At 64.3% G+C, this 51,673-nt stretch carries 50 protein-coding genes and 2 pseudogenes; 33 read left to right on the forward strand and 19 right to left on the reverse strand.

Annotation, left to right across the window (positions count from 1 at the left end):
- The coding region (locus H8B02_RS09765) for a hypothetical protein (protein WP_229166058.1) at positions 1–553 on the reverse strand (553 nt) is incomplete at its 3' end.
- A 401-nt stretch (positions 554–954) separates the two neighbouring features.
- On the opposite strand from H8B02_RS09765, the gene H8B02_RS09770 reads away from it, so the two are divergent.
- The 7 genes from H8B02_RS09770 (at position 955) to H8B02_RS09800 (ending at position 8,819) form a co-directional block, all read left to right on the forward strand.
- Positions 955–1,575: a class I SAM-dependent methyltransferase gene (locus H8B02_RS09770; RefSeq protein ID WP_229166059.1), complete on the forward strand. Its 621-nt coding sequence runs from the start codon at positions 955–957 to the stop codon at positions 1,573–1,575.
- A gap of 23 nt (positions 1,576–1,598) precedes the next feature.
- Positions 1,599–2,009 carry a DOPA 4,5-dioxygenase family protein gene (locus H8B02_RS09775; RefSeq protein WP_229166060.1) on the forward strand — a complete coding sequence of 137 codons (411 nt, stop codon included), beginning with the start codon at positions 1,599–1,601 and terminating at the stop codon, positions 2,007–2,009.
- Positions 2,010–2,144: 135 nt separating this feature from the next.
- Entirely contained in the window at positions 2,145–4,526 is a 2,382-nt protein-coding gene (locus H8B02_RS09780) for a putative bifunctional diguanylate cyclase/phosphodiesterase (RefSeq protein WP_229166061.1), read from the forward strand.
- Between the two features lie 290 nt (positions 4,527–4,816).
- Positions 4,817–5,773, forward strand: a complete 957-nt coding sequence (locus tag H8B02_RS09785) for a DUF2778 domain-containing protein (protein ID WP_229166062.1) — start codon at positions 4,817–4,819, stop codon at positions 5,771–5,773.
- Between the two features lie 248 nt (positions 5,774–6,021).
- Positions 6,022–7,071, forward strand: coding sequence for an aromatic ring-hydroxylating dioxygenase subunit alpha (locus H8B02_RS09790; protein ID WP_229166063.1), 1,050 nt, complete (start codon positions 6,022–6,024; stop codon positions 7,069–7,071).
- A gap of 8 nt (positions 7,072–7,079) precedes the next feature.
- Entirely contained in the window at positions 7,080–7,826 is a 747-nt protein-coding gene (locus H8B02_RS09795; protein ID WP_092124465.1) for a GntR family transcriptional regulator, read from the forward strand.
- 12 nt (positions 7,827–7,838) lie between these two features.
- Positions 7,839–8,819, forward strand: a complete 981-nt coding sequence (locus H8B02_RS09800; RefSeq protein WP_229166064.1) for a PDR/VanB family oxidoreductase — start codon at positions 7,839–7,841, stop codon at positions 8,817–8,819.
- Between the two features lie 25 nt (positions 8,820–8,844).
- Here H8B02_RS09800 and H8B02_RS09805 read toward each other — a convergent pair whose 3' ends face one another.
- On the reverse strand, positions 8,845–10,806 hold the full coding sequence (locus H8B02_RS09805; RefSeq protein ID WP_229166065.1) for a putative bifunctional diguanylate cyclase/phosphodiesterase: 1,962 nt from the start codon (positions 10,804–10,806) through the stop codon (positions 8,845–8,847).
- A 268-nt stretch (positions 10,807–11,074) separates the two neighbouring features.
- On the opposite strand from H8B02_RS09805, the gene H8B02_RS09810 reads away from it, so the two are divergent.
- Both H8B02_RS09810 and mhpA read left to right on the forward strand, forming a co-directional pair.
- Positions 11,075–12,070 (forward strand): VOC family protein, encoded by a 996-nt coding sequence (locus H8B02_RS09810; RefSeq protein ID WP_229166066.1) that lies wholly within the window; start codon positions 11,075–11,077, stop codon positions 12,068–12,070.
- Between the two features lie 7 nt (positions 12,071–12,077).
- A complete protein-coding gene (gene mhpA / locus H8B02_RS09815) occupies positions 12,078–13,700 on the forward strand; it encodes a bifunctional 3-(3-hydroxy-phenyl)propionate/3-hydroxycinnamic acid hydroxylase MhpA (RefSeq protein ID WP_229166067.1) in 1,623 nt (540 codons plus the stop codon).
- Here the strand turns inward: mhpA and H8B02_RS09820 are convergent.
- From H8B02_RS09820 to H8B02_RS09830, 3 genes are read right to left on the reverse strand one after another with little or no spacing between them, the layout of a single operon-like run.
- Entirely contained in the window at positions 13,690–14,163 is a 474-nt protein-coding gene (locus tag H8B02_RS09820) for a GlcG/HbpS family heme-binding protein (RefSeq protein WP_229166068.1), read from the reverse strand. The genes mhpA and H8B02_RS09820 overlap by 11 nt on opposite strands.
- Positions 14,164–14,203: 40 nt before the next feature.
- Positions 14,204–15,709 (reverse strand): aldehyde dehydrogenase family protein, encoded by a 1,506-nt coding sequence (locus H8B02_RS09825; RefSeq protein WP_229166069.1) that lies wholly within the window; start codon positions 15,707–15,709, stop codon positions 14,204–14,206.
- A 10-nt stretch (positions 15,710–15,719) separates the two neighbouring features.
- Positions 15,720–17,261 carry a hypothetical protein gene (locus H8B02_RS09830; protein ID WP_229166070.1) on the reverse strand — a complete coding sequence of 514 codons (1,542 nt, stop codon included), beginning with the start codon at positions 17,259–17,261 and terminating at the stop codon, positions 15,720–15,722.
- A gap of 297 nt (positions 17,262–17,558) precedes the next feature.
- Here H8B02_RS09830 and H8B02_RS09835 point away from each other — a divergent pair, with 297 nt between their 5' ends.
- From H8B02_RS09835 to H8B02_RS09860, 6 genes are all read left to right on the forward strand, one after another.
- A complete protein-coding gene (locus H8B02_RS09835) occupies positions 17,559–18,326 on the forward strand; it encodes an iron-containing redox enzyme family protein (protein WP_173641155.1) in 768 nt (255 codons plus the stop codon).
- A gap of 21 nt (positions 18,327–18,347) precedes the next feature.
- A complete protein-coding gene (locus H8B02_RS09840) occupies positions 18,348–18,692 on the forward strand; it encodes a 2Fe-2S iron-sulfur cluster-binding protein (RefSeq protein WP_092124472.1) in 345 nt (114 codons plus the stop codon).
- A 3-nt stretch (positions 18,693–18,695) separates the two neighbouring features.
- Entirely contained in the window at positions 18,696–18,992 is a 297-nt protein-coding gene (locus H8B02_RS09845) for a ferredoxin (protein ID WP_092124473.1), read from the forward strand.
- 12 nt (positions 18,993–19,004) lie between these two features.
- Complete coding sequence (locus H8B02_RS09850) at positions 19,005–19,334, forward strand: 2Fe-2S iron-sulfur cluster-binding protein (protein ID WP_229166071.1); 330 nt, start codon at positions 19,005–19,007, stop codon at positions 19,332–19,334.
- Positions 19,335–19,461: 127 nt separating this feature from the next.
- Entirely contained in the window at positions 19,462–20,271 is an 810-nt protein-coding gene (locus H8B02_RS09855; protein WP_229166072.1) for a GntR family transcriptional regulator, read from the forward strand.
- Between the two features lie 177 nt (positions 20,272–20,448).
- A complete protein-coding gene (locus tag H8B02_RS09860; RefSeq protein WP_229166073.1) occupies positions 20,449–22,080 on the forward strand; it encodes a GMC family oxidoreductase in 1,632 nt (543 codons plus the stop codon).
- A 190-nt stretch (positions 22,081–22,270) separates the two neighbouring features.
- Here the strand turns inward: H8B02_RS09860 and hemE are convergent, their stop codons facing one another.
- Positions 22,271–23,317 carry a uroporphyrinogen decarboxylase gene (gene hemE / locus H8B02_RS09865; protein WP_229166074.1) on the reverse strand — a complete coding sequence of 349 codons (1,047 nt, stop codon included), beginning with the start codon at positions 23,315–23,317 and terminating at the stop codon, positions 22,271–22,273.
- 121 nt (positions 23,318–23,438) lie between these two features.
- Between hemE and H8B02_RS09870 the strand changes: the two genes are divergently transcribed.
- Entirely contained in the window at positions 23,439–23,624 is a 186-nt protein-coding gene (locus H8B02_RS09870) for a hypothetical protein (protein WP_229166075.1), read from the forward strand.
- 156 nt (positions 23,625–23,780) lie between these two features.
- On the opposite strand, the gene H8B02_RS09875 is transcribed toward H8B02_RS09870, so the two are convergent.
- From H8B02_RS09875 to H8B02_RS09885, 3 genes are all read right to left on the reverse strand, one after another.
- Entirely contained in the window at positions 23,781–24,020 is a 240-nt protein-coding gene (locus H8B02_RS09875; protein ID WP_229166076.1) for a hypothetical protein, read from the reverse strand.
- A gap of 105 nt (positions 24,021–24,125) precedes the next feature.
- Positions 24,126–25,718 (reverse strand): TadG family pilus assembly protein, encoded by a 1,593-nt coding sequence (locus H8B02_RS09880; RefSeq protein ID WP_312000756.1) that lies wholly within the window; start codon positions 25,716–25,718, stop codon positions 24,126–24,128.
- Between the two features lie 78 nt (positions 25,719–25,796).
- On the reverse strand, positions 25,797–26,210 hold the full coding sequence (locus tag H8B02_RS09885; protein WP_229166077.1) for a TadE/TadG family type IV pilus assembly protein: 414 nt from the start codon (positions 26,208–26,210) through the stop codon (positions 25,797–25,799).
- Positions 26,211–26,606: 396 nt separating this feature from the next.
- Here H8B02_RS09885 and H8B02_RS09890 point away from each other — a divergent pair, with 396 nt between their 5' ends.
- Positions 26,607–27,494 carry a LysR family transcriptional regulator gene (locus H8B02_RS09890; protein WP_229166078.1) on the forward strand — a complete coding sequence of 296 codons (888 nt, stop codon included), beginning with the start codon at positions 26,607–26,609 and terminating at the stop codon, positions 27,492–27,494.
- Between the two features lie 14 nt (positions 27,495–27,508).
- Here H8B02_RS09890 and H8B02_RS09895 read toward each other — a convergent pair whose 3' ends face one another.
- Together H8B02_RS09895 and trhO are read right to left on the reverse strand one after the other, a co-directional pair.
- Complete coding sequence (locus H8B02_RS09895; protein WP_050401697.1) at positions 27,509–27,724, reverse strand: SlyX family protein; 216 nt, start codon at positions 27,722–27,724, stop codon at positions 27,509–27,511.
- Entirely contained in the window at positions 27,717–28,469 is a 753-nt protein-coding gene (trhO, locus tag H8B02_RS09900; RefSeq protein WP_229166079.1) for an oxygen-dependent tRNA uridine(34) hydroxylase TrhO, read from the reverse strand. Before trhO ends, H8B02_RS09895 begins: the two co-directional genes overlap by 8 nt.
- Positions 28,470–28,641: 172 nt before the next feature.
- Between trhO and ggt the strand changes: the two genes are divergently transcribed.
- From ggt to H8B02_RS09920, 4 genes and pseudogenes are all read left to right on the forward strand, one after another.
- Positions 28,642–30,228: a gamma-glutamyltransferase gene (gene ggt, locus H8B02_RS09905; protein ID WP_229166080.1), complete on the forward strand. Its 1,587-nt coding sequence runs from the start codon at positions 28,642–28,644 to the stop codon at positions 30,226–30,228.
- Between the two features lie 129 nt (positions 30,229–30,357).
- A pseudogene (locus H8B02_RS09910) lies at positions 30,358–31,565 on the forward strand (NAD(P)/FAD-dependent oxidoreductase).
- A 64-nt stretch (positions 31,566–31,629) separates the two neighbouring features.
- Entirely contained in the window at positions 31,630–32,088 is a 459-nt protein-coding gene (locus H8B02_RS09915; RefSeq protein ID WP_229166081.1) for an FKBP-type peptidyl-prolyl cis-trans isomerase, read from the forward strand.
- Positions 32,089–32,133: 45 nt separating this feature from the next.
- Positions 32,134–33,123 carry a D-2-hydroxyacid dehydrogenase family protein gene (locus tag H8B02_RS09920; protein WP_229166082.1) on the forward strand — a complete coding sequence of 330 codons (990 nt, stop codon included), beginning with the start codon at positions 32,134–32,136 and terminating at the stop codon, positions 33,121–33,123.
- Positions 33,124–33,189: 66 nt separating this feature from the next.
- On the opposite strand, the gene H8B02_RS09925 is transcribed toward H8B02_RS09920, so the two are convergent.
- Positions 33,190–33,405 (reverse strand): CsbD family protein, encoded by a 216-nt coding sequence (locus H8B02_RS09925; protein ID WP_229166083.1) that lies wholly within the window; start codon positions 33,403–33,405, stop codon positions 33,190–33,192.
- Between the two features lie 141 nt (positions 33,406–33,546).
- On the opposite strand from H8B02_RS09925, the gene H8B02_RS09930 reads away from it, so the two are divergent.
- Complete coding sequence (locus H8B02_RS09930) at positions 33,547–34,071, forward strand: cupin domain-containing protein (protein ID WP_076866333.1); 525 nt, start codon at positions 33,547–33,549, stop codon at positions 34,069–34,071.
- A gap of 54 nt (positions 34,072–34,125) precedes the next feature.
- The gene (locus H8B02_RS09935; RefSeq protein WP_229166084.1) at positions 34,126–34,863 is read left to right on the forward strand and encodes an enoyl-CoA hydratase/isomerase family protein; all 738 of its coding nucleotides are present in this window, start codon (positions 34,126–34,128) and stop codon (positions 34,861–34,863) included.
- Between the two features lie 85 nt (positions 34,864–34,948).
- Here H8B02_RS09935 and H8B02_RS09940 read toward each other — a convergent pair whose 3' ends face one another.
- Positions 34,949–36,475 carry an amidohydrolase family protein gene (locus H8B02_RS09940; protein WP_229166085.1) on the reverse strand — a complete coding sequence of 509 codons (1,527 nt, stop codon included), beginning with the start codon at positions 36,473–36,475 and terminating at the stop codon, positions 34,949–34,951.
- A 216-nt stretch (positions 36,476–36,691) separates the two neighbouring features.
- Here H8B02_RS09940 and H8B02_RS09945 point away from each other — a divergent pair, with 216 nt between their 5' ends.
- The gene (locus H8B02_RS09945; protein WP_229166086.1) at positions 36,692–37,708 is read left to right on the forward strand and encodes an alpha/beta hydrolase; all 1,017 of its coding nucleotides are present in this window, start codon (positions 36,692–36,694) and stop codon (positions 37,706–37,708) included.
- A 103-nt stretch (positions 37,709–37,811) separates the two neighbouring features.
- Positions 37,812–38,246: a VOC family protein gene (locus H8B02_RS09950; RefSeq protein WP_212315653.1), complete on the forward strand. Its 435-nt coding sequence runs from the start codon at positions 37,812–37,814 to the stop codon at positions 38,244–38,246.
- Between the two features lie 76 nt (positions 38,247–38,322).
- On the opposite strand, the gene H8B02_RS48470 is transcribed toward H8B02_RS09950, so the two are convergent.
- From H8B02_RS48470 to H8B02_RS09960, 3 genes are read right to left on the reverse strand one after another with little or no spacing between them, the layout of a single operon-like run.
- Positions 38,323–38,607: an ATP-binding protein gene (locus H8B02_RS48470; protein ID WP_312000761.1), complete on the reverse strand. Its 285-nt coding sequence runs from the start codon at positions 38,605–38,607 to the stop codon at positions 38,323–38,325.
- Positions 38,490–39,770, reverse strand: a complete 1,281-nt coding sequence (locus tag H8B02_RS09955) for a sensor histidine kinase (RefSeq protein WP_312000760.1) — start codon at positions 39,768–39,770, stop codon at positions 38,490–38,492. Before H8B02_RS09955 ends, H8B02_RS48470 begins: the two co-directional genes overlap by 118 nt.
- The gene (locus H8B02_RS09960) at positions 39,767–40,438 is read right to left on the reverse strand and encodes a response regulator (RefSeq protein WP_050401724.1); all 672 of its coding nucleotides are present in this window, start codon (positions 40,436–40,438) and stop codon (positions 39,767–39,769) included. The genes H8B02_RS09955 and H8B02_RS09960 overlap by 4 nt, the downstream gene beginning before the upstream one ends.
- Positions 40,439–40,908: 470 nt before the next feature.
- On the opposite strand from H8B02_RS09960, the gene H8B02_RS09965 reads away from it, so the two are divergent.
- The 3 genes from H8B02_RS09965 to H8B02_RS09975 all read left to right on the forward strand — a co-directional run bounded on the left by H8B02_RS09965 (position 40,909) and on the right by H8B02_RS09975 (position 43,593).
- Positions 40,909–42,678 (forward strand): glycosyltransferase family 39 protein, encoded by a 1,770-nt coding sequence (locus H8B02_RS09965; protein WP_229166087.1) that lies wholly within the window; start codon positions 40,909–40,911, stop codon positions 42,676–42,678.
- 196 nt (positions 42,679–42,874) lie between these two features.
- A complete protein-coding gene (locus H8B02_RS09970; protein WP_229166088.1) occupies positions 42,875–43,117 on the forward strand; it encodes a ComEA family DNA-binding protein in 243 nt (80 codons plus the stop codon).
- A gap of 65 nt (positions 43,118–43,182) precedes the next feature.
- Positions 43,183–43,593: a hypothetical protein gene (locus tag H8B02_RS09975; RefSeq protein ID WP_229166089.1), complete on the forward strand. Its 411-nt coding sequence runs from the start codon at positions 43,183–43,185 to the stop codon at positions 43,591–43,593.
- On the opposite strand, the gene H8B02_RS09980 is transcribed toward H8B02_RS09975, so the two are convergent.
- Positions 43,590–44,741, reverse strand: a complete 1,152-nt coding sequence (locus tag H8B02_RS09980; protein WP_229166090.1) for a hypothetical protein — start codon at positions 44,739–44,741, stop codon at positions 43,590–43,592. The genes H8B02_RS09975 and H8B02_RS09980 overlap by 4 nt on opposite strands.
- A 2-nt stretch (positions 44,742–44,743) precedes the next feature.
- Positions 44,744–45,451 (reverse strand): FecR family protein, encoded by a 708-nt coding sequence (locus H8B02_RS09985; protein WP_212315645.1) that lies wholly within the window; start codon positions 45,449–45,451, stop codon positions 44,744–44,746.
- Between the two features lie 237 nt (positions 45,452–45,688).
- On the opposite strand from H8B02_RS09985, the gene H8B02_RS09990 reads away from it, so the two are divergent.
- Positions 45,689–46,993 (forward strand): phospholipid carrier-dependent glycosyltransferase, encoded by a 1,305-nt coding sequence (locus H8B02_RS09990; protein ID WP_229166092.1) that lies wholly within the window; start codon positions 45,689–45,691, stop codon positions 46,991–46,993.
- A 60-nt stretch (positions 46,994–47,053) separates the two neighbouring features.
- On the opposite strand, the gene H8B02_RS09995 is transcribed toward H8B02_RS09990, so the two are convergent.
- Complete coding sequence (locus H8B02_RS09995) at positions 47,054–47,686, reverse strand: OmpA family protein (RefSeq protein ID WP_229166093.1); 633 nt, start codon at positions 47,684–47,686, stop codon at positions 47,054–47,056.
- A 164-nt stretch (positions 47,687–47,850) separates the two neighbouring features.
- Between H8B02_RS09995 and H8B02_RS10000 the strand changes: the two genes are divergently transcribed.
- The 4 genes and pseudogenes from H8B02_RS10000 to H8B02_RS10015 form a co-directional block, all read left to right on the forward strand.
- Positions 47,851–48,093 (forward strand): hypothetical protein, encoded by a 243-nt coding sequence (locus H8B02_RS10000; RefSeq protein ID WP_229166094.1) that lies wholly within the window; start codon positions 47,851–47,853, stop codon positions 48,091–48,093.
- Positions 48,094–48,196: 103 nt separating this feature from the next.
- Positions 48,197–49,360, forward strand: a complete 1,164-nt coding sequence (locus H8B02_RS10005) for a winged helix-turn-helix domain-containing protein (RefSeq protein WP_229166095.1) — start codon at positions 48,197–48,199, stop codon at positions 49,358–49,360.
- A 251-nt stretch (positions 49,361–49,611) separates the two neighbouring features.
- The gene (locus H8B02_RS10010) at positions 49,612–50,937 is read left to right on the forward strand and encodes an MFS transporter (RefSeq protein WP_229166096.1); all 1,326 of its coding nucleotides are present in this window, start codon (positions 49,612–49,614) and stop codon (positions 50,935–50,937) included.
- A 355-nt stretch (positions 50,938–51,292) separates the two neighbouring features.
- A pseudogene (locus H8B02_RS10015) lies at positions 51,293–51,673 on the forward strand (efflux RND transporter periplasmic adaptor subunit); the annotation flags it as partial.

The following is a 51,673-nucleotide window of genomic DNA, read 5'->3' on the forward strand; positions in this document are numbered from 1 at the left end:
CCTCCAGCATCTGCCGGCAGCGCTCCGCGGCGCCGTCGAGCGCCCACCACTGCCGGGCGACGACCATGACCTTGCGGAAGCTGCGCAGCGTGCCGGAGAATTTTTGCGGATCGGCACCCACGATGGCGCCGCAATGGTTCAGCCAGTTCAGCGCCGCATAGATCGCGATGCCGTAGTCCTCGATCGCGGTGCCCGTGAAATCGACGACGGTGTTGTCATGCGCGCGCTGGCGCAGGAAGGCGTCGATCATCTCGGCCTGGCGCGCCGGATCGACCAGCAGCGAGGTGTCCTTCCGCGGCACCATCGGGACATAGCGCATCGCTTCGAGCCGGGTGTGCTCCCAGATCGCCCTGCTATCGCCGAGCAGGTCGCCGGGCTTGCGCTTGCAAGCCGGATAGACCAGCACGCCATCGTCGGCGAGATCGAGATAGCGCGGCACCACCTTGTCGAGCGCGGCGAGAAACGCCGATGGATCGGTGAGGCCGCGCAAGTCGCTGGCGGCGTCGTCCGTCTGTGCAGGCTCGTTGCCGCGTGTCCAGCCGAAATTGGCCATCTCCGGACGCCCCGATCTCAACCTGGCCTTCAGGTTAAATGGAAAATGCGGCGATGCAAATGCGGCATTTGCTGCTGCGCAGCCGTGCGTGTCGGCTGCTGCCGGTTGACGCGGGAGACCGCCGCGCCTAGCTCATGGTTAAGGCATGATGAGATTAGGATGAACTGGAACAGCGTCGAAGGATCACCTCTCCCTTGGGAGAGGTCGATTTGCGCAGCAAATCGGGTGAGGGGTTACGGTCGATCGAGAGAGCGAGAGCCCTCACCCGGATCGCTTCGCAATCCGACCTCTCCCAATGGGAGAGGTGGACCCAGTTCGCGGCGGGCCGATTCAACCCAATCTCATCGCGCTTTAATCATGCGCAATGCGGGTTGTTGTCTCAGCTCCAGGGATCTATCGCCATGACCGCTTCTGACCGGCAATCGCATTGGCAGACCGTCTATCTGACGAAGGGCGAGCAGCAGGTGAGCTGGTCGCAGGCCGATCCGCAGCCATCGCTGGGCTTGATCGAATCCGTCGCGCCCGGCCGCGATGCGTCGATCATCGACATCGGCGGCGGGGCCTCGCGCCTCGTCGATGCGCTGCTGGCGAGGGGCTTTCATGATCTGACCGTGCTCGATCTCTCCGAAGCTGCGCTGGCGAGCGCGCGGGAACGGATCGGCGCGACCAGCGCGGCGGTGCGCTGGGTTGCCGATGATGCGACGGTCTGGCTACCATGGCAGGCTTTCGACATCTGGCACGATCGTGCGGCGTTTCATTTTCTCGTCGCGGAGAGCGATCGCTCGGCCTATCTCGAGAGACTGCATCGCGGCGTCAAGGCAGGCGGCCACGCCGTGATCGGCACCTTCGCACTCGACGGTCCGGAAAAATGCAGCGGACTGCCGGTGCAGCGCTATGATCCCGCAACGCTCAGCCGGACCATCGGTCCGGCATTCGAGTTGATCGCGCGTGAGGCGCATCGGCACGTCACGCCCTGGGGCGCGACGCAGTCATTCCAGTTCAGTGTGCTGCGGCGGAAGTGACCGGCCGCGGAAGGAGAGGCGAAATGACGGACGGGCCAAGGGCGGTCGGCGAGATCGCGAGCTATCACGCCCATGTCTATTATGACCCCACAACCAGCCGGGGCGAGGCCGAACGCCTGCGCAACTGGATGGGCGAGCGTTTCCTGGTCACGCTCGGGCGTTGGCACGACGTCAAGGTCGGCCCGCACGACCAGGCGATGTATCAGGTGGCGTTTGCGGCCGAGCTGTTTCCGACCCTGGTGCCGTGGCTGATGCTGAACCACGGCAGCCTGAGCATCCTGGTCCATCCCAACACGACCAATCCGCGCCGCGATCATCGCGACGATCCGCTCTGGATCGGCACGCCGCTTGCCGTCCATGCCGACAAGCTGCCCGAAGAGTCCGAAATGGAGCAGGCGCCGGCCCCGAACACGTCGCCGACATTGCGTCCCTGAGCGTCGCCGCAGTTGCGTAAAGTTTGACGCAATTCCGTTACAGCCAAGTCGTTTCAAACTCATCGCGTTTTGCAACGTGAGGTTAAGCCGGCATTCCTAGGCTTACCCGACATTTCAGGGTCGGGCGCATTAGGCATGTTCTTTTCGTTTCGAAGCTGGTCACTGTGGCGGGTGGTCGGGCCTCTGCTCGCCATCGTGTTGCTGCTGGGCAGTCTGTCGGCCGGCAGCCTGCAGGTGATGTCCGCGGTGCGCGCCTATGTGGCGGGCGAGAGCCTGTGGTCGAAGGGGCAGAAGGACGCCATTCACGACCTTCAGATCTATGTCAGCACCGGCGCGCCGCTCTATCTGCAGAAGTTTGATGCCGCGATCGCGGTGCCGCTGGCCGATCGCACGGCGCGGCTCGCGCTGGAGGCGCCAGGCAACAACGACGCCGTGGCCCGAGCCGGCTTCGCCAAAGCGGGCAATCATGACGACGACATCGGCGGCCTGATCTGGCTGTTCAAATATTTCCGCACGATGCATCACGTGGCCGGCGCGGTGACGGCTTGGCGGAACTCGGACGCGCTGCTCGATCAGCTGATCGAAATCAGGAACGAGGCCGCCAACGACGTCGCGCTGCATGATCCCTCGGCTGCGACCATCAAGCACTGGGCCGAGCGGATCGGTGCAGTCGACGCCGCACTGAGCACGCTCGCCGTCGATTTCTCCGACCATTTGGGGAAGGCGTCGCGCCAGGTCTCCGCGCTGCTGCTGCTGGTCAATCTCGTGATCGCGGCCTGCCTTGCCGGCATCGTGCTGTTCCACACCCGGCGGATGCTGTGGCGGCGCTGGCTCGCCGAGACCGCGCTCGCCGTCGAGAAGGAGCGCGCCCAGCTTACGCTGGCCTCGATCGGCGACGCGGTGATCGTGACGACGCAGGATGATTGCGTCGGCTATATGAACGGCGCCGCGCAGCGGCTGATCGCATTGGGGCTGGACGTGACCGGATGGCAGCTTTCGTCGCTGTTCAGCATCGCGGAGCAGCCGGTGCGGGGATCGTTCCAGAGCGCCGATGGCGACGACGAAAGCCGGCCGCAGCAGCGGCTCCTGGTGCGGCCGGATCATTCCAGCGTGCCGGTCTCGGTGGTCGAGACCCCGATCGTGCATGCCGGCGAGCCGGCCGGCCGCGTCATGATCATTCACGACATGACGGCCGAGCGGCGGCTGGTCGAGGAACTGGCGTGGGCTGCGTCTCATGACGCGCTCACCGGCCTTGCGAACCGGCGGCAATTCGAGTTCGAGCTGCACAAGGCGATGTCGGGTTCGCCGGTCGTGGGCGCTGATCTGATGCTGATCGACCTCGACCAGTTCAAGATCGTCAACGACACCTGCGGCCACATGGCGGGTGACCGGCTGCTGAAGCAGGTGGCGAAGCTGCTGGCCGCCGAGGTCGGCGACAGCGGGCTGGTTGCGCGTCTCGGCGGCGACGAATTCGGTATTCTGCTGTGTGACGATGGCTCCGCCACACACGACGTTGCTGCCGATGTCGCGGAGCGGATCAGGGCGGTGGTCGAGCAGTCGAGCTTCGTCCATGAGGGCTCGAGCTTCCGGATCAGCGCGAGCATCGGTCTGGTCGCGCTTGCCGACAGCGCCGGCGTGCAGGATGCGTTGCGGCTTGCCGACGTCGCCTGCTTCCTCGCCAAGGACAAGGGACGCAATCGCGTCCAGGAACACCGTCCGTCCGATACCGGCATGGCGGTGCGTGTAGCCGAGATGAGCTGGGTCAATCGCATCCGCAAGGGATTGGATGAGGGACGCTTCTGCCTCTACGAGCAGGAGATCCGTCCGATCAACGGTGCGCTGAAGGGCAATGAGCGGCGAGAACTACTGCTGCGGCTGCGCGACGAGAACGGTGCGCTGGTGCCGCCCGGCAGCTTCCTGCCCGCGGCCGAACGCTACGGGCTGATGCCGCTGATCGACCGCTGGGTGGTTCGCCGCGCCTTCGAGATCATCGCCGATCGCAAGCACCACCCGCGCAAGATTGCGAGCTACGCCATCAATCTCTCCGGCGCCACAATCGGGGACGGCGACTTCGTCGACTTCGTCGCCGAACTGTTCGCGCAGCATGATGTTTCGCCGGCATTGGTGTGTTTCGAGATCACCGAGACCAGCGCCATCTCGAATCTCGACGAGGCGCAGACGTTCATCGCGCGGCTGCGCGAGATCGGCTGCAGCTTCTCGCTCGACGATTTCGGCACCGGCATGTCCTCGATCGCGTATCTGAAGCACCTGCCGGTCGACATCATCAAGATCGACGGCTCGTTCGTGAAGGAGATCCTGAACAGCAAGGTCGATCGCGCGATGGTCGAGATGATCACCAAGACCGCGAAGATCATGCAGAAGCAGGTGGTCGCCGAATTCGTGGAGAGCCTCGCGATCCTGGACGAGCTGCGCCAGATCGGGGTCGACTACGCGCAGGGTTACGCCATCGGCAGGCCGGTCCCGGTGCTCACCCTCCGGGAAGAAAAGATCGCCTGAGTCGCCCAAATTGTCCCGAAACGGGACTTTTTCGGCCTCTCCAGCCCTCCCGGCGCTGATTCTCGGGCACTATCCACCCGAAAAACGTTTAAAAATCCTGTCGTTGCCCGCTCCGTCTCGATTATGCCTTACTCTAATTCCCTGATATAATGAGCGAACGGTGAATCCAACGTGGGCCGGGTAACAGGCCCCAGAGCACCGACTTGGGGATGATGGGTCAACGTACGACGAAAGCAGCCGCGCGTAAGTCGAACCGCGGCGTGTCTCTGGTGGGCAGCACGGCGTTCGCCGTGAGCGCGCTCGTCCTGTCGTCTGGCCTTGCCGCCTGGATGGTCGGCATCGACCCTACCGCATGGCTGCATGGACCGGCACTCGCCAACACCACCGCCTCGTTGAATTTCGACGATCGCTTCGGCGCTCGCTCCACGATCAACACGGCTTCACTCTATTATCCTCTGCGCCGCGGGTTCCGTTCGAGCCGCGGCGATTTCAATTCCGAGTTCGGTCAGATCGAGGACGCGCTGGGCGGCCAGCTGCGTGACACCCAGACCGAGCTACCGACCAGCCAGCCGGCGTCAGCGTCCGTCGCCGCGACCACCACGGCGACATCCACTGTGCCGATGCCGCGGTCGCGGCCGGCCGAGGCCAATCTGCTGGCGCGCAACGATCAGCCGCTGCCGCCGCAGGCGCCGGTGCAGCAGGGCGACAACCGGACGTTCCTGCAGAAGATCGCCGACATGATGCCGGGCAAGCTGCAGCTGGCCTCGATCGATCCGAATGATGGCTTGTTGTCCGGCCCGAGCCCCGATCTCGGTGCGCTCGGTTATGACAGCACCACGGCGGTCTACGACATCACCGGCCGCATCGTGTACATGCCCGACGGCACGAAGTTCGAAGCGCATTCGGGGCTCGGCAATCTGCTCGACGATCCGTCGCATGTGACCGCCCGCAACGCCGGTGCGACGCCGCCCGGCGTCTACGAGATGAAGCCGCGCGAGAAGTTGTTCCACGGCGTGCCCGCGCTGCGCATGACCCCGGTCGATGGCAGCGATACGTTCGGGCGTGTCGGCCTGCTCGTCCACAGCTACATGCTCGGGCCGAACGGCGACTCCAACGGCTGCATCTCGGTCAAGCACTACGACAAATTCCTGCAGGCCTATCGCAGCGGCACCATCAAGCGCATCGCCGTCGTGGTCAGCATCAAGGACGTCAAGTCGGCCTCCACCCGCGCGGCGTCGAACTCCTAATCCGCACACCGGCGCGGCTGGTTCAGCGAATCCGTCAATCACCAGTGAGTCTCCGCACCTCCGGCGCGAAAGCGCCGGGCGATGTGCCGATGGCGCGGCGGAATGCGGCGGCAGAGCTCCCGCCGCTGCTTGATATCGCAATGGTGTATACTGAAATATCCTGTTTAGGTATTTCATTACCATAATTTGCTAAATACATGGTTCGATGTATACATAGAGTATTCGAAGAGATCCCAAGAGGGCAACCGATGCCAAAACCCTTTCCAATGAACGCGTGGTACGCGGCCGGCTGGGATGCCGAGATCAAGCACGCGCTGTTGCCGCGGACGATCTGCGGCAGGCATGTCGTGATGTACCGGAAGGGCGACGGCGAGGCCGTGGCGCTCGAGGATGCCTGCTGGCATCGCCTCGTCCCGCTCTCCAAGGGCCGGCTCGACGGCGACACCGTGGTCTGCGGCTATCACGGCCTGAAATACAATGCGCAGGGCCGCTGCACCTTCATGCCTTCGCAGGAGACGATCAATCCGTCGGCCTGCGTGCGCGCCTATCCGGTCGTGGAGCGCCATCGTTTCATCTGGCTCTGGATGGGCGATCCCGCGCTGGCCGATCCCGCGCTGGTGCCCGACATGCACTGGAATCACGATCCGGCCTGGGCCGGCGACGGCAAGACCATTCACGTCAAATGCGACTACCGCCTCGTGGTCGACAATCTGATGGACCTGACCCACGAGACCTTCGTGCACGGCTCGAGCATCGGCAATGATGCGGTCGCCGAAGCGCCGTTCGACGTCACCCATGGCGAGAAGACCGTGACCGTAACGCGCTGGATGAGGGGCATCGAGGCGCCGCCGTTCTGGGCCAAGCAGTTGCAGAAGCCGGGCCCGGTCGATCGCTGGCAGATCATCCGCTTCGAGGCGCCGTGCACCGTCAACATCGACGTCGGCGTCGCGCCGGCCGGATCGGGCGCGCCGGAGGGTGATCGCTCGCAGGGCGTCAACGGCTATGTGCTCAACACCATCACGCCGGAGACCGAGAAGACCTGCCATTACTTCTGGGCCTTCGTCCGCAATCACCGCATCACCGAGCAGCGCCTGACCAGCGAAATCCGCGACGGCGTCGCCGGCATCTTCCACGAGGACGAGATCATCCTGGAAGCGCAACAGCGCGCGATGAACGAGAATCCGGACCGCGTGTTCTACAACCTCAACATCGACGCCGGCGCGATGTGGGCGCGGCGCGTCATCGACCGCATGGTGGCGAAGGAAAATCCGCCACAGCAATTGCAAGCGGCGGAGTAGGCCGGGCCATGGCGGAACGCGAAGCCGATCGCTCAGTGTCGCACACCGTGCGAGCGCAGCTCGCGCTGCGCGATCTGGTTCTCTCGGGCCGGCTGCGACCGGGCGAGCGCATCTCGGAACTGCAGGCGGTCGAGATCACCGGGGTGTCGCGCACGCCGGTGCGGATGGCGCTGGTCCGGCTGGAGGAGGAAGGCCTGCTGGAGGCGATTCCGTCCGGCGGCTTCATGGTCAAGGCATTCTCCGAACGTGACATCCTCGATTCGATCGAGCTGCGCGGCACGCTCGAGGGCCTTGCCGCGCGCTTTGCCGCCGAGCGCGGCGTGTCGTCGCGCGATCTCGAGCCGCTGAAGGAATGCCTGAGCGAGATCGACGGCCTGGTGCGGCAGGATCCGATCTCGGTCGAAGCCTTTTCGTCCTATGTCGCGCTCAATGCGCGCTTCCACGCGCTGCTCACCGAGCTGTCGCGCAGTCCGCCGCTGATCCGGCAGATCGACCGTGCCTCGGCGCTGCCATTCGCCTCGCCGAGCGGCTTCGTGATGGCGCAATCGGCCTTGCCCGAGGCGCGCCAGATCCTGCTGATCGCGCAGGACCATCATCGCGTCGTGGTCGACGCCATCGAGAACCGCGAGGGCGCGCGCGCCGAAGCGATCATGCGCGAGCATGCCCGGCTTGCGGCGCGCAATCTGCGGCTGGCGCTGCGCAACCGCACTCACCTTGATCTGCTGCCGGCGCTGGCGCTGGTCACGGCCGGCTGAACGGAGCGCGCGATGCGATTCATTGAAACCTGGACATCAGCTACGCTGCTTGCGACGCGCGACCTCACGCCCGGCATCCGCGAATTCCTGCTGCGGCCGGACGATTTCACCGGCGCGCCTTATCCCGTCGGCAGCCACATCGATGTCGGCGTCACCATCGAAGGCCAGCCGCAGACGCGGTCCTATTCGCTGGTCGGCGAGGTCGATCCGCAAGGTTTCCGGATCGCGGTGCGGCACGCACCGGATTCCCGCGGCGGCTCGCGCTATATGTGGTCGCTCGCGCCGGGGGCGCGGCTCACCATCACGCTGCCGACCTCGCTGGTGCAACTCGACTGGACGCGGCGACATTTCTGCCTGATCGCGGGTGGCGTCGGCATCACGCCGATCGTCGGCGCGGCGCAGGCGCTGGTCCGCCGCGATGCCGGCGTGACATTGCACTATGCCGCGCGCACGCGCGGCGATGCGGCCTATCTCGATACGCTCGCGCGTCTGCTCGGCGACCGCCTCATCGTCTATGCCGGCGACGAGGGCAGGCGGCTCGACCTCGACGGCGTCTTCGCAGGCTTGCCGCAGGATACGATGACGTTGTTCTGCGGCCCGATGCGGATGCTCGATGCGGCGCGGCGTGCCTGGGAGGCGTCCGGCCGTCCGATGATTGATCTGCGTTACGAGACCTTTGGATCGAGCGGGCTGCTGCCGACCGAGGCGTTCCGCGTGCGGCTCAGGGGTGAGGGGACCGAGTTCGTGATCCCGCGCGACCGCTCGATGCTGGACGTGCTCAACGAAGCCGGCCATGAGGTGATGAGCGACTGCCGGCGCGGCGAATGCGGCGTCTGCGCGCTCGACGTGGTCGATGTCGACGGCGAGATCGATCATCGCGACGTCTTCTTCAGCGATCACCAGAAGCAGGAGAGCCGCAAGATCTGCGCGTGCGTTTCGCGTGCCCGCGGCACCATCACGGTGGACACCCTGCATCGCGCTGACGCGCCCTGAGGGCTGCGCGGGCGTTCGATCCGGGCTACGCCGCGTGCACCGAGTGCTGCGGATTGTGATCGAGCAGCCCGGAGATATCGCTGCCCGACATCGGCCGGCCGATCAAATAGCCCTGCACCTCGTCGCAACTGGTCTGGCGCAGATATTCGAGCTGATCCGCGGTCTCGACGCCTTCGGCCACGACGCCGATCTGCAGGTCCTGCGCGAGGCCGATCACCGATTTGACGATCGCAGCGCAATCCGGCTGGGTCAGCATGTCCCGGATGAAGGATTGATCGATCTTGATGCGGCTGAACGGCAGCTTGCGCAGATAGGTCAGCGACGAGAAGCCGGTGCCGAAATCGTCGAGCGCGACCGTCAGGCCGAGCTCGAGCAGCCCGTTCAGGATCGCCGGCGCCGATCCATATTTCGAGATCAGCATCGATTCGGTGATCTCGATCTCCAGCCGGTTCGGCGCGACATTGGCCTCGGCAAGCGCCTCGACGATGGTCTGCAGGATGCCGACGTTCTGGAACTGGACCGCGGAGAAATTCACCGCGATCCTGATGTCATCAGGCCAGCGCGACAGCATCGCGCAGGCGCGGCGGATCACCCACTCGCCGAGCTGGTGGATCAGTCCGCTCTCCTCGGCGATCGGAATGAAGACGCTTGGCGGAATCAGGCCGCGCGTCGGATGCTGCCAGCGCAGCAGCGCCTCGAAGCCGGTGACGCGGCCTTGGCGGATGTCGAGGAACGGCTGGTAGACCAGAAACAGCTGGTCGGCCTCGATGGCCTGTTCGAGGTCGCGCTGCAGCGCGCGACGGTCGCGCGCCGACTGGTCGCCGCTGGCCTCGAAGAAGCAGATGGTGCCGGGGCCGGATTTCTTCGCCCGGTAGAGCGCGATGTCGACATGCTTGAGCAGATCGTGGGAGGTGTTGCCGTCCCGCGGCGCGAGCACGATGCCGATGCTGATCGCGCTGGTGATCTCGAACCCGTCGATCGGGAACGGATCGGCAAAGGCCGCGACGAACCGCTCGGCGATCGCGAGCGCATCCTCGGGCCGCGTCAAATTGGACATGATCAGCGCGAACTCGTCGCCGCCGATCCGCGCGACATGTTCGGCCGCGCGCGTGCAGCGCTGCAACCGGGCTGCCAACTGCACCAGGAGTTCGTCGCCCGCCGGATGGCCGAACCTGTCGTTGATCTCCTTGAGGCGATCGAGATCGAGCAGCAGCACCGCGAATTCCTCGCCCGAGCGCTCCAGCCGGCTCAGCGCGCCTTTGAGCGCCTCGTTGAAGGCGACGCGGTTCGGCAGATGCGTCAACGGATCCTGCCGCACCGTCCGTTCGGCCTCGTGCTGGGCGATGATCCGCCGCCTGAACTCGAATGCATTGACGAACACGCCGCGCAGTAGCACGGAGCCGTAGACCAGGACGAGGACGACCATCAGGAGATAGATGAAGTCGCCGTCCCTGCCGAGGCAGATCGCGGTGCCGACGAAGATCGGCCCGGTGAAGGCAATGGCGGCGATCGGGATCGTGGAGAAGGCGAAGGCGCCGCCGGCCAGCATGCCGGCGCAGAGACACGTGATCACCAATTGCGCGCCGCTCGATGCGTTCGCAAAGAAGGCGACCGGGACGACGCCCCAGGCAGCACCGAGCGCCAGCGCATTGCGCACCAGCCGGTACATGGTCCGGCGCGACACGAATTGCGGCTTGGCGATGCGGCGCGATGCGCGCACCTGCATGCCGAAGAACAGCGCCGCGCCGCTCACGGCGGCCGCCCACACCAGCGCGAAGGCCCAATCTGGCGATTGCCACAGTGCAACCGCGAGCACCAGCGCGTTGCAGGCGTTGGCCAGCATGATGCCGAAGGAATAACCGAGCACGAGCGAAACCTGCTCGGCGCGGATGTGGCCGGCAAGCGTTTCGTCTGTCGGTGGTGCGCCGAAGGCCGCGAGGTCACCCGCGAACAAGGCCGCGAAATATGATCTGAGATCGATACGCATCTCACTACATTGCCTGCGTGGTTTGACCATGCGCAGGGACGAAGAATTCTCTGCAAACCTTTGACAAACTATGAACTATTGGAACGAACCGTGCCACGGCGGGCTCACGTTTTGGTTCCCGCCGGCAGGCATTGCTAACAAATCGATACAAATGCGTGATGCGAGGTCACGGACCGGCAGAGATTTGCCCAATCCCACGCGGCTTGATCGCTTGCCGGTTTTTCGCAATGAGTTGGGTTCCCGCGACCGGCAAAACCAGAAGGTGCACATGAGCTTGCCGACCACGAACCACGATCCCGGGTTTCGGATCACGCGGGCCAGCCACGTCGTCCTGACCGTCCGTGACCTCGCGGCGAGCCGGCAGTTCTACGAAAATGTGATCGGGCTGATCCTGACCGCGGAGCAGGGCGATGCGCTCTATTTCCGCGGCGTCGAGGAGGCCTGTCATCACAGCCTTGTGTTGCGCAAGGGCGAACGCGCCGTCTGCGCGCGGCTCGGCCTACGGGTGTTCCAGGACGGTGACCTTGACCGGCTCAAGGGCTTCTTCGAAGCGCAAGGCTGCGAGGCCGCCTGGGCCGAGGTGCCGCACCAGGGCCGGACGCTGCATGCGACCGATCCGGCGGGCACGCCGCTGGAGTTCTGTGCGACCATGCCGGTCGAGCCGCGCATGATCACCCGATTCACCCGCCATGCCGGCGGCTCGGCGCTGCGGCTCGATCATTACCAGGTGCTGACGCCCGACGTGCGCAAGGCGTGCGAGTTCTACACCGCGGCCGGCTTTCGGCTCAGCGAGTATATCGCGCCAGCGGGCACGTTCGATCTGCGCGGCGTATTCCTGCAGCGCAAGGGCAATCCGCACGACATTGTGTTCTTCAACGGCGCGGGGCCGCGGCTGCATCATTTCGCGTTCCTCGCGCCCGAGGTCCATCACCTGCTGAACGCCTGCGATCTCGCCGGCGAGCTCGGCTATGGCGCGGCCGTCGAACGCGGACCCGGGCGGCACGGGCCGGGGCACGCGATGTATGTCTACATGCGCGATCCCGATGGGCACCGCGTCGAGCTGTTCAACACGCACTACCAGATCATGGATATCGAGAACGAGCCGATCGGCTGGGATCCGTCAGACCACAAGATCTCGTTCCCCTGGGGCCTGCCCGCGCGGCAAGCCTGGTTCGAGGAGGCGACGCCGTTCGAAGGTGTCGCGATCCGCGAGCCGCAGGTGAAGCCGAAGCCGTTGACGCTCGAGAGCTACCTCGCGAAGTAGCATGTCGATGTCAGCGAAACCCGGGCATGATCCCTTGTATGACGCGGCCATCGTCGGCCTCGGGCCGGTCGGCGCCATCTTCGCCAATCTGCTCGCGCAAGCCGGCCTGAGCGTCGCCGTCGTCGAGCGCACCGCCGACATCTACGACAAGCCGCGCGCGATCACGCTCGATCACGAGGCGCTGCGCGTGCTGCAGGCGATCGGGCTCGGAGATTTCATGGAGCAGGCGATCGCCCCGCATAACGGCTCTCATTATCTCGGCGTCGACGGCGAGATCATCAAGATCTTCGACCCGATGCCGCCGCCGTATCCGCTCGGCTGGATTCCGAACGTGACTTTCGTGCAGCCGGATGTCGAGCAGGCGCTGCGCGAGAAGCTCGCCGAATATCCGCATGTCGACGTTTTCCTCGCAACGGCCGGCGTGGCGCTCGAGCAGGACGAGCGCGCGGTGACGTTGACGGCGCGGCGCGAGCAAGGTGAGGAGTTCCTGATCCGCGCGCGCTATCTGGTCGGCTGCGACGGCGCCAACAGCTTCGTGCGTAAGCAGCTCGGCATTGGTCTCGACGACCTTGCCTTCGATGAATGGTGGATGGTGGTGGATACGCTGACCAGCGATCCCGCCAAGCGGGCGGCCCGGAGCTTTCAGTATTGCTGGCCGTCGCGGCCGGGCACCTTCGTGCCGGGGCCGCGCAATCTGCGGCGCTGGGAGATCAAGTTGCTGCCGGGCGAGGATCCCGAGGCGGCCGGCGCACCCGACAACGTCGCGAAACTGCTGAAGGGCTTCACCGACATTTCCGATCTCACGATCTGGCGTTCGGCGGTCTATCGCTTTCATGCGCTGCTTGGGCAGCGCTGGCGCGACCGCCGTGTGCTCCTGATGGGCGATGCCGTGCACCAGACGCCGCCGTTCCTCGGGCAGGGGCTGTGCGCCGGCATCCGCGATGCCGTGAACCTTGCCTGGAAGCTGAGGCTGGTTCTCCGTGGCGATGCCGGCGAGACGCTGCTCGACGCTTACGAGATCGAGCGCAAGGCGCATGTCCGCGCCGTCGTGGCCAGCGCCAAGGAGTTCGGCAAGATCATCGGCGAACTCGATCCTGTAGCGGCCGCCGAACGTGACGTGCGGCTGCGCGCCGACCTGAAGGCCGGCAAGGCCGAAACCATCAGGCAGAAATTCATTCCCGATCTCGTCTCCGGTCTGATCGCGCGCGATGCCGTTCTCGCCGGGCGGCTGTTCGTGCAGCCGCATGTGCGTGCGCCGGATGGACGGACGTGCCGGCTCGACGATTTGCTGAGGCTGGAGTTCGCGATCGTGACGGCAGCCGCGGAGCCGATGGCGTGGCTGTCGGACGCGTCCCGTGCCGCTTGGCAGCATCTCGCCGGCGAACGTGTCGTCATCGCCACGTCAGGTGAAAGCGGCGATGCCAACGGCATTCTGAACGTGGTCGAGCGCGATGGGCTGTTCGCCGACTGGATGCGGCAACATGGCGCCGCCGCGGTCATCGTGCGGCCCGACCGTTACGTCTTCGGAGCCGCCGGCAGCGCCGACGAGCTCAATATGCTCGTCGGGCAACTGCTCGAAGGTCTCGGTGCGAGACATCAGTCGTTCCCGGCGACATCAGTCACTTCTTGATGTCGGCGGCGACCAGCACGCGGTGGCCGTGCAGCAGCTCCTGCAAGGCCTGCAGGGCTGCGACGCCGCATTGGGTGTCCTGCTCGCCGTTGCCGCCGCTCAACCCGATGCCGCCGACAACCTCGTCGTCGACGACGATCGGAAAGCCGCCGACGAACACTGCAAATTTTCCGTCAAAACTCCACTGGATGCCGAAGGCTTCGTTGCCGGGCAGGGCAGGTCCGTTCGGTGGCTGGTTGAACAGATGGGTGGAGCGCTTGTGTCCGGCCGCCGTGAACGCCTTGTTCCAGGCGATCTGCGGGCCGGTGACCCGCGCGCCATCCATCCGCTCCAACGCCAGCGGATAGCCGCCGTCATCGGTCACGCAGACCGTCTCCGCAATGCCGATCTCGGCGGATTTGCGGATCGCGGCCGCGATCATGTGGCGGGCTTCGGCAAGTTCGAGTTTGAAAGACTGTCTCATCGCTTTGGTCCAGGATTGGAGTGAAGTCGTCGACCGCGGCTCAGGTGCCGCGGTAGACCGTCTTGATCTGGGTGTAGAATTCGAGGCCGGTGCGGCCGGACTCGCGGAAGGTCGAAGTGCTCGACCGCTTCAATCCGCCGAACGGCGCGTTGATCAAATTGCCGGTGGTGGTGCGGTTGATCTTCACCGTGCCGGACTGGACGTCATTGGCGAAATCGTGCATCGCGCGCGGATTGCGCGTCACGATCGCGGCCGACAGGCCGTACTCGCTGGCATTGGCCTTGGCGATCGCGTCAATATAGCTGTCGACCTCGATGATCGCGATGACCGGGCCGAAAATCTCCTCACGTGCGATCGTCATGTCCTGGGTCACATCGGTGAAGATCGCGGGTGAGACGAAGTATCCGCCGTCATAGGCGGCACCGGTGAGCCGATCGCCGCCATGGAGATGCGTTGCTTCCTTCTTCCCGATCGCGACGTAGCGCAGCACGGTTTCGAGCTGCCTGGCCGTGGCGAGCGGCCCCATCTCCATTCCGCTGGTGAGGCCGCTGCCGATCTTGATCGCCTTCACCTTGGCGAGCAGCCGTGCGGTGAACTCGGCTCGCACCTGCTTCATGACCAGGACGCGGCTGGTGCCGGTACAGGCCTGGCCGGCCAGCGACAGGCCGCCCTTGACGGTCAAATCGACCGCCAGATCGAGGTCGGCGTCGTCCATGACGATCAGCGGGTTCTTGCCGCCGAGCTCCATTTGCGTGCGGGTCGTGAAGCTGACCGCGCGGCAAATCTGTTCGCCGGCGGATGTCGACCCGGTGAAGGAAATCGCGCGAATGACCGGCGGCTCGGTGATCGCAGGCCCGATCTCGCCGGCCTTCCCGGTGATGAAGTTGAGCGCGCCGCTCGGCAGGCCCGCCGCAATCAGCGCCTCCGCCAGACGATAGCCGCTCAGCGGCGCATCGGACGACGGCTTGAACACCACCGTGTTGCCGGTGACGAGGGCCGGTGCGATCTTGCGCGCCGGGATGGAAATCGGAAAATTCCAGGGCGTGATCACCGACACGACGCCGAGCGGCTCGCGCAACGTATAGACCGTCATGTCTGCATCGTCGTTCGGAAACACCTCGCCGGTGAGCGACTGTCCCTCGACGGCATAGAACCGCAGGGTCTGCGCCGAGCGCAGCACCTCGTCACGCGCGAGGCCGAGCGATTTGCCCATTTCCCGCGTCATCTCCCGCGCGATGTGATCGGCGCGGGCCTCGAGATGATCCGCGGCCCGGTTCAGGATGGCGGCGCGTTTGGAGATCGGCGTCCGCCTCCAGCCTTCGAACGCCGCGGCCGCGGCATTGACGGCCGCTTGCGCATCGGCGGCGGTCGATTCCTGGAAGCGTCCGACCAGGTCGCTGGTGTCGGCGGGATTGATGTTCACGAACGATCTGCCGGAGGTACTCGGGATCCGCTCGCCGGCGATCAGGTTCGGAAATTCCTCGATCCCTGCGCTGCCCTCCGCGGAAGGGGGCGCGTTGCGTATCGTCGTTTCAGCTATCGTCACAGGATTCTCCTCAATGCCAGATCAGCACCGCGCAGACGGTCGACACCGCGAGCCCGGTCAATACGGGGATCATCGCCGTCCGCACGATCTGGAACACGGGGACGCGCGCGAAGCCGGCCACTGCGATCAGCGACGACCAGGCCACCAGGGTGCCGCCGCCGGTCCACACCGCGCCCATCTGGCCGATCGCGGCGAGCGTCGCGGGCTCCATTCCGACCGACGGTGCCAGCGCGCCCGACAGTGAGCCGGTCAGCGGCAAGCCGGCAAAGCCCGAGCCGTCGATGCCGGTGATCATGCCTGATATCAGGATGCCGAAGGCGACGAAAATCTCGTTGCCGGGGATCCAGGCCTGAGCGGTCTGGATCAGTTCGAACAGGAGGCTCGGCGCCTGGGCCGCGGGCACCCCGAGGATCGGCGCAGACAGGCCCGGCTCGGCGCCGAGAAAGAAGAACCCCGCGATCGGCAGCACGGAGCCCATCGCCTTGAATGCGAAGACGAAGCCTTCGGTGACGTGGTCGGCGCTGGTGTCGAGGAATTTGCGCAGGTCATCGGTGATGAAGGATGCGCAGATCATCAGGATCGCGGCGACGCCGCCGACCAGTGCGGCAGCGTCGCCGCCCTTGAGGTCGTGGCCGATGCCAAGCTTGGCCAGCACCATCACGGCGATGACGCAGAGAAAGGCGAGCGGGGTCGCAACCGCAAAGAATTTCGACCAGCCTTCGCGGCGCGTCGGCACCCCGGCGAGTTCCTTGTCGATCTGCGCCTGGGTCGCGAGCGGCCGCTGGCCGTCGGCGGTGCCGCGTGCGATCTCCGCCTTGTCGAAGCTGCCTTCCTGCTCCAGCCGCGCCAATTCGCCGTTGCTGGACTGCGCCTGCCAGCGCTCCAGCAGCCGCTCGTCGGGCTTGGTGATCGACTTGCGGATCGAAAGATAGGCGAGCGTCAACGCGATGCCGCCCGTGATGAGCGACAGCACCAGCGCGCGGTCCGCGACGGTGGCGGCGCTGACCGCGGCGCCGGCCGCCTTGGCGCTGATCCCGGGCGCAACGCCGATCACATAGTCCGACGACAGCGCCATGCCCTGTCCGGCGATCGCGATCGCAATGGCACCGCCGAGCGGCGACAGGCCGGCCGCAATCGCCGCGGGCAGCAGCACCGCGGACACCAGCGGCACCGCCGGCGTCGGCCAGAAGAACAGCGAGATCACATAGGTGATGGCGGCAAGCACGAAGTAGGCGGTGTGTCCGCTCTTCATAATGGCGCGGAACGGTTCGACCATGCGAATGTCCGAGCGCAGCACCTTGAGCGCGTTCAGCAGCGCCGTCATCAGCGCGATCACCAGGAAGATGTTGAAGAGCTCCTTGGCGGCGGTGAAGCTCGCGTTGAAGACGCTGGCAAGCGCCGCGACCGGGCTGTGCGTCCAGGCAAGCGCGACCAGGAGTGTCGCGATCACCGACGGCACCACGACGTTGGCGCGCCAGATCATGGTGAGAACGATGACGGCGACGCCGAGCAAATAGACCCAGTGCGCGGCAACGATCGGAGCGTGCTGCATGGTTGTTGCTTCCCCCTCTAATGCGGTGAATAATGTATACTGTATTCCGCAATGGCAAGCGCAAATTGCGAGCTTGCAATCCGTGCGTCGCAAAAGGATGGGGCATTTTTTGTGCATTAGAAGCAAAAAATAGCGGCAATTCAATGCGGTTGGTGTCTGGTGGGATGGACGGCGGGGAACCCGGCCTTCGGTGTTGACAGGCGCCAAGATAGTATACAGTATACCGAAATAGCCGACCGAAACGAACCGATGGTCCGTTGCCGGACGGCGATTTCTTCACGGCACAGGAGCGCCACGATGCAAAAGCTGATGGATCACGTGGAATTTCGAGCGGCCCTCGAAAATGCCATCAAGGGAAAGAGCGCCAACAAGGCTCCGTTCAGCGTCGCCTGGGCGAGCGGCAAGCTCAGCCGCGCGCATCTCGCGCGCTGGGCCGAGAACCACTACCACTATGTCGGTCCGTTCGCCGACTACCTCGGCTACATCTATGCGCGGATGCCGGAGCAGTACCAGGAAGCCAAGGACTTCCTGCTCGCCAATATGTATGAGGAAGAGATCGGGGGCGACCGTCACACCGATCTGCTGATCCGCTTCGCGGAGGCCTGCGGCACGACTGCGGCGCGCATCAAGAACCCCGACAACATGACGCCGACGACGCGCGGGCTGCAGAGCTGGTGTTATGCGGTCGCGATGCGCGAGGATCCGATCGTCGCGGTGGCCGGCCTCGTGGTCGGTCTGGAATCGCAGGTGCCCTCGATCTATCGCAAGCAGACGCCGACCCTGCGCGAGAAGTACAAATTCACCGATGAGGAAGTCGAGTTTTTCGACCTTCACATCGTGTCGGACGAGATTCACGGCGAGCGCGGCTACCAGATCGTGCTCGAGCACGCCAATACGGTCGAGCTGCAGCAGCGTTGCCTCAAGATCTGCGAGATCGGCGCACAGATGCGGCTGCTCTATACGACCGCGCTGTACCACGACTATGTCGCAAGCGACATTCCGCTGGCGGAGCTTGATCTTGCCAGCGGCGTCTCCGCTGAGGAACGCGTGCTGTTGCAGGCCTGAGCCGCGGGGAGCAGCGGCGCGATGCCCAACGTCATCTTTCACCGCAACGGCGAGACCTTTGTCGGCGAGGTCAAGGAGAATACCAATCTCGTCGTCCGCGCCGGCATCCGCCAGTTTCCCTATCCCAACTTCCTTTACGGCTGCGGGATGGGGAAGTGCGGGAAGTGCGCGTCGCTCATCATCAAGGGCGGCGAGCACTTGCCGGAGCCGAACTGGAAGGAAAAGAAGCGCCTCGGTGCCAGGATCGAGCAGGGCTATCGCCTCGCCTGCCAGCTCTGGCTCACGCATGACGTTGAATTGTCGCAGGAGGCAGCCCCGCTGGTCGACGTCGTCGCGCCGGCCGGCGCCGCGGTTGGGAGGACGTGACCGATGTATGTGATACTGACGAGTAAGCCGGGGCAGTTTCGCACCGAGATCGCTGACGGCCTGCGGCCGCTCGCGGCCTACGACTACCTGTTCTACGGCATCAGGAAAGCCACGTTCGTGATTGCCGAGCTGGTCGAGGAGACCAAGGTCAGGGTGATCGACGAGGCCTGGTCGCCGCCGATCGTGAACGAGGTGCCCTCGAAATTCCTCGAGAAGTTCGAGACCCCCGAGCGGGCGCTGCACGAGCTCGAGCACCTCATCACATTCGGTCACATGGACACCAAGCTGCGCAAGCGCTGAGCGGATGGCGGGATGATCGAAGTCACGTTTCTGACCAATGGCGGGAAAACCGTCACCGCGGCGGAGAACAGCAATCTACTGCGCGTCTCGCTGCGCGAGCAGGGCGGCATTCCGTTCAAGTGCGGCGGCGGCCTGTGTGGAACCTGCAAATGCCTGATCGAGAAAGGCATTGAGAACACCGATGCGATCAAGCCGAAGGAGCGGAAGCACCTCACCGACGCGCAGTTCGCCGCCGGCTATCGGATGGCGTGCCAGACCTTTCTCACCGGCAGCGTGAGCGTGTCGTGGGTGCCGAAAGCCGCGGTGCCGCCGGCTCGACCTGTAGCTGTTGACGGCGAATGAGCGCGGCTTGATGGCATGCAGCCGGCGGTCTAAATACGCAACTGCGGTCAATCGGCCAGGACTCTGGCAGCTCGTTGGACCTCCGGTGTCCATGCATTGAGCGAAGCGCGGCCGGACAGGTCGGTTCATGGCAGGCAAGCTCGGAAGCTCCAAACGTCTCGGCGACGACTACCTCTCCCTCCACGGCAGGGTCATCGAGGAGCTGCGGCAGGCGATCCTGAGCCGGCGGCTGAAGCCCGGCGAGCGGCTGGTCGAGGGCCGCCTCGCCGATGAGCTCGGTGTTTCCCGCAATCCCGTGCGCGAGGCGATCCGCGTGCTGGAGTCGGAGGGGCTCGTCGAGGTGACCGCGCGGCGCGGTGCCTCGGTCATCACGATGAGCGACGAGGAAGCGCGCGAGACCGTCGAAGTCCGCGCGCTGCTCGAGGGACAAAACGCGCGCCTGGCTGCGCGTCGCCGCGAAGAGAGCATCATCAAGCGGATCGCGGCGGTGTTGAAGCAGGGCAACGAGGCGGTCGCGGGACGGCGCTACGACCTGTTGTCGGATCTCAACCAGCAATTCCATCATGAACTGGCGGAGGCCGGCCGCAACCGCGTGCTCGCCGATCTGCTGAAGCGCCTGCGCGAGCGCACGGCGATGCTGTTCGCACCCACCGATCCGGTGCGCCAGGCGCGGACCTGGGATGAGCACGCCGCGATCCTGCGCGCCATCATCGCCGGCGACGAGCGCGCTGCCGCGACGCTTGCCGCCGAGCACGTGATGCGCGCCGGTGCGGATTTTCTCTCGAGCCTCCATGTGCCCGATGAGGAGACCTCGCTGGAGGCGGCGTCGGCGAAATACGGCCTGCCGTCCGGCTCCCGCGTGGATCAGACGGTGACCAAGCCGACGCGCCGGAACCAGCAGCGCGCCGGTACGCGGCGGCGAAAAGCAGAGAGCTGAACGCGCCCGTCGCGTTGATGGTTTGTGGCCGCCGATCCCGCGGTTAGAGGTCCGGTGGTACCGCTCCGGATCGTCAGCTAACTTTCTTGACCGTATCTGCCACGCTCGCTACGTCTCTTCCCAATGCTGGGCAGGGGCGCAACCCTGCCGGCCGCGCCGCATGGCCGGGGGAAACCAATGAACAACAACAAAGATGGCGCGTCGCCGAACGACGTCGCCGAATTTGATTACGTGATCGTCGGCGCCGGCTCGGCCGGCTGCGTGCTCGCCAACCGCCTGAGCGCCGACGGCAAGCATTCGGTGCTGCTGCTCGAGGCCGGGCCGAAGGACACCAACATCTGGATCCATGTCCCGCTCGGCTACGGCAAGCTGTTCAAGGAAAAATCCGTCAACTGGATGTACCAGACCGAGCCCGAGCCCGGCCTGAACGGGCGGCAGGTGTTCCAGCCGCGCGGCAAGGTGCTCGGCGGCTCCAGCTCGATCAACGGCCTGCTCTATGTCCGCGGCCAGCACGAAGACTATGACCGCTGGCGGCAGCGCGGCAATGCCGGCTGGGGTTATGACGACGTGTTGCCCTATTTCAGGAAGGCGGAGGATCAGCAGCGCGGCGGCGACAAATATCATGGCGCGGGCGGTCCGCTGCCGGTATCGGACTGGCGGCATGCCGATCCGCTGTCGGAAGCTTTCGTGCATGCCGCGGCCGAGGTCGGTATCCCGACCAACCCGGATTTCAACGGCGCGACCCAGGAGGGTGCGGGCTTCTTCCAGACCACGACGCGGCGCGGCCGGCGCGCCTCGACGGCGCGGTCCTATCTGCGGCCGGCGCTGACGCGCGGCAATCTGCATGTCGAGACATCGGCGCTGGCGCAGCGCATCCTGTTCGACGGCAAGCGCGCGAGCGGCGTCGCGTACAGGCAGAACGGGCAGTTGCGCACGGCCAAAGCGCGCAAGGAGGTGCTGGTGTCGAGCGGCGCGTACAATTCGCCGCAATTGCTGCAGCTCTCCGGCGTCGGCCCCGCCGATCTGCTGAGGCAGCATGGCATCGAGGTTCTGCTCGATGCGCCCGGCGTCGGCAACGACCTGCAGGATCATATGCAGGTGCGCATCGTCACGCGCTGCGCCCAGAGCGTCACGCTGAACGACGTCATCAACAATCCGGTGCGCCGCGTCATGGCCGGCCTGCGCTACGCGGCGTTGCGCAAGGGGCCACTGACGATTGCCGCCGGCACGTCGGGTGCGTTCTTCAAGACCAGTCCGCGGCTGGCATCGCCCGACATCCAGATCCACTTTCTGCCGTTCTCGACCGACAAGATGGGCGAGAAGCTGCATCCGTTCTCAGGCTTCACGGCGTCGGTCTGCCAGCTTCGTCCGGAGAGCCGTGGCTCGCTGAAGATCAGGAGCGCGGACCCGAGCGTGCCGCCGGAAATCCGCATCAACTATCTGGCGACCGAGACCGATCGCCGCGCCTTCATCGACGGCATCCGCATCCTGCGCAAGATCCTGGCCGCGCCGGCGCTGAAGTCATACTCGGTCGGGGAGGTCGATCCCGGCGCCAAGGTGGTCAGCGACGACGATCTGCTCGATTTCTGCCGCCGCACCGGCAGCACGGTCTATCATCCGACCTCGACCTGCCGGATGGGCAACGATGCGCTCGCGGTCGTCGACCAGCAGCTCAAGGTGCGCGGTGTCGAGGGTCTGCGCGTGGTCGATGCGTCCGTCATGCCGGACCTGATGTCGGGCAATACCAACGCGCCGACGATCATGATCGCGGAGAAGGCGTCGGACATGATTTTGGAGGATGCAAGGTAGCAGTCTTCAGTTCCGTCATCCTGAGGAGCGCGCTCTTGCGCGCGTCTCGAAGGATGCACGGCCCCGATATTTCGATGCGCGGCCCGTGGCGAGACCCGGGCCATCGACCCTTCGAGACGACCGCTCCGCGGTCTCCTCAGGGTGACGGTGACAAAGTGGGCCGGGGGCCGCTAACCCGCGCCACGAGGCCTCACCCCCTATGCGCGCGCACCCGTGCGACCATCTGCTCGACATGGGCGATCGGCGTCTCCGGCAGGATGCCGTGGCCGAGATTGAAGATCAGCCGGCCGCTGCCGAAGTTCTCCAGCACATCGTCGACCGCGCGGTCGAGCGCGGCGCCGCCGGCGATCAGGGCCAGCGGATCGAGATTGCCCTGCACGGCGACGCGGCTCTGCACGCGCTCGCGGATCATCGACGGCTCGGTGGCCCAGTCGATCGAGACGGCATCGACGCCGGTTTGCTCGACATAGGCCGGCAGCATGCCCGCCGCGCCGCGCGGAAAGCCGATGATCCGGGCACCGGGGACCTGCTTGCGCACCCCGGCAACGATGCGCCGGGTCGGCTCGATCGACCAGCGGGCGAACTCGCGTGGCGGCAGCACGCCGGCCCAGGTGTCGAAGATCTGCAGGCAATCGGCGCCGGCCTTGAGCTGGCCGACGAGGTAGTGGATCGAGTTCTCGACCAGGACGTCGATGATCTTGGCGAAGGCGTCCGGATGGCGGTAGGCGAGCATCCGTGCGGGCGCCTGGTCCGGCGTGCCCTGTCCGGCCACCATGTAGGTCGCGACCGTCCATGGCGCGCCGCAGAAGCCGATCAACGTAATGTTCGGCGCAAGCTCGCGGCGGACGCGGCGCAGGGTTTCAAAGACCGGCTCGAGCTTGTCGAAATTGGCCCGGGTGGCCAGCGTCGCGATCTCGCCGGGCGTTGCCAGGGGATCGAGTCGCGGCCCTTCGCCGGCCTCGAAGCGCACCGAACGGCCGAGCGCGTAGGGGATCACCAGGATGTCGGAGAAGATGATGGCGGCGTCGAAGTTGAACCTGCGGATCGGCTGCAGCGTGATCTCGGTGGCGAATTCGGGCGTGAAGCAGAGATCGAGGAAGCCGCCGGCCTTGGCGCGCAGCTCGCGATATTCCGGCAGATAGCGGCCGGCCTGCCGCATCATCCAGAGCGGCGGCACGGCTTGCCGGTGGCCCGACAGGAGGTCGATGAGCGGCTTCTTGGTGGGATCCTGGGGCACGCGAAAGTTCCTGATCAAGGTCAAAATTTGGCCCCTGATACACGCTGCGGCGCAATGGGCCAAGGCGGTTCTGGAACCCCGGTTTGCGGAGGGGCGTTGTCTCCCGGAATGGAGGGACGACATGGCCGAGAAATTCGATCCTGCTGGACATGACAAGCACGCCGAGAAGCCGCACGAGGCACGGGCTGCCGACCGCAAGGCACGCTCCCGATTGAAGGAGGGGCTGGAGGATACCTTCCCGGCCTCCGATCCGGTCAGTGCCACGCAGCCCGCGCCGTCGAAGCACGACGGCAATCGGGACAATTAGCTATTATATCCCAGCGCTCGCTAACCACGATGCGAAATGGGTTCAGTCGTGCGAGGAGCGGCTCACTGCGGAGCGGTGGTTCGAAGCACACCGCGCCCGCGGTGTGGGGCGCGATCGCCGCGGCAGGAATCGCCGTATCGTGATGCGCTGGACCGGCTAGACCGGACCGCTTTCGGGGCGCTGCACCCGGTCAAATTCGAAGGTCACGCCGAGCCGGCGCTCCAGCCGCCAGACCAGAATGCAGTGCCGCCGGATCGGTTCGCTCTCGATCTCGAGATCGAACGCGAACGGAATTGCGACATCGCCTTCCACGGCCAGCCCCGCGCCGCCGGTCGAGATGTTGAGCACAAGGCATCCGACGCTGGCGTTGCGGAAGAAGATCGTTCCGCGCTTCATCAGGACGGTTCGCTGGCTGTCGGTCTTGTATCTTTTTATTGTTGTACTCACGCAGCTTCCTACCCCGATGTGATGCCCGCTCGCGATCGTTCCCCAGAGAACGCCCTAGTTCACCAGCACCGCGCCGTCGCAGCGAACGCCCAGCACCCAGACGTCGACCTGGCCGAGCCCGATGCCGAGTGTCGAGAGCAGGGACGCCAGCACCTGATCGATCGGACTCGTCACGCCGTTCAGGATGCTCATGACGAGCGCGCCCAGTCCCGGGATCGGAAGCCCGAGCGGTCCGACATTGATGGTGAGCGAGAGGTCGCCGAGCAGGGTTGACGTGAGCGACGTGAGGAAGTTGGTCGTCGTCACCGTCTTCTTCGTCCCGGACTGGATGTCGCTGTAGCTGAAGTTGACGTTGGTTGGCGTGGTGTTGCCCATGCCGGCATGGGCGAGGCCGGTGACGGTGACGAGGCCAAGATTGACCAGCAGCGCCGGCGGCGGATTGGGCTTGGTCGTGAAGTTGGTCATGTCGGCGACCGTGACGTTGCCGATCCAGGCGTCGACGATTCCCGGCGTCACGCCGATCGTGACCTGCGAGGTGTTGATGTTCGGATGGCCGCAGGACACCGCGTTGAGCGTCGCGGTACCCGAGGCGACCTCGACATAGACCGGGAGGTTGATCGCGGAAACGCTGCCGGAGCCGAGAACGTTGATCGTCGCCAGGATCCTGGTCTGCGCCGTGTGAACGCTCACACCCTGGGTGCCCATCGCGATCCAGCTCGAGCCGACTGGGCGCTCGCCGATCGTCGCGATCACGGACACGTTGGCGATGCCGGGCAGGCCGAGATTGACTGAAGTTGCGATCTGATGGCTGCCGTTGGCGATCTGCGCCACCGTGTTGATGAGGTCGAAGACCGAGACGCTGGCGCCGACCTTCGGCTTCTGGCCCACCGTCAGGTTGGCAAACGGACCGAGATCGACCAGGGTGCCCGGCGAAACCTTGGTTGAGGAGCCGGTGACGGCCTGGGAGATCGTCGACAGCGCGGTCGTCGCGGCGTTGGCGCCGTTGGTGATCTGTTGTGTGGTGAGCGCGGCCGCCATGAGGTCGCCGACCTTGACGTTGCTGCTCAAGAGGTCGCTGTAGGTGACGCCGGTCAGGTTGATCCGGGTCGCCAGCGCCGACAGGAAGTCGAGTGCGTCGATCTTGGCGCTGATCAGCGAATTATAGTCCATCACCGAGAGCGACAGCGTGGTGCCGAGCATCGAGCCGAGCAGCGCATTGATCACGCCGCCGTTGACGGAGAGCAGCCGCGACCCGATCGCGAACGAGGCCATTTCGGTCGACGTCGCGGTGGCGGTGGTCGTGATGTCGAAGCTGCTCGCGCCGGTCAGATAGCGCGCGAAGTAGAGTGGGGTCTTGGTCGTCAACGTGACGCGCGCGGCGTTCGGAATGCCGACCGCCGGGGTCACGAAGCGGGCCTGCGGCGCGATGGCGCTGCTTGCGGTGTAGGTCCCGGTCTCGACCTTGACCAGCGCGCTGGCCGGATAATTGTTCTGCGTCACCGTCGCGGAGGCGGCGTTGACCGGATTGCTCAGATTGGCGGCAGCGACGATCGCGGCGAGGTCGGCGGTGCTCTGGGTCTTGCGCCGGTCGGCGAAGATCGTGCCGAGATCGATGGCAAGCCCGGCGCACCCGATCAGGAGCGTCATCAGGCCGGCGACATCATCGCGAAGTTGCCTCGTTCGTCGGCACCGAAGCGCCGCATCAGCATGAGGATGCCGCTCATGCTAGAATCCCCCGTACTGGATCGCAGCGGAGCGGACGATGGTGCTCGCCGGAGCGGGGACGAAAGGCAGCTTGTAGATGAAGTTGCCGGCCGCGTTGTAGTTGACCGTCACGACGTAGACGTTGGCGTTCAATGGGGACGGTGCGGCATTGACGGTGAGATTGCTGGCTACCAGCAGCGGGTAGGTCGATGCGTTGGCGGTGACGTAGCTCGTCGCGAGGCTGTTGCGTTCGGTGTCGGTCATTCCGGCGATCGACGACCGCGCCGCTTCGGCGGCGAGTTGCTGGACGCCATGCACCATCGCGAGATACGAACCGAATACAATGATCCCGAAAATGAAGGCGAGAAACAGCGGCAGCATCAGCGCAAATTCGACAGCAGAAGCGCCGCTTCGACAGCGAAATAACCTCGTCATGGCACACCTCGAAACGCAAACTACGGCGCCACGGTGCGGGCCTTTGATTAAGGAAAACTATGAAAACGCTTCCGCGAATCAGTGACGTCAATTCAGATCAATGACAGCGTTCAAACTTATTGGGTGCTCGACACGTTATGGGGCGATCAGAATCTTTGATGCCGTGCCCGCAGAAATCCGGGGGCTGATGGTGTGGAGGTGCTGCGTGCGTGTGCAGATGCAGCCGTCCGATACCGTAGCACTACGTGGCAATGCACGTAACAATACATATGGCCTGCATTCACGGCGCCGTCGCGGTAAATTGCAGCTAAACGAAAGTGCAACCAAATGTTAGTATAGCTGAATCACATACTGGAGATCGGAGTTGCGCCCCGTGCTGAGATTGGAGGGCTCGCAATGCATAGACCACGTCAACATTTGAATATCCCTACAGAGATTGTTCGCACCGTCGTTGCGATTGCAGAGACGGGAAGTCTATCGAAGGCCGGCGAGCGTCTCGGCCTCAGTCAGCCGGCGATCAGTTCGCAGATCAAGCGACTGCAGAGCCTGGTCGGCGGCGCGCTCTTCATCAGAACGGCGAACGGCACCACGACGACGGAGCTCGGCAAGGTCGCCGTGCAGCAGGCAAGGCGAATCCTTGAAGCGAACGACCAACTGCTTCGGCTCGGCGGCAATCACGAAGGACCGCAGCCGTTGCGGCTCGGAATAAGCACGATGCTCGCCGAGGAATTCCTCAAGCTCCACCCGACCGACGCGCTCGCCGACGTGCTGGTTCACGCCGACATGTCGCCGACCGTCATCAGAGGATTGATCGACGGCTACATCGACATCGCCTTCGTCTACAGCAACCCTTCGCTCGAGGCGGAAAACGAGGTGACGATCGCCGCCGAAGCCGAAGAGCGTTCGGTTTGGGTCCGGTCACGCGATTTTGTTCTGCGGCCGGGCGCCCCGATCCCGATCCTGGCGTGGCCGGGTGACGACTGGATGATCCGGACGCTCACCAAGCACAACATCTCGTACAAGATCGTGTTCAGGAGCCCGAACCACCAGCTGCGACTCGAAGCCGCACGGGCGGGATACGGCCTGACGGCGTGCCCCGAGCGGATCATGCCGTCCTCCCTCATTTCGGCGAAGGACTATTATCTGCCGGAGCTTCCGTTGCAGAAGCGCCTGCTGTGTGTTCGCCCGGGCCTCGAGGGAAGCCGCGCGACGGCGATGGTGCAGCGGTTGTCCAGCCTGTTCTTCAGCGGCGCGAAGCCGATGCGTCAGGTGAGCAACATGTAATCCGGCGGCGCCGATCAGTAGTGCGGTGGGCGCTCGTTGGCGGGGCCCGGCGCCTGGCGTTCCGCCTCCTGAAGCCGGTCGCGCAGCTCGGCGAGCTGGCGCGTCAGCGCGTCGATCTGCTTCCATTGTGCCGTGATGGTCTGGTTCAGCGTCTCGATGGCTTCATCCTGGTAGGTCAGGCGGACCTCCAGCGCATCGATCCGTTCGCTCAGCTTTGCCGCGTCATTCATGCACGGCGTCCTCGTGCCCACGTTCACGCAGGCCGTGGCCGAGCGCGACCCGTTCGTCGAACACAAAGCAGTCGCCGCGCCAGCGGCTGTCCTGCCGCGGCGTTTCCTCGAGATATTTCAGGATGCCGCCCTTGAGGTGATAGACCTCGCTGAAGCCTTGCGCGAGCAGATAGGCGCTCGCCTTCTCGCAGCGGATGCCGCCCGTGCAGAACATTGCAATCCTGCGGTGCTTCGCGGGATCGAGGTGCCGCGCGGCAAATTCCTTGAATTGTCCGAAGCTCGCGATCCTGGGATCGACCGCGCCTTCGAAACTGCCCATCGCGACCTCGAACGCGTTGCGGGTGTCGAGCACCATGATGTCAGGCGATGCGATGAGTTCGTTCCAGTCGCCGGCGTCGACATAGGTGCCGACCTGCCGCGTCGGATCGACCGTGGTATCGCCGAGCGTCACGATCTCCTTCTTCAGCCGCACCTTGAGCCGCTGGAACGGCATCTGCGTGGCTTCGGAGAATTTCAGCTCGAGATTGTCGAGGCGCCCGCCGAACAGCGGCCCGTGCCTAAGCTCCGCGACGAAACCATCGATGGCTTCGTCGCTGCCGGCGATGGTGCCGTTGATGCCCTCATGTGCGAGCAGCACGCTGCCCTTGAGATCAAGCCCGGTACAGAGCGCGCGCAGCGGCTCGCGCAATGCGCGGAAGTCGGGCAGCGCGGCGAACTGGTAGAAGGCGGCGACCTTGCGGGGCATGGCCGGGGTTTATCAGGCCAGCCAGATCGGCGAAACCCCGCAAAGCCATGCATTATCGGGATAATTCCTCTGGCATACCATGCATTGCCCTGCCGGGGACGAATGTGCCATGTACTCCGCATCCACCCGCCGCAGCAGCATCAGACCATCACGATCAAGCGAGCTCTCCGTTATGAGGAATTTCCACTTCGCCGGCCGTTCCACGGTCCACGCCCAGAACGCGATGGTTGCAACGTCGCATCCGGAAGCGGCGCTGGTGGCCATCGACGTGATGCGCGCGGGCGGCACCGCCGCCGACGCTGCGGTTGCGGCCTGTGCGCTGCTCGGCGTCATCGAGCCGCAATCGACCGGCATCGGCGGCGACTGCTTTGCGCTGATCCAGCCGAAGGGCGAGGGCAAGATCACGGCCTATAATGGCAGCGGCCGGGCGCCGATGGCGGCCACCGCCGAGTGGTATCTCGAACGCAAGATCCATTCGGTGCCGCTGACCTCGGCGCATGCCGTCAGCATTCCCGGTGCGATCGACGCCTGGGACGTGATCCTCAGGGATCACGGCAAGTTCGGCTTCGACCGGCTGCTACAGCCCGCGATCAAGGCCGCCGAAGAGGGCTATGTCGTCGCTCCGCGCATCGCCTTCGACTGGAAGAACGGTTTTGAGAAGCTGAAGAACGGCACCAACACCGAGCGCTATCTGCTGCCACACGGCAAGCCTGCGGTCGCCGGCGACGTGATTCGCCAGCCCGAACTCGGCAAGACGCTGCGCGCGATCGCGCAAAAAGGTCGCGACGCCTTCTATAGCGGCGAGATCGCCGCCGACATGGTCGACACGCTGCGCGGTATCGGCGGCCTGCACACGCTGGAGGACTTTGCGGCGCACTCGACCGAGACGACCTCGCCGATCGGCACGATGTACAAGGGCTATGACGTCTGGCAGTGCCCGCCGAACGGCCCCGGCATCACCATGCTGGTGATGCTCAACATCCTGTCGCGCTTCGACCTGACCAAGTTCAAGCCGCTCAGCATCGAGCGCTTCCACCTCGAGGCCGAGGCGGCGCGCATCGCCTACATGATGCGCGAGCAGTATATCGGCGATCCCCAGCACGCCCATGTCGATGTCGCCGGTATCCTCTCCAAGGAGTTCGCCGACGAGCACATCAGGAACATCCGGATGGACCAGCTGCTCGAATTGCCGAACGTGGCGCCGCCGATGAATCCCTCGACCGTCTACATCACGGTGGTCGACAAGGACCGCAACGTCTGCTCCTTCATCAACTCGATCGCGCATTCGTTCGGCTCGGCGATCGTCTCCAACAAGACCGGCGTCCTGCTGCAGAACCGCGCCGGCGGCTTCCGCATCCAGCCCGGCCATCCGAACTGCATCGCGCCGGGCAAGCGTCCGCTGCACACCATCATCCCGGCGCTGGCCACCAGGAACGGCCGCGCGGTGATGCCGTATGGCGTGATGGGCGGGCAGTACCAGCCGGTCGGCCAGACCCACGTTCTGACCAACATGCTCGACTATGGCTGCGACCTTCAGGAGGCGATCGACATGCCGCGCGGCCTGCATTACGAGGGCGTCTACCAGCTTGAGGACAGCGTGCCGGCGGAGATCGTTGAAGGCCTGAAGAAGATCGGCCACAAGACCACCAGCGTGGTCGCGCCGCTCGGCGGCGGCCAAGGCATCTGGATCGATTGGGACAAGGGCACGCTGACCGGCGGCTCCGATCCGCGCAAGGACGGCTGCGCGCTGGGCTACTGATGTCGCAGGCAGCAGGGCCGGATATGCGTTGAGGAACAAGCTGTTCTCGCAGGGATTGGTGCTGGGAGCCCTTTCCCCGCGAGGCCCGCCATCAGCTCCCTCGATTCAGATGATACTGACCAGGCCGATTTGCGCGGCGGCATCTCGCCATGGTTTGTCGCCGCAACGCCACCACCGTATCCCACACTGTCGGAAAATCTCGGCTGCGATGCGCTTATCGTTGGCGCCGGCATCACCGGCTCGCTGGTCGCCGAGCGCCTGACCCGTCAGGGGCTGGACGTCGTCATTGTTGATCGAGAGCGCCCGGCCGGGGCAGCACGGCAGCCAGCACCGCGATGTTGTTGTGGGAGATCGACCGTCCGCTTGTCGAACTGACCGCGATGTATGGTTTCGATCGGGCTGCGCGTACCTATCAGGCCAGCCTCGATGCCGTGACCGGTCTGATCTCGCTGGTTCGTGAGCACAAGCTGCCCGGAGAGATCAGAAAGAAGCGCTCGCTCTATCTGGCTGCCGGCAGCTCCGTAACCGAGTTACTCGATGAGCATCGGCTCCGCCGCCGCGCCGGCCTGCCCGGCGACTTCCTCGATCATGGACAATTGCTCGAGAGCTACCGTATAGCGCGCGCAGGCGCGATCGTCTCGCCCGGCGCGGCGGATGCGGATCCGCTCCAACTTGCCCGCGGGCTGCTCCACCTCGCACTCGCGCGCGGTGCGCGGCAGTTCGATGCGGAGGCCATAGCCTTCGATCCGGCGGGCGAAGCGGTGACCGTGGGATTCGAGAACGGTCGCGAAATTGCCGCAAAAGCCGTCGTGCTGGCGACCGGCTATGTGATGCCGGATATCGTTCGGTCTACGATCCAGACCGTGTCCTCGAGCTGGGCGATTGCGACCACGCCGCAGCCGCAGAAGATCTGGAAGGACGGCGCGCTGATCTGGGAGAACGCCAAGGATTATCTTTACGCCCGGACGACGCCGGCGGGCCGCATCATCATCGGTGGCGAGGATAGCGATGAGATCATCGCGCCTGATGCCCGCGACCGCTTGATCCCGGAGAAGGCGCGACGGCTCGTGCAGCGTCTCGCCGCGCTCTGGCCGTTCGCCGCAACGGAGATCGAATACCGCTGGGCCGGCACGTTCGATACCACCAGCGACGGGCTGCCGCTGATCGGTCCCGTCCCCGGCGCAAGGGGCGTCTATGCCGCGTATGGCTATGGCGGCAACGGCATCACCTTTTCCTATCTGGCGGCGCAACTGATCGGCGATCTCATCGCAGGCGGCAGTTCGCCGTTGCTCGACGATTTTGCGCTGGACCGCGATGACGGCATGGCCGGTCACTGAAAAAGCGGCTAGGGATTTCGCCCGCGCTGGGCTAGAGACGGCCGTCCTTCACGAGAGGTGCAAGATGCGATCTTCCCGACGCACGATCATCACGACTGCGTTCGCCGGACTTGCGGCGGCAGTCTCCACGTCCGTTGCCGGCAGGACGGCAATGGCCCAAACCGCAGGAAAGCCCATGACCACAGCTTCAGGCCTTCAGATCATCGACAGCAAGGTCGGCACCGGCGCCTCGCCGAAGACCGGCCAGACCTGCGTCATGCACTATACCGGCTGGCTCTACGAAAACGGCCAGAAGGGCAAGAAATTCGACTCCTCCGTCGACCGCAACGAGCCGTTCGAGTTTCCGATCGGCCAGGGCCACGTGATCAAGGGCTGGGACGAGGGTGTCGCCACCATGAAGGTCGGAGGCAAGCGCACGCTGGTCATCCCGCCGAACCTCGGCTATGGCGCGCGCGGCGCCGGTGGGGCGATCCCGCCGAATGCAACGCTGATGTTCGACGTCGAACTGCTTGGCGTAAAATAACCGGATGGCCGTCAAGTAACCGGCCCACCACAAGAGGGCGCAGCGATGAAGATCTCGATCCTCGACGATTATTTCGACACGCTGCGCACCCTCGATTGCTTCCGCAAGCTCGACGGCTACGACGTCACGATCTGGAACGATCATGTCCAGGACGTCGATGCGCTCGCCGAACGGCTGCGCGACACCGACGCGCTGGTGCTGATCCGCGAACGCACCCAGATCCGCACCCCGCTGCTCGAACGGCTGCCGAAGTTGAAGCTGATCAGCCAGCGCAGTGTCTATCCGCACATCGACATCGACACCTGCACGCGGCTCGGCATCATCGTGTCGTCGGACCAGCATGCCGATACGCCGTCCTATGCCACTGCCGAGTTCACCTGGGGCCTGATCCTCGCCGCGATGCGCGCGATCCCGCAACAGATGGCGGCGCTGAAGGCTGGCAAATGGCAGATCGGCGTCGGCCATACGTTGCGCGGCAAGACGCTCGGCATCTACGGCTATGGGCGCATCGGCGCGGTGGTCGCGGGCTATGGCAGGGCGTTCGGCATGAACGTGCTGGTCTGGGCACGCGAGCCGGCGCTGGCCAAGGCGCGCGCCGATGGCTACGAGACCGCCGCCAGCAAGGCCGATTTCTTTGCCCGCTGCGACGTGCTGTCGCTCCATATGCGGCTGGTCGACGCAACGCGCGGCATCGTCAAGGCGGAAGACCTCGCGCGAATGAAAGACACCGCGCTGATTGTCAACACCAGCCGCGCGCCGCTGATCGAGCCGGGCGCACTGGTCAACGCGCTGCGCGCCGGCCGGCCCGGAATGGCCGCGGTCGATGTCTACGAGAAGGAGCCGCTGCGCGACACCGCCGACCCACTGTTCAACATGGACAATGTGGTCTGCACGCCGCATCTCGGCTACGTCTCGCGCGACGAATACGAGATCCAGTTCACCGATATCTTCGATCAGATATTGGCCTACGCCGCCGGTACGCCGACGAATGTGGTCAATCCGGATGTGCTCGCACATTCGCGGCCGCGTGGCTGATTGATCGCGGCATGAAAAGGACCAGCCGAATGGGCCGGTCCTTCTCAAAAGCTGATCGCCGGCAAATCAGAGCTTCTTGTTCGCTGCGGCCGCGGCCCTGTTCACGGCATCCTTTGTGATCTCCTTGGCGTCGCCGAGCGCCTTCTGGCCCTTGCCCTTAGCTTCCTGGATCGCGCCTTCGCCCTGCATCTGATCGGATCCGGTGGCCTCGCCGATCTTCTGCTTGGCCTTGCCCATCGCCTCGTTGGCGGTACCCTTGATCTTGTCGGTGGTGCTACCCATTGGCCTGTTCCTCCAAATGCTTTGAAACTTCGCAGGGGCAACGCGCGGCGGCGCCGGAACGTTCCGATTTTCCGCTCGCCTGCGCGGCTGCTTTTCGGTAGCGTTCCACGCACGAAAACTTGACCAACGAAAGCAAGAACGATGAGCGGTTCCCACGATCACACCCATTCGCACGACCACGATCATCACCATCACGACGACGAGCGCTGGAAGCACGACGGCGTCCGGGTGATTCCGGGTAACCAGCTCGATCCGAATGTGCCGTCGACCGCCGGCATGGACCGCAAGGCCGCGATCAACTTCGCCCGGGTCGGCGCGCAGAAATTGTGGGCCGGCACCGTCAGCATCAAGCCGGACGCGAAGACCGGCGCGCATCATCACGGCCATCTCGAAAGCATCATCTATGTCGTGAAGGGCAAGGCGCGGATGCGCTGGGGCGAGAAGCTGCAATTCACCGCCGAAGCCGGTCCCGGCGATTTCATCTTCGTGCCGCCCTACGTGCCGCATCAGGAGATCAACGCCAGTCCCGACGAGGTGCTGGAATGCGTGCTGGTGCGTTCCGACGGCGAGGCGGTCGCGATCAATCTCGACATCGAACCGGTGGAGAAGCCGGAGAACGTGCTGTGGGTCGATCCGGTGCACCGGCATCCCGACGAGAAGAAATAACGTCGCGGCGCAGCCGCGACGAAAGACAATAACAATAAAAGCAGGGAGGCCAGCATGACGCTCGTTCGTTACGAGAGCGCCGACTACGTCGCGACCATCACGATGGCACGCAGCGAGAAGCACAACGCGCTCAACAACGCGTTGTGTACCGAGCTGCGTGACGCCTGGCTGCGGTTTCGGGACAGCGACGATCGTGTCGCAGTGCTGGCTTCGGCGGAGGAAAAGTATTTCTCAGTCGGCGCCGACGTTGGTGATCTCCCCGCCAACATGTGGCACGCCGTGCCTGGCCTCGGCGTCGAGCTGGACAAGCCGGTGATTGCCGCGACATCCGGCTGGGTCGTGGGTGGCGCCTTCGTGCTGGTCCAGATGGCCGATCTGTGTGTGGCGTCGGAGACGACGCGCTTCATCTACCCCGAGGGAAGGATCGGCACCACCGCGGGCGGCGTCTCATCGGTGATGGCGCGGATGCCGCACAAGATCGCGATGGAGTTTCTGCTGGTCGGCGACGAGATGTCGGCGGAACGCGCCTTCCAGATCGGTTTCGTCAACAAGGTCGCGCCGAAAGGTCAGCACCTCGCGCTGGCGCAGGAGATGGCTGCGAAGATCGCCGGCAATGCACCGCTGGTGGTCCGCGCGCTGAAGAAGCTCGCCCGCGAGGCGATGCCGAAGGGACCTCTTGAAACAGTCGCCGACGCGCGGCGGTTGCTCGATGAGGTCAGGGACAGCGAGGATCTCAAGGAGGGCGTGAAGGCCTTCGCCGAGAAGCGGAGGCCGAAGTTTACGGGAAAGTAGGGCGAGAGGGCGCTCTCGCTGTTTCGTCATTCCGGGGCTCGTGAAGCGACGCTGCGCGTCGCCCCGGAATGACGGGGAGTGAGAGTTACGCAAACACCCGGTGATCGATCGCCCCGTTCGGCACCACATAGCCGTAGCGCGTATGCGACGGCTCGGGGCCTGCCTTCTCATACTGCGCCTTCATCATCGCGAAGCGGTCGCCCTTGATGTCGAGCATCGCGCGCTTCGGCTGGATGTTGTAGAGCCGGGCATTGTTGTCGCCGAAGATCGCCGTCTTCACTGGTCCGTCGGCGGGCCCAAGCGGCGCGTAGCCGAACTTCTTCTGCATCACTTCGGGGATTTCCAGCCGCCGCAGGCCCTCGATCTGCCATTGCGGCGCGCCGGTCCACAGCGCGTCGGTGCCCCAGCAGACGTGGTCGACGCCGAGGCCCTTGATCAGGGTCCCCATCAGCGCGGCGCAGACATTGGGCTCGGCGACCAGCGTGGTCGCGAACAATTGCCCGACATCGCCGTAGACATTGTTGACGCCGTATTGCGCCGGGATGTCGGCGAGGTCGGAGGTCCAGGCGATCCGGCCGGTGCGCTCGAACTCGGCCAGCGCGACCTTGGGATCGCCCCCGACATGGCGATAGGCCGAGTGGTAGATCACGAAGTTGAGCTGCGGCCAGTCCTTGGCCGCCTGGCCGACATCGGCAACGTCAGCGAAGCCGCGCAGGTTCGGATACTGCTTCTCGATCCCGGGCGGAAACAGTCCCTTGTGCACGCAGACATTCTTGATGCCCGCCTTGACCATCTTCTCATAGCCCTTGTAGGCGACCTTCTCGTCGTCCAGCCGCCAGGGATAGCGGCTGATCTCCTTGTGGGTGTTGTCGCCGATCGTGTAGCCCTTGCAGGATTCCGGCTTCAAGGCCAGCGCAGCATCGAGCTTGTCGAGCCAGCCGGGTTGCCCGGGCGTGAAGATCGCGTGACAGAATACGCGGCGCGAGCCGGCCTCGTCGTTCATCTTCTTGCGCGCATCGGCCATCTGCTCGTTGGTCAGGAACCAGTCCTGCTCGATGTCCGACGGCGCCGAGGAGATCAGCGCGATCTTGGTGTCGGAATCGAGAAACATCTCCTTCTTGTAGTTGTTGAACTTCAGATCCTCGATGGTCTGCTCGTGACCTTTGAGCTCCTTGTTCCAGCCGGCCTTGCCGACCGCCTTGCGCATTTCCACGAAGCCCATGATGCGGGTGTCGTCGCGCAGGAAATGCGTGTGCATGTCCATGATGAACTGGTCTTTCAATCCGTTGGCGCGCTCTTGCGCCATCGCAGGCGTTGCGGCCTCGGCCGGCGTCACGTCGAACAACGGGCCGTAGACCTGGTTCATCGCGACAAAGGAAGCGGCCATGCCGGCCGCGGTCTGGAAGAACCGGCGGCGGTCGAGGCCCTGCTTGCCGCCGAGATCGTCGGCCATCGCCAGCAGGCGTGCCTCGACCTCGCGCTGCCGTTCGTTCTGCGGGTCGGGATAGAACTCGTCGCTGGAGACGATCTGGGTCGGAATCGGCGTCTGGTACTGGCACAGTTCGGAGGGCATCAAGGCGGCAAGTTCTTCGTCGGTGAGATTGCTGCTCATTCTTCGCTCCCGCATCTCGCCGGATTTTTCCGGTCGGACCGCGGCGGAGACTAGGACCAAGTCCGTCCGTCGTCCGCGCCGATTGCCGGAAACCGCGTTCACAAAATCGTGCATCGCATCTGCGGCCGCGAGATGAGTCCGCTGCGCAACCGGTCATGCGCGCTGCTATGCTCGATCACACCGGGTCGGACGAAGAAATCCGGAAGGGAGCGAACCATGACGCCAGCAGACCATTCGCGGCGCACCATCATCAAGGGCATCGGCGTTGCGACGGCAGCCGGTGTGCTCGGCGCAGCGCCGGCGCAGGCCACGACCGCAGTTCCTGCTGAGGGAGAAATATGGAGCAACGAATATTGGGCGAAGAAGGGTGACATCCCGCTGTGGATGTTCCGCAAGCGGATCGGCGCGCCCAAACCGGGCGAGCCGGCGCGGCCTGTGGTGTTCTTCGTCCACGGCTCGTCGGTGACGTCGAGGGTGTTCGACCTCACGGTGCCCGGCAAGGGCGAGTATTCGCTGCTCAATGTCTTTGCGCGCTACGGCTTCGATTGCTGGACCATGGATCACGAGAACTACGGCAAGTCGGGCCGCACCTCGGGCAATGCGGATATCGCGAGCGGCGTCGAGGATCTGAAGGCCGCGGTCGAGGTGATTGCGCGCGAGACCGGCGAGAGGCGATATCACTTCATCGGCGAATCCTCCGGCGCGCTGCGCGCGGGCGCCTTCGCGATGGCCGCACCCGAGCGCATCGATCGCCTGGTGTTCGCCGCCTTCACCTACAAGGGCGAGGGCTCGCCGACACTGGCAAAGCGCGCCGAGCAGCTTGCCTATTACCGCAGCCACAACATGCGCAAGCGCGACCGCGACATGATCCGCTCGATCGCGACCCGCGACAGGCCGGGCACCTCGGACCCCGCCGTGATGGAAGCGTTGGCCGATGTCGAGATGCAGTTCGGCGACCAGATCCCGACCGGCACCTATCTCGACATGACCGCCAATTTGCCGGTGGTGCATCCGGAGAAGGTGCTGGCGCCGGTGCTGCTGGTTCGCGGCGAGTATGACGGGATCGCGGCGGTCCTTGACCTCGAAGAGTTCTTCAACAAGCTGCCGAATGGCGACCGGCAATTCATCATCCTGCCCGGCACTGCCCATTCGGTGGCGCTGGCCACCAATCGTGAGCTGTTCTGGCATGTGACACGGGCATTTCTGACGATGCCGACGCCGATCGTGACCTGAAGCAGCCTGCGGCAGGACGCCGCAAGAAAATCTGCGCGGCGATGTCGGGATCCGGCTATGCGGTTCGTCCTCGGGGCATAACCCGCAAAAAGGAGCGCCTTTCATGGCCAAGCCGACAATGATCTTCGTCAACCTGCCGGTCAGCAATCTCGCCCGTGCCACCGCCTTCTACGAGGCGATCGGCGCGACGAAAAATCCGCAATTCTCCGACGACACCGCCTCTGGCATGGTGATCTCCGAGACCATCCACGTCATGTTGCTGACGCACGACAAGTTCCGGCAGTTCACGCCGAAGGCAATCGCCGATGCCAGGACCACGAGCGAGGTGCTGATCTGCCTCTCCGCCGAGAGCCGCGAGGCCGTCGACAGCTATGTGACGAGGGCGAAGGGCGCGGGCGGCACCGCCGATCCGTCGCCGCAGCAGGATTACGGCTTCATGTACGGCCGCAGCTTCGAGGATCCCGATGGACACATCTGGGAAGTGATGTGGATGGATGTCGAGGCCGCGATGAAGGCGCAGTCTGCAGCCACCGCGTGAGCCGCCGCGCCATGCAGGCGTTCGAAGCCGACAATAAGCGACAGTTGGCAATCCGCCTGACGGATTGAGACGGCGCTCAGGCTGCGGAAATGCCGTCCGGCCGGACTTCGGTCATGGCTTGGGCGGCTTTTCTCCCCTGAGGCAGGTCGGCTTGCCGGCAGCCTGGGACCGGAAAGTTCAGTTCGACCGTGGTGCCGCCTCCAGGCGTCTCGCAGAGGGAAACGGTGCCGCCGTGGGTGGTCATCACCTGGGAGACAATCGAAAGCCCCAGCCCTGTTCCTTCCGTGCGGGTGTTGCCGCGCTTGAAGGGCTCCAGCAGCAGCTCGGGCTGACCGAGTTGGAGTCCCGACCCGTAGTCAATAACGCGCAACCGCGCTGGTGCTCCGACCTCGATGAGGACGGAGCGCCCGCGCTGCCATGCGTCACGGCGTTTCGGATCAGGTTCGAGAGCGCGACGGCGATCGCCGCTTCCGAGCCACGCACCCAGACCGGGTGACGAGGCTCGGTGAACTCGACATCGCTTCCGTTCTTCAACGCCATCGGCACGTGTTCGGCCGCAACCCTGCGCGCCAGCGCCGCAAGATCCATCTCGATCAGTTCGGCCGGTTCCGCGGAGATACGCGCCAGCTGGAGCAGCATGGTGACGATCGACGACAGCTTCTGGTTCTCAGCTATCAGCCTGGCGCGCAACGGGGCATCCTCGACCTGCTCGAGTATGGTGCGCGCATTGGTCAAGGGCGTACGAAGTTCGTGTGCCGCATTCGACAGGAAATTTCGTTGTGATTTCGACGCGACGTCTATTCGCGATAGCGCGCGATTGAAAGCCGCGACCAGAGGCAAGAGCTCGGCTGGCGCATCCTGTTCGGGCAATCGCCGGCCATCCGAAACCCCATCGATCATCTCGGCGGCCGCCGCTACGGCCCGGACGGGGCGTGCGATCAGCGTCGGCACGAAAACCATCGCGGTAAACGCCGTCGCCGCCAGGACCAGGATGATCGGGAGCGCAACGATCGTCGCATCGGTGAGCATTCCGGTCGTCAGTTGCGCCGCCGTATAGGCCACGCCACCGGTCTCAATCCACACCTCACCCACAGGCGTATTTCTGACCGCCGACATCTTCTTCAGATTGGTGGTTTCGCCGTCAAACGCGTAGGCGAGGAAACTCGTCCCGTCGCGCGATGTCTGGGTCTTTTGCGGACGCCACTTCGGGATCGGGCCGTAGCTGACCTCTCCACTCTTGTCGGACACGACATACCAGAATGTCGGGAAATTGCGGGTGATCTCGTCCAGCCTTGAGGTCCGTTTGAGAGCCAGCTGCCCGGTCTCGTTGCGGATGACGGCTTCCTTCAATGCATCGGCGACGTCGGCGGCGGCCCAGGTGCCGTCATCGTCGCCGCCAAATCGGATCAGCAAGGCTGCTGCGCAGAGCAGCATGATGGTCGTCACGGCGCCGATCAGCGTCGCGGACAGCACCGCGATCGAGCGATGGACGCGCTTGAGCCTTTGCCACTTCAAAATCATCATTCGCCACTCAGCAGATATCCGAGGCCACGGACCGGTTTGATAACGACCTTGCAATTGGCCGCGCGGAGGCGCCGGCGCAGCCGCGAAACGTGGGCCTCGATCGCGTTTGATTGAATCTCGTCATCAAAGCTGTAAGCGGCGACTTCAAGGGTCTCGCGCAGCACAACGCGCCCAATGCGCCGGACCATCGCTTCCAGAATCGCCAGTTCACGCCGCGGGACAACGATGGGCGCGTGATCGACGCAGACCTCGCGATTGAGGACGTCGTAGCTCAGATTGCCGATGCGAACGATCGCCCCTCGATCCAGAAACAGACGGCGCAGCACGGCCTTGGCTCGCGCAATCAGCTCAATCGGCTCGAATGGCTTCGCTACATAGTCGTCCGCCCCGTCGTCGAGGGCGCGCGCAATATCAAGGGGGTCATCAAGCGCCGTCAGCACGATCGTCGCGGGGCTGGGCTTCTGCTGCTTCAGGTCGCGCAGCAAGGCCAGACCGTCGCCATCCGGCAGTCCACGGTCGATCACCACGAGTTCAAAGCTTCGCACGGCGACTGCGGCGCGACCCTCCTCAAGCGTCGTGACCATGTCGGATGCGCCGAAGGCCGTAGCCAAGGTATCCCGCAGCCATGGCCCAAGCTGAGGGTCATCCTCCACGACCAGAACTCGCACCGCATTCTCCCAAGCATAAACCACGGCTTCTACCATTACGGACGGATTACAATAAGATTACGGCCGGCAAGAAAACTGCGGTGTCCACACGGATACATTGACGTAATTGGCCTTTTCCTGGTGGCTCGGTCGGCCATCCGCGAATGGCCGCGATGATCGGATCGAGACCTGACGGGGGCTCGTCCGAAAGTCTCAATCAGGGGCGCCGCACCACATCAGCGCTCCAGAGCCGATCAGCGTCATGACAGCGAGCGAGCTTTCGCATGCGCATCCCCTCTCAGCGATTTCCCCACCAGAGACGTCTATCAACATGACCGGCGACCGACGGCGCCTCGGCGCGCGCAAGAATACGTTGACAGAGGCATGAACAGGGCCACGTCAGGCTATCGTAATGGTCGCTGTGAAAAGCATGGCGGACAACGCGGCTCGCATCGCGCTTTCCGATCTCCGTCCCCAGGCTTCCGAACGATATGCCGGTCGATTTTGCGTTCTCAGCGATGGCCAAGCGGTCAGATCGCAGCCCGGCGTCATGGCGCCGTCCGTTCAATCGATGGCTGGAGGGGGTCGAGGCAGGGTGGTCGGTGCCGCTGCTGCTCGCCTGCTTCGTCGGCATCTGGACGGTGTATCTGTCGGTGGCCTATCACGGCGCCGGCCTGCATCCGGACGTGTTGGAGACCTGGACGTATGGCAGGCATTTCGCATGGGGTTATCCCAAGCATCCGCCGTTGATGGGGTGGACGACCGGTGCGTGGACCTCGGTCTTTCCGCTGACCGATTGGTCGCTGCAGCTGATGGCGATGACAAATGCGGCGTTGGCCTTGTGGTTCGTTGACCTCATTGCAAGAAGGTTCGTGACCGGGCACAAGCGCCTGATCGTGCTGCTCCTGCTGATGCTGACCCCGGCATACCAGTTTCATGCGCAGCGCTTCAACGCCAACGCCGTGTTGCTCGCGGTCTGGCCGCTTGCAACCTACTGCTTCCTGCGCGCATTTGAAACGAGGGCGCCGCTCTGGGCGATTGCTGCGGGTGTCACGGCGTCGCTAGCAATGCTGGGCAAGTATTACTCCATCTTTCTGATCGCCAGCTTCGCGTTGTCGGCAATCATCCATCCCTCGCGGCGAGCCTATTTCACGTCCAGTTCGCCCTGGATATCCACGGCTGTCGGGCTGATTGCGCTATTTCCACATCTGCACTGGTTGGCTACGACAGGCGCGGAGCCCATCCACTATGCCGCGACGCATGTGGGGGCCGGTTTTCCTGCGTCGCTGCGGGATGCCGTCAATTTCCTGTTGGGCCTTGCTGCGGCGACGATCGTGTCCGCCGTGACGTGGGCGATGATCGCCGGGTATCGGATCAAGCGCCTTCCGCGGGATCTCGCTGCGGCGGATCCCAACCTGAGGCTCATCGGCCACGTCGCGATCGGCACGATCGCTCTTCCTTTCATCACGTCCATATTGCTCGGCACCGACTTGCCGTCGCTATGGGCGCTTCAGGGATTGTTCCTGCTCGCCGTGCCGGTCGTGTGCAGCACGCGTTATCGGATCGAGCGGTTCTATACGGTCAATGCAGCGCTGCTGGTTGCCGGAATTGCAATCGTCGCCGCCGTGATGGCGGCCCCAGCCCATGCGCTCTACCGCAACAGCTACGGTTATGAGGAAGGGCGAAACGTCTATCACCAGGCCGCAGACAAACTCACCCGGCTGTGGCGCGAGCAGATGGGCACGCCGCTGTCGATCGTCGGCGGCAACGATAGCCTAGGGGTTGCGGTGGCCTTTTACAGCTCCGATCACCCGCATTATGGCGATCCATTCGCCTACCAATATTCATTGGCACTACCTCGCGAGGTGACACCGGAGCGCGGCTGGGCAGCGCTCTGTTTCGATGACCAGGACGATTGCCTTGAATGGACCGGGCGAATGGCGGCTCGCGCCGGAAGCCATGTCAAACGCGAGTTTTCCGTTCAATCGAGCCTGTTCGGAATTCCAGGCATCAAGCGAAACCTCGTTGCATTCCTGGTGGCACCGCTTGGTGAGCCGGACGATGCACCGTCAAGCCTCGTCAATGATGCCGGTCAGGGCGGAGGACCTGTTTCTCCGCAAACAGATCCGCCGCTCCGCGCGGAGCCGGATGTCGCGCTGCCGGAGAATCAGCCGCCCGGAAATGCGCCGCAGACGAGCGATCCAGGAGCCAACATGCTGGTGGATCATGGAGCGGCAAGGCTCTTCGTCGTGCTGCGTTGATCAGGCTTATTCCCGGAATGCCGCCGTGATGATCGCACCCGTAATCTTGCGGTAATCGGCTCCCGCTTTATCGGCGGCGGGGTCAAGGGCGTCGTATCACGAAGGATAACGGTCCATGCTTATCAGGTTGGTTTGCATCAGCCTCGGCGTTTGCGGAGTCATCGGTGCCACCGCGGTCGCGCAGACATCTCCATCAATGACCGGTTCAACTCACCCGGCAACCGCAGCACGGCCATCGATCAGTCGCGCCGACAAGATCAACCTCAACACCGCTCCTGTCAGCGAGCTGGTGAAGCTTCCGCACCTCAGCGTGCGCGGCGTCACTGCGATCACCGAGGCGAGAGCAAAGTCCAAGTTCAAGGACTGGAATGATTTCGTGGCCCGACGGGTTGTGCCGCGATTCGTCAGGAGCGAGCTCAAGGAGCTTGTCACGTTCTAGAGGGCCTCTGTCGATCGCTGCCAAAAAGCGATGCGGTTGTTGAACGCGAACAAGGATATGCTTCAATGAAACGAGTAGCTGTTTTTGCCACCATGGCGGTGATCGCCATGGGATGTCTTGGGTCGACGGAAGCCACGGCAGGTGGCCGGCGCGGAGATGCGGTGGCTGTTGGCATCGTCGGCGGCTTGGCCGTCGGCGCGCTGTTGGGCTCCACCATGGCTGCCGGTGCGGCCCCGGCCTATGTCTACGAGAGGGACTATTATTCGCCGGCCGCTGTCGTCCACTACCATCGTCACGTGTACGAATATGGCGACGAACATCCGGGCGGATATGATTACGGTTATCGATCCGGGTACCGGGAAGGCTACTCGGACGGCTATTGGGACACGATTGAATGGAGATCAGCGCCGTCGCCGGCGGGCCGTTGTGACACGATTGCCGGACAGTGCGGGTTCGGACGCGAGGTCCCGTCCTAATAACTGATCCGCAGTCCCACGCCGCCGTGAAGCGTGTTGCCGACCGGCTGCGGTCCGGCGGTGCCGTTGAGGAAGAGGTCGGCGATCCAGCCCTTGGTGATGCGGAAGCCGACGCGGCCGCCATATTCGAACCAGCCCTGGTTGCCGATCGTCGGCACGATGGTGCCATCGCCGGTCACGGTGGCGACGATGCCGGAATGGGTGGCGAAGGATTGCACCCAGCCGCCATTGATGTTGGTTTCGATGTTCGATCCGAACAGATGCGTCCACTGGCCGCCGATCTTGACCAGGCTGGTGCGATCGGTGCCGTCGGCGATGGTGGCATCGAACGGATTGACGGCAATTGCAGGATCGCTATAGCCCTTGACCCGCTGCCAGAGCTGCCAGACCTCGACCGAAGCCGCGACCTCGTCGCGCGCCGACAGCCGGTTGATCCAGCCCGCGCGCCCATAGACGCCGTAATTCTCGCTCGAGGTCTGGCCGGTGACCGACACCGGGCCGAGGCTGGTCGCGTAGCTGCGGGTGTAGCGCACTTTCTCCGACGGCGAGAGGATGGTGCCGATATCGAAGAACGGCCGCGACGAGCCCCAGTCGACGAAGTCGTAGCGCAGCGCGAAGGCGCCGATCGGCGCGCTGGTGACGTTGTAGCCGCCCTCGCCATACTGCGTGTAAGCGATGCCGGCGAGCAGCGACAAATTCGGTGTAATGGTCTTGCGACCATGGATGCCCGCCGAGAACGAGCCGGCGGAGCCGAAGGCACTGATGCAGTCGTCGCAATTGACCTGCTCGTTGACGCCGAGCAGCACCGATCCGAGCACGCGGTTGGTGATCATCTGGTTGAAGCGCTGGTCGGCGAGGTTGTTGATCGAACTGCCGCTCGACGGCGCGCCGGTGATCGGTGTCGGCGACGGGCTGGGCGTTGGTGTCGGCGTGGGGACAGGCGTGGGTGTCGGCGTTGGCGATGGTGTGGCAGTCGGTGTCGGCGTGGGGGTCGATGTACAGTTCGACGAAAACGAATCGGGATTCGAGGTGCAGTTCGGCCTCGGAGACTGCGCCTCGGCCGGCGCAGCCAGCGCATGCAGCAGCGCGAGCGACAGCGCCATTGTCAGCGCCGCCGACAGGATCAAATGATGGATGCGCCGTAGCATGCTCACCGTCCGCACAGCATGCCGGTCGGGTCGTCGACCGGAGGCGTCACCGGCGAGGCATCCGCGAACTGGGTGACGGTGCAGAGGCCCGCGGCCTGGGTGCAGGTCGCGGCAAAGGTCCAGGGCGGATTGTTGGTCTTCTGGATCGTGGTGCGGCCGCCGCTCGAGGTGATGATCGCCGTGTCGCCGGGCTGGGTCAGGTCGATGCACTGCCGGTTCGACGTACACACCGTCGATGCGCCTTCCTGCAACACCACGGTGGTCTTGCCGCGCTGCGACAGGATATCGAGCACCGTGCCGCGAACGCCGATGGTCGCAAGCGGCGTCGTGATCGTGTAGGCGGCCTTGTTCGAGTGGCCGGTGACGAAGCGGAACGCTCCCGAGGTCAGGCGGATTGCAACATCGCGATAGTGATGCTCGTCGTCGAACACGGTGCGATCGAGCTTGAGCGAGGCATTTGGTCCGAGCGACAGGTTGGTGCTGTCGGCCATCACCAGCCGCGCGGCGCTCTCGAGGCCGGTGCGCACCGTCTCGTCGCGCAGCAGCGCGTCGCCGACATTGATCGGCGTGGTCGCGGCCGCAACGCGGACGACCTCGTTCTTCACCATGGCCGCTTCGCCGACGCGCGTTTGCGCCTGAACGGGATGAGCCGTCAGTGCGACCGCAAGACCGAGTGCAAGTAAGGAGAAAAAGCTGTGCCGCGAATTCATTGCAATACCGATCGACTTAACCCTCTCATCGTACCGGATCGCCGACGCGGCTGATATTGTATAATTGTCACAAGCGGTGTTGAGTTGCGCCGGATGGTGAGTGTCGATGGATTCGAAAATGCTCGCGGCTGCGGACATCAACGTGAGATTTGATCACACTCGTCACATACATCACACTCGCGGTCATCGTAGCTCACACTTCGCTCACACTGGTTCCCCTTGCAGCGTGCTCGCCCTTTGATCATCGCATCCGGATCTCCTTCTGTTCTGCGGCGTCCGGTCGCGCGCACGGCGATCGTCGGGGCGATCATCTTCATCGTCGCCCATGTTGTGCTGCTGCTCGGGATCACCACACCGGACAAGCTCTACTTCGATGAGGTGCATTACGTGCCGGCGGCGCGCCAGATGCTGTTGCCGGTAATCGAGGGCCCTATCCTCAACCCGATGCATCCGCCGCTCGCCAAGGAGATCATCGCGCTGTCGATCAAGGCATTCGGCGACGTGCCGCTCGGATGGCGCTATCCCGCGGCGCTGTTCGGAGCGCTCGCGCTGGTCGCCGTCTATCTCGGTGCCCTCGTGCTGTTCGCATCGCAGGAACGCGCCATCGCGGCCGTGCTGCTCGCCTTCTTCAACCAGATGCTGTTCGTGCAGTCGCGGATCGCGATGCTGGATATTTTCGCGCTCGCCTTCTGTCTGTTCGCGATCGCGGCTTTCATCCACGGCTTCAGGCAGAAGCGGCCGCAGTCTGCCTTCGCGCTGACGGGAATTTTCGCGGGGCTTGCCTGTGCCTGCAAATGGAGCGGGCTGTTCATGCTCGCAACCTGCATCGCGATCGTGGCAGTGATCCGCCTGATGCAAGGCTGGCGCACGCGCTTCGTCGACGCCAATGCGGAGGACTGGTACCGGCCGGACCTGTGGCCGGATTTCCGTCTGCCCCACTTCATCGTCTGTTTCGTGCTGATCCCGGCGGCCATCTATCTCGCGAGCTTCGTGCCGCTGTACGGCTTCTCGCTCACCGACCTCCTCGAGGCACAGCGCCGCATCTTTGCCGACAACACCACGACCGCGATCGCTGGCCACACCTATATGAGCTCGTGGCCGTCCTGGCCGTTCCTGGTGCGTCCGGTCTGGTATCTGTTCGAGAAGGTCGGCGACGACAGCTTCGCCGCGATCGTGTTTCTCGGCAATCCGCTGATCCTGTGGCCGGCGTTGATCGCGCTGATGGTCGCACTGCGCGACTGGATCGTGACCCGCAGCCGCGATGCGTTTCTCGTGCTGGCGTTCTATCTCGGTCCGTATCTCGCCTGGGCGCTGCTGCCGCGCACACTCGGCTTCATCTATTACTACCTGCCGGTCGCGACCACCGCGAGTTTCGTTCTGGTCTACGCATTGACGCGCAAGGGGAAGCCGCGCTGGCTGTTGTGGGCCTTCGTGGCCGTCGGATGCGCAGGCTTCATCGCGATGCTGCCGATCACGGTTGCCGCCATCGGGACGTCGATGGCGACCTTCAATCGACTGATGCTGTTCCAGAGCTGGATTTGAATCTCTCGGAACAAGCGATCCGCCTGCCGGGCGTGGCAAGCGGATCGGAAGTTGGGGAGATTACTGCGACGCCGTCTTGGTATCCATGTTGACGACCTGCACGCGGCGGTTGGTCGGGTCCATCGGCGCGCTCGGGTCCTTCGGCCGGGTCTTGCCGTAGCCGACGGTCACGAGATCGGAGCCGTTCAGCCCGTAATGCTCGACCAGATAGTTCTTGATGGTGTCGGCGCGGCGCTCCGAGAGATCCTGGTTATAGGCCTCGCTGCCGATCGCATCGGTGTGGCCGGCGACGACGAAGGTCGTGCCTTTCATGCTGGCGTCCGACAGCGCCTTGCCGAGCTCCTGCACCGCCTGGGCCGAACCCTTGGCGATGTCAGCCGAGTTGTAGTCGAAGTGAATCTCCAGATCGATCTTCGGCTTGTTCGCGGCGATGTCGGCGATCTCCTGGCGTTCGCCCAATGACAGCGAGCGGGTCTGCCTGTTGCGAACGGTGTTGAGGAAGCTCGCTTCCTTGGCCGAAGCGGCCGGGTCGACCTGCGTGCCGGCAGAGAGGCCGCGGGTGGCCGACTTCGGCTTCAGCGCATTGAGGATCTGGGCGGCCGGAACGGTGTCGCTGCCGGCCAGTGCGACGCCCGCCGTCATCGACAGCGCAGCTCCGATCGTCATAAGAGACAGGGAAAGGGAGTGGGTCATGGTTTTCGTCCTTAAATGTCAGGCGCCAGCCAATCCGGCTGTTGTCGTTTTGATGCTGCGAACCTAGAACTGGTTCAAAGCCGGCAATGTGATCCAGATCACGGATGAGTGTCCCGGGGCCCGTGCCGTGCCGGGCAGGGGCCGGCGACGGAGAGGAGAGCATCTTGGCCCACGTCAATCGCGTCCTCCGCTCGATCAATGACGAAGGTGCTTCGCGCTGCGTCGATATCTTCGTTCGCCCGGAAGGGACCATCGGCTTCGAAGAATATCGGCGGGACGTGGAAGATGGCCGCGGCTGGTTTCCGGTTGGCGGTCATTCGTCCCGGATTTTTCATGAGGAAAGCGCCGCGCTCGCGGCGGCGATGGCGGACGTTCCCTGGTTGCGGCGGGCCGTTGGATCGCAGTAGCCGGTCCGAAGCGCCCCCACGCCAGAGGGCGATGATTCCGCACGGCTGATTTCCCTCGCGCGGCTCTCCACAGCTGCGCGAATCTCACTACATTGCTCGGGCAATGCCCCGCGCCGCCGAACCCTTATCCCTGAACAATGCCGCCGCCCGCCATATCTGGCTGCGCGCGCAACGGCTCGATACAACGGCGCCGTTCGGGGACGGGGCGCCGGCCGTGGCGGCCGCCGTCGATCATCTCGGCTATGTGCAGATCGACACCATCAACGTGATCGAGCGCTGCCACCACCACATCCTGTTCAGCCGGATTCCGGACTACCGCCGCGCCGACCTCAAGCAGGCGCAGAGCCAGGACAAGAGCGTGTTCGAATACTGGACCCACGCGCTGTCCTATGTGCCGGCCAAGGACATCAACATCTTCCTGCCGGCGATGAAGGCGCACAAGCGCGAGGGCCATAAATGGTTCTCGTCGGTGACGCCATCGGATACCCGCAAGGTGCTGCGGCTGCTGCGGGCCGGTCCGCTGACCATCCGCGACATCGACGACGACGTGCTGACCGAGAAGGAGCATCTCTGGCAGAGCCGCAAACCCTCGAAGCGGGCGCTGCAACTCGCCTTCTATGGCGGCGTGGTCACGATCAGCGAGCGCGCCGGCATGCTGAAGACCTACGAGCTGATGAGCAGGCATTTCGGCTGGGATAAGCCGCCGAAGCCGGCACCGGCCTCGGTGCGGATCGCCTATCTGCTCGACCGCGCGCTGCGCTCGCAAGGCATCGTCAGCCTGGACTCGATCTGCCATCTGGACGCGCCGAGCAAGAAGGCGGTGCGCAGCCTGATCGAGGCGAGGGTGCGCCGCCGGGAGCTGGTGCGGATCGCGCTCGATGGCGCCGGCAAGCAGGAGCATTGGGCGCGGCCCGAGGTGCTGGAGGAGACCGGCGAGGGGGATCCCGCTCTGGTTCACATCCTGTCGCCATTCGATCCGCTGATCATCCAGCGCAAGCGCACCGAGCTGTTCTTCGGTTATGGCCACCGCTTCGAGGCCTATGTGCCGAAGGATAAACGCCTGTTCGGCTATTTCGCGCTGCCGGTGCTGGTCGGCGACGATATCGTTGCCGCGCTCGACCTGAAGACCGACCGGCAGAACAGGAAGCTCCTGATGCAGAAATGGAGCTGGGTCGGCAACGGCAAGAAGCAGGCGGCGCGCAAGGAGCTGAAGCGCCGCATCGAGGAGGAGCTCGACCGCTTCGAGCGTTTCCAGCTCGCCGAGTAAGGGCAGGCTTTTTCATTCGTCATTGCGAGCGGAGCGAAGCAATCCACCTCACCATTTGCGGCGCTATGGATTGCTTCGGAGCCTGTCATCGGGCGCGCGTTCGCGCGACCCGTTGGCTCGCAATGACGGTGATGGCCGGCGGGGCGCAGCCCGGGGTCCCGTCTGGCCTGTGTGCTATGAGTTTTTGCCATTGCTCAATGCGGGGCCACCCAATAATCCTCAAGGCAAGCAATAGCTTTGGGGGGAAACAGATGAGCCAGACCGCAACCGTCGCGCCCGATCGCGGCGCCCGCAGCGAGATCGAGACGTCCACGATCCGCGCGATCTCCTGGCGGCTGATCCCGTTCCTGATCCTGGCCTACTTCTTCTCCTATCTCGACCGCGTCAATCTCGGCTTCGCCGCGCTGACCATGAACAGCGAGCTGAAGTTCTCGCCGGTGGTGTTCTCGTTCGGCGCCGGCATCTTCTTCATCGGCTATTTCATCTTCGAGGTGCCGAGCAATCTGGCGCTGGAGAGATTCGGCGCCAGCAAGTGGATCGCCCGCATCATGGTGAGCTGGGGCATCCTTTCGGCCTTGATGGCGGCGGTCTATGACGAGCACAGCTTCTATGCGTTGCGCTTCTTCCTCGGCGTTGCCGAGGCCGGCTTCTTCCCCGGCATCATCCTCTATCTCACCTACTGGTATCCGGCCGAGTATCGCGCGCGCTTTCTCGCCGCCTTCGCGCTCGCCGTGCCGATTTCGACCGTGATCGGCGCCCCGATCTCCGGCCTGCTGCTCGGGCTGGACGGCGTGATGGGGCTGAAGGGCTGGCAGTGGCTGTTCGTCATCGAGGGCATCCCCTCGGTGCTGCTCGGCGTCGTCACCTGGTTCTATCTCACCGACCGGCCGGAGAAGGCCGATTGGCTCTCGGCCGAGCAGAAGGCCTGGCTGAAGGCGAAGCTCGATGCCGAGGTCGCCGCCAAGCAGGCGGCGCAGCACTTCACGCTCGGGCAGGCGCTGTCCTCGCCGAAAGTGCTGGCGCTGAGCGCGATCTATTTCGGCTTCGTCGCCTCGCTCTACGGCATGCAGTTCTGGCTGCCGCAGATCGTCAAGGCGTTCGGCCTCACCAACGCGCAGACCGGATTCGTCACCGCGATCCCCTATGCGTTCGGCACCGTCGCGATGATCCTGTGGGCGCGCCGGTCCGACGCCATGCGGGAGCGCGTGTTTCACGTCGGCGCGCCGCTCTTGCTCACGGCGCTGGCGCTCGCCGTCTCCAGCTACATCACCGATCCGACCATGACCATGGTCGTGCTGACGGTCGCCGCGATCGGCGTGTTCTGTACGTTTGCGGTGTTCTGGACGCTGCCGACCGCCTGGCTGTCAGGCACCGCCGCCGCCGGCGCGATCGCGCTGATCAACTCGATCGGCAATCTCGCCGGTTTCGGCGGGCCCTATCTGATCGGCTGGGTGAAGGAGACGACCGGCAGCACGTCGACCGGCCTCTTGGTGCTGTCGCTGTTGCCGCTCGCGGCCGGCCTCTTGGTTTTCCTCGGCAGCCACGAAACCAAGACCGAGTTCGCGAGCGCGAAGTAGGGATGACGCGAGCGTCGTGACGGCTGCGTAGGATGGGTAGAGCGAAGCGAAACCCATCGTTCATTGTCCGCGGCGGGATGATGGGTTTCGCTTCGCTCTACCCATCCTACGACTTGGCCGTACCGAACGGGTTGTCATAGTCCGGATGGAGCGAAGCCCAATCCGGGGTCGCCGTGTGCAGATCGTCCCCGGATTTCGCTGCGCTCCATCCGGGCTACGCAATTTCCAGAATTCCCCGCTTAACCCCACGTTAATTACTGCGTTCCTCACGAATTGGTTACTACTGACGAATATTGACATTCATCAGTGATAAATCGATACTCTTCATCAGTCGTCAGCCTGATGGAGATTTCAGATGTTCGTTCGTTCCGTTTTGTCGAGCTATTACAGGCTCTTGACCGGAGCAACGCTGGCTTTCGCGGTGTTTGCGCTGACCGGCTGCAATGAAAAGGCAGCCGAAAACGCCGATCCCGGACGCCCCGTGCTGGTGGCGACCGTTCATTACGAGGCCGAAACGCCTGAGCGGAGCTTTGTCGGCACCATCAAGCCCCGTATCGAAGCCGATATGGGCTTTCGGGTCGCCGGCAAGGTGGCCAAGCGGCTGGTCGAGGTCGGACAGACAGTCGACGTCGACCAGCCCTTGGCCACCCTCGATGAGGTCGATTTGAAGCTGCAGGCTGAGCAGGCGGAGGCGGAATTCCGCGCCGCCACCGGCGTGCTGGCGCAGGCCGCGGCC

The organism is Bradyrhizobium altum (assembly GCF_020889705.1).
GTDB lineage: Bacteria > Pseudomonadota > Alphaproteobacteria > Rhizobiales > Xanthobacteraceae > Bradyrhizobium > Bradyrhizobium altum.

Coding starts and splice junctions, on each gene's coding strand:
- H8B02_RS09770 (WP_229166059.1), top strand. CDS start 955: ATGACCGCTTCTGACCGGCAATCGCATTGGCAGACCGTCTATCTGACG.
- H8B02_RS09775 (WP_229166060.1), top strand. CDS start 1,599: ATGACGGACGGGCCAAGGGCGGTCGGCGAGATCGCGAGCTATCACGCC.
- H8B02_RS09780 (WP_229166061.1), top strand. CDS start 2,145: ATGTTCTTTTCGTTTCGAAGCTGGTCACTGTGGCGGGTGGTCGGGCCT.
- H8B02_RS09790 (WP_229166063.1), top strand. CDS start 6,022: ATGCCAAAACCCTTTCCAATGAACGCGTGGTACGCGGCCGGCTGGGAT.
- H8B02_RS09795 (WP_092124465.1), top strand. CDS start 7,080: ATGGCGGAACGCGAAGCCGATCGCTCAGTGTCGCACACCGTGCGAGCG.
- H8B02_RS09800 (WP_229166064.1), top strand. CDS start 7,839: ATGCGATTCATTGAAACCTGGACATCAGCTACGCTGCTTGCGACGCGC.
- H8B02_RS09805 (WP_229166065.1), bottom strand. CDS start 10,806: ATGCGTATCGATCTCAGATCATATTTCGCGGCCTTGTTCGCGGGTGAC.
- H8B02_RS09810 (WP_229166066.1), top strand. CDS start 11,075: ATGAGCTTGCCGACCACGAACCACGATCCCGGGTTTCGGATCACGCGG.
- mhpA (WP_229166067.1), top strand. CDS start 12,078: ATGTCAGCGAAACCCGGGCATGATCCCTTGTATGACGCGGCCATCGTC.
- H8B02_RS09820 (WP_229166068.1), bottom strand. CDS start 14,163: ATGAGACAGTCTTTCAAACTCGAACTTGCCGAAGCCCGCCACATGATC.
- H8B02_RS09830 (WP_229166070.1), bottom strand. CDS start 17,261: ATGCAGCACGCTCCGATCGTTGCCGCGCACTGGGTCTATTTGCTCGGC.
- H8B02_RS09835 (WP_173641155.1), top strand. CDS start 17,559: ATGCAAAAGCTGATGGATCACGTGGAATTTCGAGCGGCCCTCGAAAAT.
- H8B02_RS09840 (WP_092124472.1), top strand. CDS start 18,348: ATGCCCAACGTCATCTTTCACCGCAACGGCGAGACCTTTGTCGGCGAG.
- H8B02_RS09845 (WP_092124473.1), top strand. CDS start 18,696: ATGTATGTGATACTGACGAGTAAGCCGGGGCAGTTTCGCACCGAGATC.
- H8B02_RS09850 (WP_229166071.1), top strand. CDS start 19,005: ATGATCGAAGTCACGTTTCTGACCAATGGCGGGAAAACCGTCACCGCG.
- H8B02_RS09855 (WP_229166072.1), top strand. CDS start 19,462: ATGGCAGGCAAGCTCGGAAGCTCCAAACGTCTCGGCGACGACTACCTC.
- H8B02_RS09860 (WP_229166073.1), top strand. CDS start 20,449: ATGAACAACAACAAAGATGGCGCGTCGCCGAACGACGTCGCCGAATTT.
- H8B02_RS09870 (WP_229166075.1), top strand. CDS start 23,439: ATGGCCGAGAAATTCGATCCTGCTGGACATGACAAGCACGCCGAGAAG.
- H8B02_RS09875 (WP_229166076.1), bottom strand. CDS start 24,020: ATGAAGCGCGGAACGATCTTCTTCCGCAACGCCAGCGTCGGATGCCTT.
- H8B02_RS09880 (WP_312000756.1), bottom strand. CDS start 25,718: ATGACGCTCCTGATCGGGTGCGCCGGGCTTGCCATCGATCTCGGCACG.
- H8B02_RS09885 (WP_229166077.1), bottom strand. CDS start 26,210: ATGACGAGGTTATTTCGCTGTCGAAGCGGCGCTTCTGCTGTCGAATTT.
- H8B02_RS09890 (WP_229166078.1), top strand. CDS start 26,607: ATGCATAGACCACGTCAACATTTGAATATCCCTACAGAGATTGTTCGC.
- H8B02_RS09895 (WP_050401697.1), bottom strand. CDS start 27,724: ATGAATGACGCGGCAAAGCTGAGCGAACGGATCGATGCGCTGGAGGTC.
- trhO (WP_229166079.1), bottom strand. CDS start 28,469: ATGCCCCGCAAGGTCGCCGCCTTCTACCAGTTCGCCGCGCTGCCCGAC.
- ggt (WP_229166080.1), top strand. CDS start 28,642: ATGAGGAATTTCCACTTCGCCGGCCGTTCCACGGTCCACGCCCAGAAC.
- H8B02_RS09915 (WP_229166081.1), top strand. CDS start 31,630: ATGCGATCTTCCCGACGCACGATCATCACGACTGCGTTCGCCGGACTT.
- H8B02_RS09920 (WP_229166082.1), top strand. CDS start 32,134: ATGAAGATCTCGATCCTCGACGATTATTTCGACACGCTGCGCACCCTC.
- H8B02_RS09925 (WP_229166083.1), bottom strand. CDS start 33,405: ATGGGTAGCACCACCGACAAGATCAAGGGTACCGCCAACGAGGCGATG.
- H8B02_RS09930 (WP_076866333.1), top strand. CDS start 33,547: ATGAGCGGTTCCCACGATCACACCCATTCGCACGACCACGATCATCAC.
- H8B02_RS09935 (WP_229166084.1), top strand. CDS start 34,126: ATGACGCTCGTTCGTTACGAGAGCGCCGACTACGTCGCGACCATCACG.
- H8B02_RS09940 (WP_229166085.1), bottom strand. CDS start 36,475: ATGAGCAGCAATCTCACCGACGAAGAACTTGCCGCCTTGATGCCCTCC.
- H8B02_RS09945 (WP_229166086.1), top strand. CDS start 36,692: ATGACGCCAGCAGACCATTCGCGGCGCACCATCATCAAGGGCATCGGC.
- H8B02_RS09950 (WP_212315653.1), top strand. CDS start 37,812: ATGGCCAAGCCGACAATGATCTTCGTCAACCTGCCGGTCAGCAATCTC.
- H8B02_RS09955 (WP_312000760.1), bottom strand. CDS start 39,770: ATGATGATTTTGAAGTGGCAAAGGCTCAAGCGCGTCCATCGCTCGATC.
- H8B02_RS09965 (WP_229166087.1), top strand. CDS start 40,909: ATGCCGGTCGATTTTGCGTTCTCAGCGATGGCCAAGCGGTCAGATCGC.
- H8B02_RS09970 (WP_229166088.1), top strand. CDS start 42,875: ATGACCGGTTCAACTCACCCGGCAACCGCAGCACGGCCATCGATCAGT.
- H8B02_RS09975 (WP_229166089.1), top strand. CDS start 43,183: ATGAAACGAGTAGCTGTTTTTGCCACCATGGCGGTGATCGCCATGGGA.
- H8B02_RS09980 (WP_229166090.1), bottom strand. CDS start 44,741: ATGCTACGGCGCATCCATCATTTGATCCTGTCGGCGGCGCTGACAATG.
- H8B02_RS09985 (WP_212315645.1), bottom strand. CDS start 45,451: ATGAATTCGCGGCACAGCTTTTTCTCCTTACTTGCACTCGGTCTTGCG.
- H8B02_RS09995 (WP_229166093.1), bottom strand. CDS start 47,686: ATGACCCACTCCCTTTCCCTGTCTCTTATGACGATCGGAGCTGCGCTG.
- H8B02_RS10005 (WP_229166095.1), top strand. CDS start 48,197: ATGCCCCGCGCCGCCGAACCCTTATCCCTGAACAATGCCGCCGCCCGC.
- H8B02_RS10010 (WP_229166096.1), top strand. CDS start 49,612: ATGAGCCAGACCGCAACCGTCGCGCCCGATCGCGGCGCCCGCAGCGAG.